The organism is Massilia sp. Root335 (genome assembly GCF_001425685.1).
Taxonomy (GTDB): domain Bacteria; phylum Pseudomonadota; class Gammaproteobacteria; order Burkholderiales; family Burkholderiaceae_D; genus Telluria; species Telluria luteola.
In genome coordinates, this window is record NZ_LMCY01000070.1 from 1 (window position 1) to 57,671 (window position 57,671).

Here is a 57,671-nt window from a genome sequence, read left to right on the forward strand (position 1 = left end):
AACACCTTCAGCGATTTCCCCTCAAATTATTCCGGACAGCAGTGCGCCTGCGCGGGAACGACGGCGCGTAGATGCCCGGGAATAACGGCTGTGAGATCGGACGTCAGACGACATCTGACGTGCCGACCCGTGCCTCAGGGCCATGTCACGGCTTGTACTTCGGCCCGTTGTGCAGGAACACGCCGCCTTGATAAAACGTGGTGATGTCGTCGGCCGGCGGATACTCGACCGTCTGCGGCAGCTTGTGCGCGAACTGCGCCGAGCTGTCCTTGGGTTGGTAGCGCAGGAACGCGGCGTGGCGGTCGTCCCACCAGCGGCCCTCGTTGTCCGAGATGCCGAACGTGATCGTGTGCCCCACGCGCGGCGTGACCAACGAGCGGTGCAGCAGCTGCACGAGGTCGTCGAGCGAGAGCCACGTCACCATCTGGCGGTAGTTGGTCGCTTCCGGCCAGCAGTAGCCGATGCGGATGCACACGGTCTCCACGCCGAAACGGTCCCAGTAATAGCGCGACAGCGTCTCGCCGAACACTTTCGACACGCCGTAGTAACCGTCCGCGCGCGGCGGCATCGTGGCGTCGACGATGTCGGTCGTCTTGTACATGCCCATCGTGTGGTTGGTGCTGGCGAAGACCACGCGCCGGATGCCGAGCTTGTGCACGGCTTCGTACAGGTTGACCATGCCGAGGATGTTGGCGTGCATGATCGGCGCCCATTCCTCTTCGGTGGAGATGCCGCCGAAGTGCAGGATGGCGTCGACGCCCTCGCACATGCGCATGACGGCGTCGCGGTCGCCCAGGTCGCACAGGACGATTTCCTCGTGCGGCGCGGCCGGGCCGAAATCGGCGACGTCGGACAGGCGCACGATGTCGGCGAATTCGTGCAGGCGCTCGCGCAGGCGGCGGCCCAGGTTACCGGCGGCGCCGGTGAACAGGATGCGTTTGAATGGTTTCGTCATCGCTCTTTACTGTTAATTACTTGATACGGGAAGGGAAGGCGGACACGCGGTCGGCCCGCGTGCCGCAATGCTAACAGCGTTCCCGTCCCGTTGACCAGCCCGTCCGCTTCAGGCGCGCCGGCGACGGGCCAGCCCGAGGAGCGCGAGACCGGTCAGGCACAGCGCCGGCGCCGGCGCTTCCGGCAGGCGCACGGCGGCCGTCGCCGTCACGACCGGCGCCGCGCCGGGCACGGTGGCGAACGCCAGCGCGTCGCCGTCCTGGTCCAGGTAGTTCAGGCCAGCGTCCAGCAGCGCCACTTCGAGCGTGCTGCCGGCGCCGGGCAGCGGGTCGATGTCGAAGGCGACGTCGAACGCCAGCTGGCCCGTGAAGCGGGTCCAGAATCCGAATTCGTTCCAGCCGGTGCCGTTGCCGAGCACCACACCGGTCGCCGCCGAGCCGCTCACGTCGCCGGCGGCGATGTCCGCGGCGCCGCCATCCGGAGCGATGCCGGCAAAGCCGCTCAGGGTCGCGTGCACGGGGCTGGCCGCGGCCTGGCCGAGGATCAGGAAGTCGAGGTAGCCGGACTGGCCGGCATGGTCCTGCGTGTCGATGGCGACGTGGTACGTCGGGCCGGCGGCGGCCGCGGCGCAGGCGCACAGCAGGGCGAGGGCGAGTGCGAGCCGCTTCATGGCTGGCCCGCGAACAGGCGCGGCGTGTAGCCGATGGCGACGTGCGCCGGGTTCGAGAAGACCAGCGGGAATGTCACCGTCTGCCCCGGCGCGAGATGGGCCGACGTCACGGTCAGGGTCGGCGCGCCGCCCTGGCTGCCGCTGCGGTTGGCAAGCAGGACGCCGTCGCTCAACGTGTCGAGGCGCGCCATCAGCACGCCGTCGTAGGTCGTGGTCGACCGGTTCGTGAAGCTGAGCGTGCCGCTCATCTGCTGCGTCGTGCGGTTCAGCGTGAGGCCCGACTGCGTGACCGTCATGTTCGCACCGGCGTCCGTGAACAGCGTCACCGGCGCGCTGCCTTCGAACCCGCCCAGGTCCGGCGCGGTGCCGCTGTACGGCAGGCCGACGTTGACGCCCTTGTCGAGCAGGTCGCTGCCGCTCGCCAGGCGCAGGTAAGGGAGCGGGGGCAGGCTGCCGTCCGGCAGGCGCGGCGCGTCCCAGCCGGTAAGCAGGGTGCTCTGGAAGTCGGCGCTCGTGACCGACACGCTGGCGAGGTTCCAGCTGTTGTTGGCGACGTCCGCGCCGCCCATGTTCATCACGAGCGTGCCCTGCCACGCGAGGTTGTTGCGCAGGATGCCGAGGCTGATGGCCGCGCCGCTCGGGTCGATGCCGAGCATGTTGAAGTCGGCGTGGTTGGCGACGCCCGTGTTGTTATAAAAGTAGTTAGCGACCGGATGATGGTTGGCGTAGAAGCCGTAGGCCTTGTTCTTGAAGGCGACGTTGAAGCGCGCGGTGTGCTGCGGCGCGTTCGCGACGTACACGCCGCCGTAGCCGCCCAGCTTGAAGCCGTTGCCGTTGCCGGCCGGGACGGACGTCGTGGTGCCGGGATAGTAGCCCATCATCCACGCCCACGAGTTCTCGATCAGCACGGGCGAATACGCGCTGATGGTGTCGTAGCCGTCGTCCGTGTTCGCCCACGCGCGGCAGCCGCGAATCACGTTGCCGGGCTGGTTGGCGCCGATGTGGACGCCGAAGCCGTCCGCGTTCTGCCCCGGGCCGCTCTTGCTGTACGGGTCGTAGTTGTGGTGCGAGTCGACGTTCAGCACGAGGTTGTTGCTGCCCTTCGCGATGAACATGCCCGGACCCATGTGGTGGTGCGTGTTCAGCGCCTCGAAGGTGTTGTTGCTGCCGCTGTTCCACACGCCCCACGATTCGTTGTTCAGCAGATTGCCCGGCTGCTGCGGGGCGCCCGTCACTTCCAGGCCCTTCAGGTGGATCCAGCTGCCCGTCACGTTGAAGCCTTTCACGCGGCAGTTGTCCTTCATCTGCGAAAAGTCGAACACCGGCGTTTCGCCCGGATACGCCCAGTAGCGGATCGTCTTGCCGGATGCGCCGCTCTTGTTCAGGGTGATGACGTTGACGGTGTCCGTCATGCTGGCGCACTGGTTCAGGCCGCCGTGATAGACGTAGGCGCCGCCGCGGAAGTACACGGTGTCGCCGGCCACTGCCGCCGCCTGCGCCCTGGCGAAGCTCGCCCACGGCGCCGCCTGCGTGCCCGCGTTGGCGTCGTTGCCGGCAGGGGCCACGTAATAGGTCGCCGCCGCCGCGCCGCCCGCGCCGGCCAGGATCGCCAGCGCGAACGCGCCGCGTACGAGGTACTGCTGCCTTGATTCCATGCCGTCTCCTTGATTGCTGTTGTTGTTGGACCGTCATTACCTGCCCAAACCGCAGGGGCGTCAATCCGGGCGCGGCGAACGCTCAGCATGTTGAGTAATTGGCGGGACCCCGCAAAGGTCGAATACTGGACTGCTAATATTTCAGTGCCCACTTTCCCGTTGACTGGACCTCCATGAACCTCCGTTTTGCCCTGGCGATGGCGCTCGCCGCCGCCGCGCCGGCCCACGCGGCACGCGCCCTGTACGACTTCAACCCCGGCTGGAAACTCGTCGTCGGCGACCCGCAGGATGCGGCGCGTCCCGGCTTCGACGACGGCGCGTGGAAGCTCGTGAGCCTGCCGCATGCGTGGAACGAGGACGACGCCTTCCGCAAGGACATCGCCGATCTGGCGACCGGCGTGGCCTGGTATCGCAAGCATTTCCGGGTGCCCGGCCTGAAGCCGGGCCAGAAGGTGTTCCTCGAATTCGAAGGCGCGCGCCAGGCCGCCGAGGTGTTCGTCAACGGCCGCGCCGTCGGGCTGCACGAGAACGGCGTCAACGCGTTCGGCGTCGAGATCTCGGGCGCGCTCCTCAAAGGCGACAACGTCGTGGCCGTCCGCACCGACAACAGCTGGGACTACCGCGAGCGGGCGACGGGCCAGCGCTTCCAGTGGAACGACAAGAATTTCTATGCCAATTACGGCGGGCTGTCCAAGAACGTGCGCCTGCACGTGACGGAACCCGTGTACCAGACGCTGCCCCTGCTGGCGAGCCTCGGCACGACCGGCGTGTACGTGTATGCGCGCGACTTCGACATCGCGCACGGCAAGGCGACCGTCCACGCCGAGTCGCAGGTGCGCAACGAATCGGGCAGGGCGCGCAAGGTGGTGTACGACGTGGAGCTGCGCGACCGCGACGGCAGGCGCGTCGCGCATTTCGCGGCGCCCGCGCAGACCATCGCGCCCGGCGCCACCGTCACGCTGAAAGCCGCCGCGCCCGTCGCGGGCCTGCACTTCTGGAGCTGGGGCTATGGCTACCTGTACGACGTCGTGACCACCCTGAAGGTCGACGGCAGGCCGCTCGACGCGGTCACGACCCGCACCGGCTTTCGCAAGACGGCGTTCCGCAACGGGATGATCGCGCTGAACGACCGCGTCATCCAGGTGCACGGCTATGCGCAGCGCACGACCAACGAATGGCCGGCGGTCGGCATGTCGGTGCCCGCGTGGCTCTCCGATTACAGCAACGGCCTGGCACTGGCCGGCAATGCGAACCTGTTCCGCTGGATGCACGTGACGCCGTGGAAGCAGGACGTCGAATCGCTCGACCGCCTGGGCCTGATGGAGGCGATGCCGGCCGGCGATTCGGAAGGCGACGTCAAGGACCGCCGCTGGGACCAGCGCCTCGAGGCCATGCGCGACGCCATCGTCTACAACCGCAACAACCCGAGCATCGTGTTCTACGAAAGCGGCAACAAGGGCGTGAGCGCGGACCACATGCGGGCGATGAAGGCGCTGCGCGACGAGTACGATCCGTACGGCGGGCGTGCGTCCGGCAGCCGCGAAATGCTGAGCCGGGAGCTGAAGCAGGTCGCGGAATACGGCGGCGAAATGCTGTACATAAACAAGAGCGCGGACATGCCGATGTGGGCGATGGAGTACGCGCGCGACGAGGCGCTGCGCAAATACTGGGACGATCTCAGCCCGCCTTACCACAAGGACGGCGACGGGCCGCTGCACAAGGGCCAGGACGCGAGCGCCTACAACCGCAACCAGGACAGCTTCACCATCGAGGACGTCAAGCGCTGGTACGACTACTGGCGCGAACGGCCCGGCACCGGCACGCGCGTGTCCAGCGGCGGCGTGAACATCGTGTTCTCGGACTCGAACACCCACCACCGCGGCGCCGAGAATTACCGGCGCAGCGGCGAAGTGGACGCCATGCGCATCCCGAAGGACGCGTGGTACGCGCACCAGGTCATGTGGGACGGCTGGGTCGACGTGGAGCACCCGCGCGTCCACATCGCCGGCCACTGGAATTATCCTGCGGGGACGGTCAAGCCGGTCGCCGTCGTCTCCAGCGCGGACACCGTGAAGCTGTTCCTGAACGGGAAAGAGCTCGGCCCCGCGCAGCAGAGCGCGCGCTTCCTGTTCACGTTCGGCGACGTCGCCTGGCAGCCGGGCGAACTCAAGGCCATCGGCTATGACGCGCACGGCAAGCAGGTCTGCGAGACGACGCTGGCGACGGCCGGCGCCCCCGTCGCGCTGCGCCTCACGCCCATCGTCTCGCCGCACGGCCTGCGCGCCGACGGCGCCGACATGGCGCTCGTGCAGGTGGAGGCCGTCGACGCGGCCGGCCGCCGCAATCCGCTCGCGCTCGATACCGTCGACTTCGACGTGCAGGGCCCGGCCGAATGGCGCGGCGGCATCGCGCAGGGCCCGGACAACGACATCCTCGCGCGCTCGCTGCCGGTGGAGGGCGGCGTGAATCGCGTGCTGCTGCGCACGACGCCGACGGCCGGCCGCATCGTCGTCCGCGCCCGCGCGCAGGGCCTGGCGCCGGCCGAGCTGGTGCTGGAGTCAAGGCCGGTGGCCGTGCAGGACGGCCTGGCCGCGCTGCCGCCCGCGCCGCCGGCGCACCTGGACCGCGGCCCCACCCCGGCCACCCCGTCGTTCACCGTGTCGCGCGTGGCCGTGCCCGTCGCGGCGGTCGATGCGCCGGACGGGAACAAATCCATCGACGACGACGAGACGACCGCCTGGACGAGCAAGCCCGGCGCCACGCCCGAGATCACGTACACGCTGGCCAGGGCCGCGCGGCTGGCGGAAGTGGTGCTCAAGCTGACGGGCTGGCGCGAGCGCAGGTATCCGCTCAAGGTGTATGTGGACGGCAAGGAAGCGTGGAGCGGCCTCACGCCCACGAGCCTCGGTTACGTGACGCTGCCGTTGAAGCCCGTGCCGGGCCGCTCGGTGCGCATCGCGCTGGACGGCCGTGCGCAGGAGGGCGGCGGGATGCGCCTGACGGAGGTAGCCAACCAGGCGAATACGGCGACGGGGACGAAGGGCGTGTCGACGTCCACGCTGTCCATCGTGGAGGCGGAGTTCTATGAACGGCCGTAAGCGATGAGCGCCCTCGACGTCCCGTTCCGCCTGGACCGCTCGCGCAACGCGACCGCGCAGGTGTTCGAGCACCTGCGCGCGCAGATCGTCGGCCTCGCCCTGAAACCGGGCACGGTGCTGGCGCGACCCGCGTTGTGCGAGTACTTCCAGCTGTCGCAGAGTCCCATCCGCGAAGCGCTGCTGCGGCTGGAGGAAGAGCGCCTCGTCGACATCTACCCGCAGCATCAGACGCGCGTGCGCGCCATCGACCTGGCCGCGGCGCGCCAGGCGCATTTCTTCCGCCTGTCCGTCGAGCTGGAGATCGCGTGGGTGCTCGCGCGCGAGCCCCGCCCGGAGCTGGGCAGGCAACTGCTGGACCTCGTGGCGCGCCAGCGCGGCTGCCTGGCGGCGGGCGACCTGGAACAGTTTACGCGCATCGACATGGAATTCCACAAGCGCATGTACGACGCGTCCGAATTGCCCGATCTGTGGGTATTGACGCGCCGCCGCAGCGGCAACCTGGATCGCCTGCGCCGCCTGCACCTGCCGCTGAACGGCAAGGCGCAGTCGATCCTGCAGCAGCACGGCCGGATCGCGCGCTGCATCGCGCGCGGCGACGCGGCGGGGGCCCAGCGCGCCGTGCGCGATCATCTGTCGGGCACCCTGCAGGCGCTGGACGTATTGCGCGAGCGCTTTCCCGACATGCTGCTGCCGCCGGACTATCCGCCGGCGTAGGCAGGCCGTCAGTGCGACGCGGCGACCCGCGGATGCAGCACGGCGTCGGCGCGCTTGCGCTCGTCCGCGGTCAGCGTCGGCGTCAACGCCTTCAGCGCGCCGGCGGCGCCGTCGTAGCCCGCCTGGGCGGCCAGGTTGAACAGCACGTAGGCCGCGGCCGGGTCCTTCGCGCCGCCTTCGCCGTTGGCCGTCATCGCGCCCAGGTTGAACAGGGCGTCCGGCTGGCCCTGGCGCGCCGCGGCGGCGAACCACTGCCTTGCCGTGGCCAGGTTCTTGCCGACCACTTCGCCGCTGTAGAAATACGTGCCGAGCGCGAACTGGGCGTCGCGGTCGCCCTTCAGCGCCGCATCCTTGTAGTAGACGATGGCCTTGGCGGGATCGGCCTTCACGCCTTCGCCCAGGTCGATCATGTGCCCGGCCGCGAACATGGCGGCGGGGATGCCGGCGTGCGCGGCGGCTTCGAAGTAGGCGCCGGCCGTCCTGACGTCGCGCGGCACGCCGTCCGCCGCGTAATAGGAGCGTGCGAGATGGTACTGCGCGGCCGGGTAGCCCGCGTCCGCCGCTTCCTTCAACTGCGCCAGCCCCTTGACGGGGTCGCGCGGCTCGTCCCTGCCGGCCAGGGCGCGCGCGCCCAGGATGTCGAGGGCGGGCACGAAGCCGTAGCCGGCCGCCTTCCCGTACCACAGGCGCGCCTTGTCCGCGTCACGCGCCACCCCGATGCCGCGGTCGTACATCCGCGCCAGCATGAAGGCGGCTTCGATGCGCGGGGTCATCGCGTCCGGGTGCGCCGGATCGAAGTGCAGGCGCTCGGCGGGATCGTAGCGCTGGTTGTCCACCTTTTCCAGCCATGCGACGGCTTGCGCGCCATCCTTTGGCGTACCGAGGCCGTACAGGTGCAGGCGCGCCAGCATCAGCGCCGCCTCGTCGTAGCCGACCTTGTTCCACGCGGCGGTGAACTGCTCCAGCGCACGCGGGTAGTCCTTGTTGTCGTAGGCTTCGTAGCCGAAGGCGAGCGACTTGTCGTTGCGCGCGATGCGGTTGCGGCCGGCCGCGAAGCGCCGGTCGGCAAGGCCGCAGCCGGGCGTGTTCGTCGCGGCCACCCGGTCGGACATGCCGAGGTCGCGGGCGATGCCCGACGAATCGACCGCATTCGACACGTCGCCTCCCGGCGCCAGGTCGGAGAAGTGCGGCACGTCGTTGGACAGGCTGTCGTCCAGCCCGAAGTCGCTCATGTACGTCGTCATGACCGGATCGTAGGCCGGGTTGTGCGGGTCCATGAACGCGCACGACGACGCCGACCGGCCGTTCAGGATCCGGTCCTTCGCGGCGTTGATCGCATGGGGATCGCCGGCGCGCGCCTTCGTGCCGTTCACGATCACGGTGCCCGTCTGGGCGTGCGCCGTGGCCAGCAGCAGGAGCGAAAGCAAAGCGGGGATGGTCTGTGATCGGGTCGTCTTCATCGGGTCTCCTCGTGGGTGGGCGCGGCTTGCGCGGGCAAGGATAGCGCAGGGCGATCGCGCCGTGGGTCCCCGCGCGATTCGCTCACCGGATTGATCGTTTCGGCGGCGCGCGGGCCCGGCCCGCGGCGTTGCGATAACCGTTCGCAGGGCGCCGGCGTCATCCCGCGCAAAAAATGGCATCGCAATCGCGGTTTTGATTGGTGTGTGTGGCCATTCGAGCACACGCTTCGCTCATGTGGATGAGTATTTCCCGCTGATATATCACGATGGGCGCCCGCAACCCTACACTGTCCCTGAGTCGAAGAGCCAACGACCGCAGCACCAGACCTGCGGCGTCACCGCGAAAAAAGACAGACCGCTCACCACGGTCCACCAAGGAGACAGAAAAATGCACGACATCCGCAACGTCATCCGTCCCACCCGCCTTGCCTATGCCGTCTCGCTGGCAGTCTCGCTGATGGCGAGCCACGCCGCGCTGGCGCAGGACACCCCGCCGGCGCAGGACGCCACCAACACGCAGGCGCCCGGCACCGGCGCGAGCGCGGCCCCGAAGGGCAACAACGAGATCGCGAGCGGCATCGCGACCGTCGTCGTCTCGACCCGCAGATCGCAGCAATCGTCGATCGCCCGCAAGAAAAACGCCGCCACCGCGCTCGACTCGATCGTCGCCGAGGACGTCGGTTCGCTCCCGGACCGCAACATCGGCGAGGCGATCTCGCGCATGGCCGGCGTCGCGCTCGACCGCGGCGACTTCGGCGAGGGCGTCACCGTCGCCGTGCGCGGCAACGGCCCCGACCTGACCCGCGTCGAGATCGACGGCATGGCCGTGCAGTCGGCCAACAGCGTCGGGGCCGGCAGCAGCGGCCGCGGCAGCGAGTTCCGCCAACTGTCGGCGGACCTGATCAAGAGTGTGGACGTCGTCAAGGGCTCGACCGCCGACATGGTCGAAGGCTCGCTGGGCGGCGGCATCATCATCAAGACCCGCACCGGCCTGGACTTCAAGGAGCCGTTCGCCGCCGTGCGCATTTCCGGCACCACGAACAACCTGAACAAGAAGTGGGAGCCTGACACCAACGTCATCCTGTCGCGCAAGTTCATGGACAACCGCCTCGGCGTGATCCTGAACGCGTCGAAATCGACGACCGCCAACGAACAACACCAGATGCAGGTCGCGACCAGCGCGGCCGCCGGCTATTCGCGTGCGATCGACTTCGACAATTCGCCCGAGAAGACGTTCACGTACAACCCGTCCACCTTGAACATGGACGACCCGGCGTCGACGACGCCGGCCGGCCCCGCCGCCGGATCGACGGGCATCTATCCGTACACGAACGGCACCGGCAACTACACCACCTATTCGCCATACGACATCCTGACCAAGTCGGCCGCCGCCCAGACCAAGGCTGCCTGCTACACGGCCTTCCCGCAACTGGCCACCACCGACGCCACGTTGAAGAACCTGAGCTCGTCGAACCGTACCAATGCGGTGAACGAGCGTCAGAATGAACTGATCAGCTGCCTGAACCAGTGGAACGACTACACGCCTTCGCTGATCCGCAACAAGATCCAGACCGAAGTCGACCGCCGCCAGGACCTCGACCTGCGCGCCGACTTCAAGGTGAATCGTGAGCTGACCGTGTACGCCAAGGGCAGCTATTCGAAGCGCCACACCGACAACAACACCTCGTTCCTGAGCCTGGGCGGGATGAATGTCAACACGGCCAAGACGTTCACGGACACGAACGGCGTGCGTGCGGTCGCCTCCGGGGCGAACGGCGCAGGCTACTACCTGTACCCGGGCAACGTCAGCTTCCTCAGCAACGGACCGGCCGTACAGGGCGCGGTGACCAACGTCGACCCATCGACCGTCACCGTGGATGCGAGCCACCACGTGACCGGTTTCGGTATCAGCGACGGCGCGGCCGGCGTCGACCAGATCTTCCAGAAGTCCGATACCGTGACGAAGTATTTCCAGACCGGCGGCGAGTGGCGGCATGACGGGATGACGGCCGAATGGATGGTCGGCGACGCCAAGTCGAACTATACGACCGAGGTATTCCGCACCACGTTCGCCACCCGTTATGGCGCGGCGCAGCTGTCCGTGACGCCGAACGGCCTGTGGGGGTACAACTTCCCGCAGGGCTCGAACTTCAATCTGTACAATCCGGCCAACTACGTGCAGATGGTCCAGCCGGACAAGGCGGCCGCACAGACGAGCGGCACCACGTACATCAACAACATACCGGCGTACACCCAGGCCCAGCAGCCGCTGCTGACGTATTCGCAGCCGCAGCTGACCTACACGCCGGGCATCACCGGCACCGAGGAGCGCACCGCCAAGGCGGACTTCACCTTCCAGATGCCGGAAGCCGTTCCCTTCTTCACCCGCTTCAAGACCGGCTTCAACCTGCGTGACACGAAGTACGACACCAAGGGCGGCAACGGCTACCAGGTGAGTTCGAATCCGATCATCTACGCAAACCGGGGCCTGGTCCGCAGCACCCTCGTGGGCTGCGAGGATACGGCCGGTTCGCTGGGCACGGGCGGCAACAAGTGCCAGTACGGCTACGTGCCGAGCAACCGCTGGGACAGCCAGGGCTCGGGCACGGTCACCGTGACGCCGCAGCAGTTCCAGGACATCATCGCCAAGACGATCACCGGGAACATCACGAAGACCCAGTTCTTCAACGGCGCCAACGGCCAGTTCGACAGCGCGGTGACCAACTGGCCGAACATCGACGTGCAGAAGGTGTTCAAGCTGGCCGGCATCACGAATGCGAACCTGGACTGCGTCAGCAGCTGCACGGGCACCGATGGCAAGACCTACGACGCCCCGGTGACGCGGATGAGCGAGCGCTCCGAAGCGGCCTACGTCATGACCGACTTCAATATCGACCACATCCCCTTCACCGAGCGATCGTTGCCGTTCGGCTGGGATCTCGAAGGCAATCTGGGATACCGTTATATCCGCACCAAGGTGCACGGCGTCGGCAACATGCAGTTCCAGTCGATCACGCGGACCGCCGCCTTCGATCCGGCCAACCCGAACGCGGCCGGCGGCGTCAACGACGTCACCGTGTCGACCAACACCGCGGTGGACGCCACCACGCACGACTTCCTGCCGATCTACAACCTGGCCATGTGGCTCGTGCCGGACCAGCTCGTGGTGCGCTACAACCGCGCCCGCACGGTCGCCCGTCCGCCGGTCACGGCCCTGCTGCCTTCCGGCCTGTGCCGCTACGACGAGCGCGTCGATGCTCAAGGGACGCAGACCTGCACCAAGACCGTCGGCAATCCGGCCCTGCAGGCGCAGAAGAACCTGAACCAGAACTGGAGCGCGGAATACTACCCGAGCAAGGACACGATGTTCTCGCTGTCCTATTTCAACCAGCGCGGCATCGTCGGTCCATCGATCGTGCAGACCGAAAACGGCACGCTGGGCCTGGCACTGGTCGACCCGACCACCGGCAGGTCGCTGGCCGAGCTGCCGTTCTCCTTCCCGACGTACGAGAACGGCGTCCCGACCACCCGCAAGGGCTGGGAGTTCGGTACCAAGACCGCGTTCACGTTCCTGCCGTGGCGCCTGCGCTATCTCGGCTTCGATGGCAACTACACCAAGCTGGCCTCGGTCACCTCGACCCAGAACATCGTGGACCTGCTGACCGGGACGCCGTTGCCGCCGCTGCGCGAATCGAAGTTCCAGTACAACTGGGCGATCTGGTATGACGATGGCCGCCTGTCGGCACGCATCGCCGTGCAGGGCGTGGCCAGCTACTTCAACAATATTTCGGGTTCGAGCAGCAACTACTTGAACAACTACCCGAACGCCAGCGGCAACACCCGCCCGCCGGCCTACAACCCGGGTTCGCCGAACTTCAAGGACGCTACCCGTTACGTCGACGCGAAGGTCAGCTACAAGGTCACCCCGAACATCGAGGTGTTCGTCGAAGGCCGCAACCTGGGCAACACCGCGACCAGCGACAGCCAGGGTTCGTACGTGCCGTTCTCCAGCGGCGCCCCGAGCATCCTGGACTACAGCTACGCCGGCCGCCGCATCATGGCCGGCGCGAACTTCCGCTTCGGCGGTTGATGCCAGAGAGACCGCCCGCGCCCGCGGGCGGCAGGAGCGCGATCCGCCCGGCGGGTCGCGCTCTTTTCATTCACGAACACGGAAACATCGCATGAAGGTTCGCATGAAGGTTCGCACGACGCTCGTCGCGGCCGGCCTGCTGGCCGCCGCCGCCCAGGCGCGGCCGGCGCCGGACTGGATCGCCGCCTGGGGCACGGCGCTGATGGCCCCGAACGACAAGGTGGCGCTGGCGCCGGCCGCCGCCGCGCACGCGACCTTGCGCCAGGCCATGCGCCTGTCGCTGGGCGGCACCGCGCTGCGGGTGCGCATCAGCAACCGCTTCGGTGACGAGCCCCTCGCGATCGGCGCCGCGACCGTCGGCCGCGCGCGTGCCGGCGCGGGCGACCTTGCCGGACCGCCGCTGCCGCTGCGTTTCGTGGGCAAGCCCGGGGTGACCGTCGCGCCGGGCGCCGAGATCGTGAGCGATCCGCTGGATTTCCCGAGCGTGGCGGGCGATCTCGTCGCGGTGTCGCTGGCCGTCGAGGCGCTGCCGGCGCGCCAGAGCGTCCACATCGCTGCCCACGCGACGCAATTCCTTGCGCCGGGCGACCAGGCCGCGCGGCCCGCTCTCGACGGCGCGCGGGCGCTGACGTCGTGGTATCAGGTCGACGAGATCGACGTGCTGCCGTCCGCGCCCGCGGCCGAGCTGGTGGCGATCGGCGATTCGATCACGGACGGCACCGGGGCGGGCCTCGACCGCGACGAGCGCTGGCCGGACTACCTGCAGCGGCGCCTGGGCGCCACGCATGCGCCGGTGCTGGCCGTCGTGAACGCAGGCATCGGTGGCAACCGCATGCTGGCCGACGGGAACGGTCCGAAGCTGGCGGCGCGTTTCGCGCACGACGTACTCGATCGTCCCGGCGTGACGCATGCGCTCGTGCTGATCGGCGTGAACGACCTCGGCGTCCAGCATCGTGCCGGACGGGATACGCCGGACGCGCGCCGCGCGTTGCTGCACGACCTGGAAGACGGCTGGACGGCACTGGCCGCACAGGCGCACGCGCGCGGCGTGTGCCTCATCGCGGGGACGATCGTCCCATACGGCGGCAGCCGCATCTACCAACCCGGCCCGGACAACGAGGCGGACCGCCTGACGCTGAACGCCTGGCTGCGCGCCAGCCCGCTGTTCGACGGCGTGGCCGACTTCGACGCCGCCCTGCGCGACCCCGACGCGCCCGGCCGGTTGCGTGAAACCTTCGATTCCGGCGACCGCCTGCACCCGTCGCCGGCCGGTTATCGCGCGATGGCGGCCGCCGTGCCGCTCGACCGCCTGGCGGCATGCCGCTGGCGTCCGCAACCTGGCGGCACGGCGCCGGCGGACGCGGGCACGCATGCCACAATGCACGATCACGACACCGAATGAAGAACCGCATGAACTTCTTGTCCCGCTTACGTTTTGCTCTGGCCGCCGCCATGCTGTTCGGGGCCGCTGCCGCCTCCGCCAACGCCGCCGACACCCTCGACCTGGCCGGCACGTGGCGCTTCGCGCTCGACCCCGCCGACACCGGCGTGGCCGAGCACTGGGATACGCGCACGCTGCCCGACCGCATCCGCATCCCCGGCATCCTGAACGCGCAAGGCTATGGCGACGAGATCACCGCGCACACGCCCTGGGTGCTGTCACTGTACGACAAGCACTGGAACCTGCGCGAGGACTACAAGGCGTTCACGGCGCCGGGCCAGATGAAGGTGCCGTTCCTGAGCCAGCCGCCGCGCCACTACCTCGGCGCGGCCTGGTACCAGCGCGACGTCGAGGTGCCGCGCGGGTGGCGGGGCAAGCGCGTCGTGCTGCACCTGGAGCGGCCCCGCTGGGGTTCCAGCGCCTGGATCGACGATCGCGCGCTCGGGTCCGACCTGAGCCTCGTGGCGCCGCACGACTACGACATCGGCATGCTGGCGCCGGGCAAGCACCGCGTCACGGTGCGCGTGGATTCGCGCGTGCTGATGGCCTACCGGCCCGATTCGCACAGCATCTCGGATTCGCTCGGCATGAGCTGGAACGGCATCGTCGGCCGCGCCGAGCTGCGCGCCACGTCACCCGTGTACATCGACGACGCGCAGGTGTTCCCGGACGTGGCAACCCGCAGCGTCCTCGTGAAGCTCAAGGTCGGCAACGGCGGCGGCAAGGCGGGGCAGGGCACGATCGAGGCCAACGGCAGGCGCGTCGCCGTGCGCTGGACCCCGGCCGGCGGCAGCGCCGAATTCCGCGTGCAGTACCCCGGCGATACGCAGACGTGGGACGAGTGGCACCCGGCACTGCAGTCGCTGAAGCTGCGCCTGCGCGGACCGGGCGCCGACGATGCGCGGACCGTGTCGTTCGGCTTCGTGCAGGTGGCGGCGCGCGGCACCGACATCCTCGTCAACGGCCGCCCCGTGTTCCTGCGCGGGACGCACGACGGCGGCGATTTTCCGCTCACCGGGTATCCGCCGACCGACGTCGCGTACTGGAAGAAGATCTTCGCCATCAACAAGGCCTGGGGCATCAACCACATCCGCTTCCACTCGTTCACGCCGCCGGACGCCGCGTTCCAGGCGGCGGACGAAGTGGGCATCTACCTGCAGATCGAACCCGGCATGTGGAACCGCTTCGAACCGGGTTCGCCGATCGAGGCGATGCTGTATGACGAGACCGAACGCCTGATCCGCGCCTACGGCAATCATCCGTCGTTCCTGCTGCTGAGCCCCAGCAACGAGCCGTCGGGCCGCTGGAAGGAAGTGTTCGCGAAGTGGATCGCGCGCTTCCGCGCCGAGGACCCGCGCCGCCTGTACACCAACGGCACGGGCCACACCGAGAAGGTCGTGCCGGACCTCGACAAGGACACCGACTACCTGGCCGTGCAGCGCATCGGCCCCAAGCCGCTGCGCAACAAGACCGGCTGGTTCGGACGCGATTACGCGGCCTCGCTGGACGGCATCAAGGTGCCGGTCATCGCGCACGAGATGGGGCAGTGGGTCGCGTATCCGGATTTCTCGGTCATCGACAAGTTCACGGGATATCTGCGGCCGGGGAATTACGAGATCTTCCGCGAGTCCGCCCGCCGCCACGGGGTGCTGGACCGCGACCATGACTTCGCGCTCGCATCCGGACGGTGGCAGGTCGCGTGCTACAAGGAAGAGATCGAGGCGGCGCTGCGCACGCGCGGCATGAGCGGCTACCAGCTGCTGGACCTGCACGACTACCTGGGCCAGGGCACGGCGCTGGTCGGCATCCTCGACACGTTCTGGGAATCGAAGGGGTATGCGACGCCGGAAGCCTTCCGCCGCTTCAATGGCGAGACGGTCCCGCTGGCCCGCCTCACGCGTTCCGTCCTCACGACGCGCGACGCGTTCGACGTGCCCGTCGAGATCGCGCATTACGGTCAACAGCCGCTGGCCGGCGCGCGGCCGTGGTGGCGCATCGAGGACGATGGCGGGCGCGCCGTCGTGCAGGGCCGCTTCGCGCAGCTCGACATCCCGATCGGGAAGAACATCCCGCTGGGCCGGGTGGCGACGGATCTCGCGCGCTTGCCGGCGCCGGCGCACTACAAGCTCGTCGTCGGGCTCGACGGCACCGCCGTCGCCAACGACTGGAACTTCTGGCTGTATCCGGACAAGGTCGACGCTGCCGTCCCCGCCGGCGTGCTGGTGACGCGGGCGTGGCCGGAGGCCGAGGCCAGGCTGGCGCAGGGCGGCAGCGTGCTGTACCTGCCGCGCAAGGCGGACCTGGACTGGACCTCGCCGCCGCTCGCGGACGTGCCCGTGTTCTGGAACCGCCTGATGAATCCGGGCTGGAGCCGCATGCTGGGCCTGTGGGTCGACCGCGCGCATCCCGCACTGGCCGGCTTCCCGACGGCAGACCACATGGACTGGCAGTGGAGCGACCTGGTGGCGGGCGCCCGCGCCTTCAACCTGGCGCGCCTGCCGGCCGGCCTGCGTCCCATCGTCCAGCCGATCGACGACTGGAACCGCAACTACCGGCTGGGCGCCGTGTTCGAGGCGAAGGTGGGCAGCGGCCGGCTCGTCGTGTCGACGTTCGACCTGGAGAACCGGCTCGACGAGCGCCCGGCCGCGCGCCAGCTGCGCCGCTCGCTGCTCGACTACATGGCCGGCGCACGCTTCGAGCCGGCGACGGCGGTCGATCCGGCCGCGCTGCGCGCCAGCCTGTTCGACACGCGTGTGATGAAAAAGCTCGGCGCGACGGCGAGCGGCTGGCCCGACGCGGCGAACGTCGTCGACGGCGATCCGAACACCTATGGCCTCGTCGCCGTGAAGGGCGACGCGCCGCGGCCGCAGCCGCCGCTGACCATCGAATTCGCGCAGTCCGTGCCGTTCGACGGCCTGGTGCTGATGCCGCGCCAGAACCACCGCGACCACGAGGGCGACGTGCACGAATGGCTGATCCAGGCGAGCGACGACGGCGCCAGCTGGCGCGACGTGGCGCGGCCCGTGCTGGGCTCCACGTTCGATCCGCAGACGGTGCGTTTCGGCCGGACCGTGACGGCGCGCCGGCTGCGCCTGACGCCCTTGTCCGGCTTCGGCGAGGACCGCGCCAGCGCGCTGGCCGACGTGGCCGTCCTGTACACGGGCCCCGCGCTGCCGGAGGAAGCGGGCGAACTCGAATACAAGCGCTCGCGCTCGACGTCGGCCGACGTCGACGAGGCGGGCATGGACGACCGGCCGCGGCACCGGCGCCCGCCTGCCCAGTGACGCGGACGCGTATAAAACGTATCGGTGGCGCGAAAAATTTCATTGGTCGGCCGGGCGGCCTGGCACTATCATCGCGCCATATTGACGGCGGCTGAAGACCGCGCGGGAAAAGGAGACGATTTGTTGTCCACGTTACGGCCGTTCGCGGCCAGGCCGGCGTGCCTGTTGCTGGCACTGTCCGCGCTCGCCGGCTGCGCCATCGAGCGGACCGCGCCGCCGGCCGCCGCGACTGTCGCCGCAGGCGGCATCGCCGCCAAGCCCCTGTTCCGCGACCCCGTGTACGACGGCGCCGCCGATCCGACCCTGATATGGAACCCGGGCCGCGGGCGCTGGTGGATGTTCTACACGAACCGGCGCGCGACCGCGCAAGGCCTGCCGGGCGTGACGTGGGTGCACGGCACGCGCATCGGCATCGCCGAATCGCCCGACGGCGGCGCGCACTGGACCTATGTCGGCACGGCCGACATCGACCTGCCGCCCGGCCTGGGCGGCAAGGACGCTACGCACTGGGCGCCCGACATCGTGCGCGCCGGCGACGGCACGTTCCACATGTTCCTCACGGTCGTGCCGGGCGTGTTCGAGGACTGGAAGCATCCGCGCGTGATCGTGCACCTGACGAGCACTGACCTGCGCACCTGGCGCCATCCGGCGATCGTGCCGCTGGCGAACGACAAGGTGATCGACCCGTCGCTGGCCCGGCTGCCCGACGGGACCTGGCGCATGTGGTACAACAACGAACTCGATCACAAGAACACGTATTACGCCGACAGCCCGGACCTGGAACACTGGACGGACCGGGGTCTCGCCGTCGCCCAGCGCGGCGAAGGACCCAAGGTGTTCCGCTGGCACGGCGCATGGTGGATGATCGTCGACGTGTGGCATGGCCTCGCCGTGTTCCGGTCAAGCGACGCGCTCACGTGGCGCAAGCAGGATGCTACCCTGCTGGAGCAGCCGGGCCACGGGCCGGACGACGGCGTGATGGGCGGCCATGCGGACGTCGTCGTCAGCGGCGGCCGTGCCTACCTGTTCTATTTCGTCCACCCGGGGCGCCAGGGGCCGGATGCGAAACGCGACGGACCCGAACAGCGGCGCAGCCTGATCCAGGTGAGCGAATTGATCGAGGAGGGCGGTGTCGTGCGCACGGACCGCGACGCGAAGGTCGCCATCCGGCTCGACCCGCCTGTCTAACCAATTGGGAGAACCGATGTCCAGCTTTTCCGTCCGCGCCTTGCCGGCGCTGGTGCTGTGCCTTGCCGCCGCGGCGTCGTCCGCCCGCGCCGCCGAACCCGTGTTCCACAATCCGCTGGTGCAGCAGCGCGCCGACCCGCAGGTGTCGCTGCAGCCCGACGGCTGGTACTACTTCACGGCGACGGTGCCGGAGTACGACCGCATCGAGATCCGCCGCGCCCGTGCGCTCGACGACCTGGGCGCCGCGCCGGCGAAGACCGTGTGGCGCAAGCACGCGACCGGCGCGATGGGCGCGCACATCTGGGCGCCCGAGATGCACCGCATCGACGGCAAGTGGTACATCTATTTCACGGCGGGCAGCGCCGAGCATCCGTGGGACATCCGCCTGTACGCGCTGGAAAACGCGTCGGCCGATCCGTTCGCGGGCGAGTGGGTCGAGCGCGGCCAGGTCAAGACGGGCTGGGAATCGTTCTCGCTGGACGCCACCACGTTCGAGAACCGCGGCCAGCGCTACCTCGTGTGGACGCAGACGGCGCCCGACGGTAGCAAGGGCACCAACATCTACATCGCAAAGATGGACACGCCGCTGACGATCAAGGGACCGGCCGTGATGCTGTCGAAGCCGGAGTATGCGTGGGAGAAGGTGAAATTCGCGGTCGACGAGGGCCCGGCCGTGCTGGTGCGCCACGGCCGCGTGTTCGTCACGTTCTCGGCCAGCGCCACGGACGAGAATTACTGTCTCGGCATGACGAGCGCGCCGGACGACGCCGACCTGCTCGACCCCAGGTCGTGGACCAAGCTGGCGCAACCTGTCTTCAGGAGCAGCGCGAAGAACGGCCAGTGGGGGCCGGGCCACAACGCGTTCACGACGACGCCGGACGGCAAGACCGACGTGCTGGTCTACCACGCGCGCAACTACCGCGAGATCCAGGGCGATTCGCTGCACGACCCGAACCGCCATACGCGCGCCCAGGTCATCCATTGGCGGCCGGACGGCATGCCCGATTTCGGCGAACCGGTGGCGGATGCGCCGCGGTAACCCAAGCTAGTAGGGTACGGCGCACCGTTAGCGGAACAGAAACCGATGAGCTTGCGCGCTGCCAAGCTGCCCTAACCCTTGCAGAGCGAGGATCGATTTTTCGTATCCATACAAGGGAGATCCAGCATGGCAATCGACGCATACCTGCAAATCGATGGCATCCAGGGCGAGTCGGCCGACTCGGCGCATCAGGGCTGGATCGAACTGACGAAAGTGCACATGGGCGTGGTGCAGCCCAGGAGCACCACCGTGTCTACCAGCGGCGGCCACACGTCCGCACACAGCGAACACCGCATCCTGACCTTTTCCAAGCTGGTGGACCTTGCCTCACCGGTCCTGATGCAGCACTGCTCGATGGGTAAGACGATCCCGAAGGCCAAGCTGGAATTCATGCGCGCGGATGGCCAGGGAAAGCCGGTGAAGTACTACGCTGTCGAGCTGGACAACGTGATGTTGGCCCATATGGACCAGCTGATGCACGATGGCGGCGTGCTCCATGATGAAGTCGGCCTGTGCTTCTCGAAGGTCAAGTGGACGTACACCCAGCAGAGAATCGGCGGTGGGGCTGGCGGGTCCACCGCCGGCGGCTGGGACCTCGCCGCCAAAAAGTGCCTGTGACAGAGGAGCGCGATCATGGCTGGTGGCGTTCCAATTCAACCGAAAGATTCCCGCGGCTACTTCATGCTGCCGCAGGCGCCCGAAGATGCGGGCTATTACGTGTATGGAAACGTGAAGGGCGTTCCTGGTACCGGCGCACTGGCGCAGTACGCACACCCCAACATGCTGTCCGTGATTTTCTGGGTCGAACGTGAATGGCAGTCCATCGATGACCGGAAATTTGGTATCGGAAACATCAGCGTGGCGAATGGGCTGAAATATGACCACGCCAGCCACATGAAGGGTGTCGAGATGGACATCAGGCCAGTGCGAAAAGACCACATGGTCGGTCAAGCCGCGCGCTGCTCGCGCTTCGACGAGAAGGTCTATGATCGAGAAGCTACAATCAGGCTGCTTTGCCTGTTTTTACGGCACCCGCTGGTCACGAAAATGTACTTCAATGATGACAAGGTCCAGCAGGCTTGCGGCCCTGGTCGCGTGAAATCGTGGCCGGACCATAACGATCATATCCATATCGAAGTCTCGGAGCGACTATGAGCGCGCGCCTGGCATTCCTTATTGGCGCGCTTGCGCTGCAGCCCATTGCGACCGCCGCCGAAAAGGAGGCAGCTGGCCGATACCTGGCCAAGCCGCTCCGGGGCGACTACTACGTGTATGGTGGCAGTATCGGCGACTCGACCCCGCCAACCGAGAAGGATCGAAAGCTGTCGCTTATGTTCACCGGGGCGCTTGCGAAGGACACGTTCGACCGTATCGGCCCAGACTTGAGGGATGCTTGCGGCGCCGGCCCGGACAGCCGCCAGCGACGCAGGGGCGACTTGATCTGCGTCTGGACCAAGGGCGACGGCTATTCCTGCTATTTCGGTATCGACGTGATGACAGGGAAGGGAATGCGCGGTACCACCTGCTGATTGTTGCGGATTCGCGAGCGCTGGTCGGCAGCTTGTTCGGCGTCAGCTCGCCGGCAACTCAGCGCCGTTGCTGTTCCAGGCCCTGCGCGCGCGGCTCGAAGCCGCCCAGCGCGCCGACCATCATTTCCATCGGCAGCTCCTTGGGCCAATCGCCACTGTCCACGCGCGGTAAAACATTCGCGCCATCACCGCCGGGCACAGTAGCAATGTGACCGGAAATTCTGGTATTGTTGTCGCCGTCGCAACAAATATGAAGACGGAGGACACGATGAACGGTGCGGGCGGAACGAGCGGCGGGACGGGCCGGTTTTTTCTCGGGCTCATCCTGATGTGCGGCGGGTTTTACCTGCTGCTCAACAGCGTCGTGGTGAGCTCCAGCTTCGGGCTCGGCACGCGCCTGTTCGGCGTCGGCGGCTACGGCATCACGGGCGGGATCGTGCTGATTCCCCTCGTGATCGGCATCGCCATGATCTTCTACAACGCCCGCAGTGCGCTGGGCTGGCTGCTTGCCGTCGGCGCGTTCGCCGCGCTCGTATTCGGCGTGATCGCATCCGTGAACATGTCGCTGCGCACGATGTCGGCCTTTGAACTCATCTGCATCCTGGCGCTGGCCTTCGGCGGCCTGGGATTGTTTTTGCGTTCCCTGCGCGGCGCAGCGCAGGACGACGGGCCGGCGCCGGCGCGCCGCCTGCGTTCCTGATCAGCGGAGACCCGCCTCGGTTTCCTGGCGCAGGCGTGCGCGCCAGGCGCCCAGGGCGGACAGCGCGGCATGGAACTTACGTTCGATCAGGTCGGCCTCGACCGGGGTGACGGTGCCGTCGAGCAGGGCGCTCGACACCGCCTCGGCCACGGCGCCGACGTCGCTCATCACGCGGCAGACGGTCTGCGACAGGTCGTCCTGGCGCGCCGATTCCGGCTGCGGCACGACGAAGGCCGCCATCCCGTGGCGCACGAGCAGCGCGTGCAGCGGCAGGTGCGCATCCGCCACGCCCGCCTTGTGGCAGCACTCGACGATCTGCGACACCTCCTCGAACGACGGATAGTGCGATGCGATCGTCGGCGCCAGCTTGTTGCGCAGGACATTGGCCGACATGTCCAGCTCGCGTGCCAGCGCGTCGATGCTGCCCGGGTATTTGCGCGCCACCGTGTAGAGGGCGTCGTGCTGGTTCATGTCGAGGTAACGGCGGGTCATGGTAATCCTTTGCTAATTTAACCGGTGCGTGTCAACATTCCGGTCGTTACACTAATTCTAACTTTCGATCGCCCTCCTGACCATGTTGAAGTCTTATCAAGTTGCGTTCGTGCTGGCGCTGCTCGTGCCGCTGGCGCATGTCGGCAGCGCCGATGCCAGGCCGACGACATCGTCGCACTCCTTCAAGAGCGGCTTTTCGTCGCACCGGTCGTCCTCGTCGTCGTCGATGAAGCCGTCGTATTCGTCGGCGAAGTCGGGCGGTTTTGGCTCGTTCAGCCGGCACGCGTCGTCCGCTGCGCCGGCGCCGGCGCCCGTCCAGCCGTCGAACGCGGGCCGGCCGTCCGGCGGCTTCGGCTCGTTCGGCGGCGGGGCGGCGGCGCCGCAGAAATCGGATTCCGCGCTGTCGCAAAAGCTGAACAGGAACGCGTCCGAAGCGAATGCGCTGCGCACGCTGGATGCGCGGCGCCAGGCGCAGGAGCAGGCGCAGACACAGGCGGGGCGCGACACGCGGCCCGTGCCGGGCTACGAACACGGGGGCAACGCCCAGCCGGCGCCGCCGCCGCAGTACGGCCAGGCGCAGCAGCAGGCCCCGATCATCGTCCGCCAGGACAGCGGCCTGGGTCATGTGATCGCGGGCGCCGTGCTGGCGAACATGGCGCGCGGCGCGCATGCGAACAACAACGGCTATCCGGGCGCGTACCCGTCGACGCCGGGCGGCGGGACGATGGCGCCGGCGCCGGCGCGGTCGGGCGGCACCTCGTTCCTGGGCGTGTTCATGACGCTGTGCGTGCTGGCGCTCGTCGGCTGGGCCGTGTACTTCGCGTGGCGCCGCGTGCGCCGCAGCCGCGCGGCGAAGAAACCGAATTATTCGTTCGAAAGGAATTGAACAGATGGCCTGGAAGGATGTTTTCAGCTACGTGCGTGCCGTCGCGGCCAACAAGGGCATCACGCAGGGCGGGCACCATGCCGACGCCGCCGCGCCGATGGGCGCGCGCATCGGCAGCGTCGTGCAGCTGCAATGCTCGCCGATCATCCGGGCGCAGGCGGGCGGCTCGCTGATCGCGACGCCGTCCGCCGCCGACACGCGCATCCTGGCCGTGTCGCAGATCCGCCTCGAGCCGCACACGGAGCTGTACCGCCTGTACCTCGACAAGGGCGACGACGACGCGAAGGAAAAATTCCTGCAGGTGTTCTGCGGCGACGACGGCAAGGTGGCCGAGGTCCTGTACTGCACCCAGCTGGCGCGCGTGATCCCCGAGACGGCCGACGACCAGGATGCGTACACGGGCGCCGCCGGCCATGGGCTGGGCGATCCCGGCTATACGCTGTGGCGCGAACAACTGGCCGACATGCTGGACGCGGCCACGCTGGACACCGTGTTCGGCGCGCTCGATCGCGTCGATTACACCCGCGACGCGGGCGCGCCGGACGCGCAGTTCGTCAAGCCGTTCGAGGGCCGCGAGACGCGCATCGACGATGCGGCGGGCGTGCACGGCCTGCGCCAGCAGATGTACTTCATGCCGTACGTGCGCACGCTGGCGGACGGCGGGCGCGAATATTTATTGATCACGACGGAGATCGTGGAGAGCGTCGACGGCGATACGGACCGGCGCGGGATCCACGTCGATTTCGTCATCGGCGTCCCGGTCGAGCAGGAACGCATCGTCATCCAGTAACCGTATCAACCGTTTCATCACCGCACTTCATCACCGCACGAAAGGAACAACAATGAGCAACGCTAGTGGATGGGGCCTGACCGCACGGCTGGTCACGAAGCATTTCGGCGCACTGGGCAACCGCATCGCCGAAGCCATCGCCAACTTCGACCCCGAGACCGCGACCGAGGCCGACCGCGACCGCCTGGTCGCCACCCTGCGCGAGACGGCGCAACTGCTGGCGACGGCGCGCGCGTCGTTCGACAAGGAACACGGCGACGTCGCCAACCTGCAGAACCTGATCGCCGGAGACGAACGCGCGGCCGAGAAGCTGGCCGAGCGCCTCGCCGCCGGCACGATTTCGGAAGCCACGGTCACGATGTTCTGCGACGAGCTGGAAGGGAACAAGGCCCGCCTGCCGCAGGAAATCCAGGAAGAAGCGGACGCGAAGGCGTACATGGACGAGCTGCAGAAGATCGTCGACGCGCTGTCGAAGCAGCTGGCGGAGTTCGACGCGCAGGCGAAGAAGGCGTTGCAGGCGCTGGCCGCGGCCAAGGCCCAGAAGGACCTGCAGGAAATGCGCCTCGAACGCCAGGAACAGCTGAATGGCCTGACGAGCATGCGCGGCAACTCGACGGCCCTGTCCGCGCTGACGCGCCGCGCCGAGGCCGTGACGAACGAGGCGCAGGGCCTGCGCATCGTCGCCGACATCGGCCAGAAGCCGCTGGACCAGCAGGCCGAACTCGATGCGATCCGCAAGTCCGTCAGCCAGCCGGAGACGGCCGGCGAGAGCGCGCTGGAGCGGCTCAAGCGGCTGTCCGCCAAGACGCCGGCTTGACGGCGCCGCGCCCGGTCAGTCGTTCGGCTGGCCGGGCGTCACCGGCACTTGCTTGATCGCGCCGTCCGCGCCGTATTCCAGCGGCGCGATGGCGATCGAGCGGCGGAAGCTGCCGCCGCCCGGCAGCAGCGCGTCGTGGTAGAAGATCCAGCTCTTGCCGCCGTGTTCGAGGATCGCCTGGTGGTTCGTGGAGATCTTGAGGTAGTCGATCACGACGCCCCGGTACGTGAAGGGGCCCAGCGGCGAGCTCGCCGTCGCGTACAGGATCTGGCCCGGCCAGCCGGACGAGAACGTGAAGTAGTACGTGCCGTCATGCTCGTGCATGAACGGCGCCTCGCCGTACTTCTTCTTCGTGTCCGATGCGGACAGGCCGTTGATCGTGACGATCCGGATCGGACCGTCCAGCGAGATCATGTCGGCCTTGAGCTTCACGACCTTCGGCACGCGCGTGCCGAAATACATATAGGCTTGCCCGTCCTTGTCGATGAAGACGGCCGGGTCGATCGGCTCGTCGCCCGCGTTCACGTCGCGTTCCCGGTCGACGAGGGGAGTTTTGCGCGCATCCACGAAGCCGCCGTCCGGGCGGTCCGACACGGCGACGCCGATCTTGTCGCCGCCGACCGGCGCATAAAAATAGTACTTCCCGTTGCGGTAGGCGGCTTCCGGCGCCCAGGCCTTGGCGTCCGGCCGCGCCCATTTGAACACGGTGACGGCCAGCGGCACGCCGGCGTCGCGCCACGTCTTCATGTCCGGCGACGTGTACAGCCGCCACGTGACGGAATCCCAGTATTTGCCGGAGTTCGACGCGTCGTCCGTCGCGTACAGATAAAAGCCTTTCGCGGCCGGGAACCAGTGGGGCGACGGGTCGGCGTTGAATCGTGTAGCGATCGGCGTGCCCGCCACCGGCGTCGCCGCGTGGGCGGCGCCGGCGACCAGAAAGGCGGACATCAGAGCGGACAGCAAGGTGGCGAGGGGGCGGGCAGGAACGCGCATCGGTTGTCGTGGTCGGGTTGAAAGCCGCCATGCTAGCACACGTTGCGCGAACAATGATATCGATAACTAAAAATCAGCCCGGCGTCCGTTTCGCACGTGGCGCGGCCGGCTTCTTCGGCTTGGGCGGGGGCATGATCGCCGCGGTCTCGAGCAGCAGCTGGCGCAGCGCCTGCGGATCGTCGAGCAATTCGTCGGCGACCGGATAGTCCTTGGCGCCGGGATAGGGCGGCCCTTGCGGCAGGTCGGGCGCGAGCCGCGCGGCGGCTTCCGACGGCTTGACGAACAGGCTGCCGTCGCACGCGAAGGCGACCACCTTGTCGTCGACGTACAGCGCGTACTCGCCGAACATCTTCTTGTGCGTCAGCCGCGCGCCCAGTCCCACCACTTCCGCGACGTAGTCGATGAAGCTGCGTTCCGTTGCCATGTCGTCCTTCCGGTGTCGTGATCGAAGCCGCCAGCCTAGCCTGAACGTGCGTGCCGATCAAGCGCGATCAGAAGGTCAGGTGGCCGTCCACGCAGGTGACGGCATTGCCGCCGACCTTGACCGCATCCGCGCCGATGGTCAGGCGCAGGATGCCGGCCCGGCCCACGGCGGCGCCCTGGCTGGACAGGAAGTCGCGTCCGAACGCCTCGAGCTGGCCCGTGTGGCGCAGGTAGGCGGCGACGGCGCCGTTGCCGCTGCCGCAGACCGGGTCCTCGTCGACCCCGTGCGCGGGGGCGAACGCGCGCACCTCGATCCGCGCGGCGCTGCCGTCCGGATGCGGGCCGAAGACGAGCACGCCCGTGTGTCCTCTGACGCTGTCGCGCGCCTTCATGCGCTGCAGGTCCGGGGCCGCCGCCAGCACGGCGCGCGCATCGGGCAACTGCGCGACGACCCAGCGCGCGCCCGCGTCCACGAGGCACGGCGGGGCGACAGGCGGCGTGCCGAGGATCTGCGCCACCTCGGCGGCGGCGGCGGCATCCAGCGGCGTGATCGTGTGCGGGGGAAGTTCGAACGACAGCCAGCGCGCGCCATCGTCCGCGTGCCGGACGTCGAGCCGGACCAGGCCCGCCGCGCACTCCTGATTGATGCGGCCGTCGCGCGCGGCGATCGCGCCCGCTTCGAGCAGCGCGTGCGCGGTGCCGATCGTGGGGTGGCCCGCGAACGGCAGCTCGGCGCCGGGCGTGAAGATGCGCACCCGGTAGTCGGCGCCGGCCTGTGTCGGCCGCAGGACGAACGTCGTTTCGGACAGGTTCGTCCAGTTGGCGATCCGCTGCATCTGCGCGGTGGAGAGGCGGTCGGCGTCGAAGACGACGGCGAGCGGATTGCCCTGGAACGGGATGGCGGTGAAAACGTCGACGGTCTTGAAGGGGTGGCGTGCCATGGGGGTCTCGCGATGTGAAGATGCGACGAGTCTACGCGGCGGCGCCCCGCGCCGACAGGAACAGTCGGCGGATTGTTACCGGCACTGTATTGCCGGTCCGGCGCAAAGTGTACCGGTCGCCCCGGATCATGGACGAGTGGTATGCGGCGCGCCTTCAGGCGCCGGCGGCAACCGGTTCTTCGAACGACAGCCGGTTGGACGACGGATCGCGGATCGTCATCTCGCGCGTCCCCCACGGCATCGTCTGGATGCCGGGGCGCGCGTACTTGAATTCCTTGGCGAGCAGCGTGGCCTGGTAGCCGTCGAGGTCGCGCACGGCGATGCGGATCGACGCGCCCGGGCTGCCGTCGCCGTAGTGCTCGGACAGGTGCAGCACGCAGTCGCCCAGCGATACCTGCATGTAGACGGGGAAGTCGCCGCCCTCGAAGCGGTGCTCCCAGTCGACCTTGAAGCCGAGGAAGTCGATATAGAATTCGCGCGCCTTCGCTTCGTCGAAGATGCGCAGGATCGGGGTGACGCGGGACAGGGTGTACATGGTGCCTCCTGGGTGGATTCAGGAACCGCCGTCCCGGCCGGCGTCCGCCAGCCGCATGGCTGCGATGGGCAGCCAGCAGGCGGGGACGATGAAGCGTGGGTCGCGTGTAGCGAAAGCCATGTCGCAGGACGGGATCGTGGTCGAATCGGCAAGCATACCAGATCGCCGTCCACTGCGGTACGGCCGTCAGTACTTGTAGTTCAGCCCCAGCACGAACGAGCGGCCCGAATGCACGTACAGCAGCGTGTCGTTGCGCTGGGTGTCGCGGCCGTAGCGCAGCGGCGTGTCGGTCAGGTTCTGGCCCTCCAGCGACAGGCGCAGTTGCGGCGTGAGGTTGTACGACAGGCTCATGTCGATGTTGGTCGAGCCGTCCACCATCGTGTAGTCGGCGCCGTTGACGTCGCCCAGCACGGCATAGATGTAGCTGGAGCGGTGCGCCGCCGACACGCGGGCGCTGAACTTCGCGTCCTCGTAGTACAAGGTGAGGTTGTGGGTGCGCGGCGACAGGCCCGTGAAGTCGGCCACCTGGGTCAGCTGCTCGTTGGCCGGCGTGGCCGGGTTGTCGACGCGGGTGATGTACGTGATCTTCGACTTCACGCGCGTCGCGTTCGCGAGCAGGCCGAAATTGCTCCAGAAGCCGGGCAGGAAGCTGAACGGCGCCTGCAGGTTGAATTCCCAGCCCTTGAGCGGACCGCCGGCCGTGTTGACCTTGCGGCTCACGTTGACTTCCGTCGTGGGCAAGGTCTGGCAGATGGGCGCGCCCGTCAGCGAGCAGCCGTTGAGGATCAGCAGTTCGTTCGGCAGGCCGAGCGTGTTGTAGGGCACGCGTTCGTTGACGCTCTGGATGAAGCTCTTGATGTCCTTGCGGAAGTGACCGAGCGAGATCATCGCGTTCTTCGCGTAATACCATTCGGCCTGCAGGTCGTACGTGTTGGCGCGGATCGGGTCGAGGTTCGGATTGCCGATCGAGACCGACTGCGAGATCGGCGACACGGTGGCGTTCGGGGCCAGGTCCGTGTACTCGGGGCGCGACAGCGTCTTGCCGGCCGAGAAGCGCAGGAACACGTCCTTCGGCAGCTGGGCCGTCAGGTTGAAGGCGGGCAGCCAGTCGCGGTATTTCTTCGTGCCCGTATTCGGCTGCAGCTGGCCCTGCACGTTGATCATCGCCGTGGACGTGGCCTTGGTGTCGGCGCCGCGCACGCCGACGTTGCCGCGCCAGGTGATGTTGGCGAAGTCGTAGTTGAAGTCGACCATGCCGTACAGCGCGTCGATGTCTTCCTCCACGCGGCGGTTCGTCTGCGCCAGGTAGTTGTACTGCGAACCCGGCACGGCGTCGCAGTGGCACTCGGTGTTGACGACGCCGAGGAACTTCGGCAGGTCGACGGCCGCCCACGACGACGGCACGCCGGTGCCGCCGAGGCTCGATCCGAAGCCGCTGATCTGGCGCGAGATGTCGGCCATGGTGACGCCGGCCGGCAGCGACACGGCATTGGCGCTGTTGCCGATCTCGTAGTTGGTCCAGATGTTCTTGCGGCTCGAGAGGCCGAAGTGGCTGGTCAGGTGGTCGTTGAGTTCCCAGTGCAGGTTGACGGCCTGGGTCTGCAGCTTGTTGGTCGTGTCCAGGTAGCGGCCCACGAACATGCCGCGCACGTTGCCGGCGGCGTCCTGCGGGGCGAACTGGAAGTTGGCCGGATCGGCGACGTCGATGCCGAAGTTCAGCGCCGGGACGTTGCGGTTGTTGCGGAAGTCCCACGAGAAGCCGTCCACGTTCGGCGCGTCGAACTGCACGGTGGCGCGCATCGGCTCGTTCAGGTTCGAGTTCGAGTTACCGGCCATGAAGTCGGCCTTGACGGTGTCGCTGAACCGGTGGCTGCCGGACAGCACGTGCTGGCGGAACTTGGTCGTGTAGACGTCCAGCAGGCCTTCCGTGCGCACGTCGACGCCGTTGAACTTGCCGTAGTCCCAGCTGCCGTTCTGATCGAAGTTCGCATCGAGGATCGAGGTCTGCGGCTTGCCGTTCGACCCGAGGTTGCGGCCGAACGAGATCGCCTCGATGTAGTTGTCGTAGCGTTTGTTGGCGAACTTCCCGTACATCAGGTCGAGATTCAGCTCGCTGTCGGCATTGCGCCACTGGTAGGAGTTCGTGATGCCCGTGCGCTGGTAGTCCGTCTGCGAACGGCGGTAGCGCGGGATGCGCGGCGCGAACGCGCCCGAGCCGGCGGCCGGGTTGGCGACCGTGCCGCCGTAATTGTCCTTGCGGCCCATGACGTTGTTGTACGCGGCCGGATCGGTCGCGCGCGCCATGCCGGTGCCGCACGTCGTCGCCGTGATGCCCTTGACGGCGCTGTCGGCCGGGTTTTGCGGCGCCACGCCGACGGGCGAGCAGAAGCCGCCGTCGTTGCTGGCGCTGAGCAGCTCCACGGCCTCGTAGCCTTCCTCCGTCGCGCGGCGTTTCGAATACGCGGCGGACAGCAGCGCGCCGACCTTGCCGTAGCCCGTGTCCCAGCGGTCCGACAGCAGCGCCGTCACGCGCGGCTGCGTCTTGCCCGAGAGGGAGTTGTGGCTCTCCTGGCCGCCGATGCTGAACGTGCGGCCCTTGAAGTCGAACGGGCGGGCCGTGCGCAGGTCGACGGTGGCGCCGAGCGAGCCTTCCTCGATGTCCGCTTCGGACGTCTTGCGCACTTCCAGGCTGTTGAACAGCTCCGATGCGAACACGGAAAAGTCGAAGCCGCGGCCGCGGTTGGTGCTGCCGTTGATGTCGGACGCGCCCGTCGCGGCCACGCCTTCGATGCCGTTGATGCGCACCCGGGTGAAGCCCGCGTTCAGGCCGCGCACGGTGATCTGCTTGCCTTCGCCGCCGTCGCCGCGCGCCAGCGCGACGCCGGGCACGCGCTGCAGCGATTCCGCCAGGTTCGCGTCGGGGAACTTGGCGATGTCCTCGGCCTTGATGACGTCGACGATGCCGTCGCTGTTCTTCTTCGTGTTCAGCGCGCTGTTCAGGCTCGCGCGAAAGCCCGTCACGACGACGACGCTTTCCGGCGCCTTGCCGTCGGCGGCGGTGGCGGCGGCGGCGGTGCCGTTCGTGGCCGTGGCCGCGGCCGCGGCGGGGGCGGCCTCCTGCCCGTGCGCGTGCAGCGACGCGAGCATGGCCAGCACGCCGATGCTGATGCGGCTGCGGCGTGCCAGCGGGTGCAAGGTTCCAGGGTGTCCAGTGAAACTCATCGTTGTAGTCTCCATGTTGTTATCAATGACTCATGACTCGTTCGGTCATATTGACGGGGGCATGGTAGCGCCAAGCTTCGCGGCGCGAATCCATCTTCCGTACCGTTCGCATGAATAATCACGTTGTTGAGTGCTTGCATGGCGAATCGACAACAGCGCACGCACAGGCGGCACAATACGGGCGGCGCGCATGCGTCTGCGCTCATCGCGTGCGCGATGCACAATCAAAGGAGGCAACCGGTGTCCAGTTCCATTTCACGGCGCGCGCTGCTGCGTGCCGGCCTTGCCGTGCCCGTGCTGGCAGGCTGCCAGTCGTTCGGGCAGGTCCCGCGCGCACTCGCGCGCACCGACGTGCGCGTGGCCGCACCGTTCGCGATGCCCGTCATCGCCGTGCCCGATTTCTCGGCTTGTCCGCGCTTTGCCATCGCCGCATTCGGCGCCGCGCAGGACGACCAGGCGAAGACGAGCGCCGCAATCGCGCGCGCCATCGCACAAGCCCACGCGGCCGGCGGGGGCGTCGTCGTCGTGCCGCCGGGGACGTGGCCGACGGGCCCCATCCACCTGAAGAGCCACGTCGCGCTGCACGTGGAGGAGGGCGCGACCCTGCTGTTTTCCGCCGAGCCGCGCGATTACCTGCCGGCCGTGCCCACGAGCTGGGAAGGGCTGGAATGCATGAATTATTCGCCGCTCGTCTATGCGTACGATTGCGAGAACGTGGCCGTGACGGGCCGCGGCACGCTGCGCGCGCGGCTGGACGTGTGGCGCCGGTGGTATGCGCGGCCGAAGGCGCACATGGACGCGCTGGTGGCGCTGTACAACATGGCGTGCCGCGACGGCGTGCCGGTCGAGCGGCGCGACATGACCACGGGCCAGGCCAACCTGCGCCCGCACTTCATCCAGTTCAACCGCTGCCGCCACGTGCTCGTCGAGGACGTCCACATCGTCGACAGCCCGTTCTGGGTGCTGCATCCCTACCTGTGCCGCGACGTCGTCATCCGGCGCGTCGACATCGCCGCCCACGGCCACAACAACGACGGCGTCGATCCCGAGATGAGCCAGAACGTGTTGATCGACGCATGCGTGTTCGACCAGGGCGACGACGCCGTGTCCGTGAAGTCCGGGCGCGACCGCGACGCCTGGCGCATCGGCGTCGCGAGTCGCAACATCGTCATGCGCCGCTGCCGGATCAAGAACGGCCACCAACTGATGGCGATCGGCAGCGAGCTGTCGGGCGGCGTGGAAAACGTGTTCGTCGACGACTGCCACTTCGACCATGCCGATTCCTCCGTCGCCAGCACCATCAACAACCTGCTGTACGTGAAGACCAACGAACGCCGCGGAGGGTTCGTGCGCAACATCCACATGACGAACGTGAGCGCCACGCGCATCAAGGGCGGCGTGCTGGCGGTGGAGACGGACGTGCTGTACCAGTGGAAGACGCTGGTGCCGACACTGGAGCGGCGCCTGACGCCGATCGAAGGCTTGCACGTGGCGGGCATCCGGGTCGACGACGCCGGATTCGTCTGCATGATCAAGGGCGAGGCCGAACTGCCGGTGCGCGACGTCGTGCTGCGCGACGTGGCGGTGCGCACGGTGCGCGGCACGCCCGTGGTGGCGGAGAACGTGGTCGGCTTCGACAACCGCCCGGAGGTGCGCGCATGAACGCGGCCCGTTTCCTCATTGCGCTGCTGGCGGCCGCCATCGGGACCGCGGCGGCGCAGGAGCCCGGTGATCCGCAGGCGTCCGGCGCGGCTGCGCGGGCGAGCGGCGTGCACGATGCGGCCGCCACCGTATGGCTGATGGCCGCTGTCGCGCCGGGCCTGCCGGACCGTTTGAGCGTGTTCCGCTCGGACGACGGCACGCAGTTCGTCACGCAGGCGTCGGAAGCGTATGCGCCGCCGCGCGGCATGCTCCGTGACCCGGCGCTGATCCGCCACGACGGCGCGTACTGGGCCGCATACGCGGGCGGCGCCGGCAATGAGGTCGGGCTGGCCCGTTCGTCCGACCTCAAACACTGGACCTTCGTGCGCGCGGTGCCGCTGCCGGGGCGGGTGCGCGCGCCGCGCTGGCTGCGCACGCGCGACGGCGGCGTGACGCTCGTCGTGGCGCTGGCGCGGGGCGGTGCCGCGGCGCCGTTCCAGCCGTGGCTGGTGGAAGCGGATGCCGCCCTCGCGCACTGGTCAACGCCGCGCCCGCTGGCCGGGCTGCAGGAAGCGTACGAGGACGCAGCCGTGGCCAGCGATGGCGACGGTTACGTGGCGCTCGTGCGGGGCCGCGGCGACGGCGTGCTGGCGCTGGCGCGCGCGCGCGATCCGGCCGGTCCGTGGACCGTGGCGGGCGCCGTCGGCGCGTTCGGGCCGGCCGCCGCGGGCGCGGACCTCGTGCGCCTGCCCGACGGCGGCTGGCGCGCCGTCTGCGCCGACGCGGCGGGCCACGCGTGGCAGGCCGACAGCCATGACGGGCTGCGGACGTGGACGCCGAAGCGGGCCCTGGCCGGTGTCGCGGCGGGCGTCGCCGCGCCGGACCTGCTGGCCGAACGGGCCGCCGACGTGGCGGCCGCCGTGCGCCCGCCGCGCGCGCCGCAACGCGTCGGCTGGGACCCGTACTCCTTGACCATCGGCGGCAAGCGTGTCGTCGTCTGGTCGGGCGAGATCCACCCGTTCCGCCTGCCCGATCCGGCGCAGTGGCGCGACGTGATCCAGAAGATGAAGGCGCTCGGCTTCAACGGCGTGTCGTTCTATTTCGACTGGGCGTATCACTCGCCGGCGCCCGGTGTGTACGATTTTTCCGGCGTGCGCAACGTCGAGCTGGCGCTCGAGATCGCGGAAGAAGAGGGCATGTACGTGATCGCGCGCACGGGACCGTATGTGAATGCGGAGCTGTCCGGCGGCGGCTTCCCCGGCTGGATGTTCCGCAACCGCGCGGAAGCGCGCACGGACGATCCGGCCTATCTCGCGGCCGTGGACGAATGGATGACGCAGATCGACGCCATCGTCGCGCGCCACCAGGTGACGACGGGCGGCGGCACCGTCATCGCCTACCAGATCGAGAATGAGCTGGGCAAGGTGGAGCCCAAGCACGCGCGCCAGATGGCGCACCTGGCCGCGAAGGCGCGCGCCGACGGCATCACGGTCCCGTTGTTCCACAACGCGGCCGGCCGCCTGCCCGACTGGACGCCGGCGCAGTCCAGTGCGCCGTGGGCGAATCCGGGGCCGACCGACCTGTATGCGTTCGACGGCTACCCGGGCGGCAGCTGCGACGTGCATGCGAATCCGGCGGGCCCGAACAAGGCGCCCGACTGGGGCATCTACGCCGCGCCGGGTCCGAAGGCCGGCGCGCTGTCCTCGCCCGGCACGCCGGGCTTCGCGTCCGAAGTGGGCGCCGGCTGGTTCGATTACTGGGGCTCGAACGGCACGTACGGCTGCACGGCCGAACGCCAGGGCAAGGGCTACGAGCGCGTGTTCTACGGCACGAACCTCATCAACCGCATCACGATCCACAACATCTACATGGCGTTCGGCGGCACGTCGTGGGGCTGGCTGCCGGGGCCGATCGTGTACACGTCCTACGATTACGGCGCGCCGATCGCGGAAGACCGCGGGCTGCGTCCCAAGGCGCTGGCGCTGAAGCAGCAGGGGATGTTCGTCCAGGCCGCCGGCGCCGTGCTGGCGCACATGGACAAGGGGCCGGCGATCAGGACCACGTCGGCGCGCGTGCGGCTGTACCACAACGTCGACACGGAGCTGGGCACGCACGTGCTGTTCGCCGTGCACGGCCCGTCCGACCTGGCGACGGACGACGCGTTCTCGTTCGACCTCGAGACGCGCGACGGCCGCTACACGATCGCGTCGCGCCTGAATGGCCAGGATGCCAAGATGCTGCTGGCCGCCTACGACATGGAGCGCCAGCATCTCGTGTATTCCACGTCGGAGCTGCAGGCGCAGATGCGCGACGGGGCGCGCGACATCGTGCTGCTGCAGGGCCGCGGCGGCGAACAGGGTGAAACCGTGCTGCGCTACGCGTCGGCGCCGAAGGTCGAGGTGCTGGAAGGCAGTGTCGGTGCGACGTTCGACGCGGCGCGCGGCGACCTGAAGCTCGCGTATGCGCACACGGGCCTGGCGCGCGTGCGCATCACGGGCGGCGGGCGCGCGCCGCTGCTGCTGCTGATCGCCGACGAGGCGACGTCGCAGCGTTTCTGGACGCAGGACACCCCGGCGGGCCGCGTGCTCGAACTGACGCCCGCGCTCGTGCGCACGGCGCGCATCGACGATGGCGTCCTGCGGCTGACCGGCGACACGGACGCCGCCAGCCCGCTCGAGATCTGGGGGCCGGGCATCGCGGCGGCCACGTTCAACGGCGCGGCGCTCGTGCTCACGCCGCAGCCGGACGGCAGCCTGCGCGCCGGCACGCTGGCGGGGCCGGCGCGCGTGACCGTGCCGGACCTGGGCAAGCTGGCGTGGACGCGGCGCATGGACAGCCCCGAGGCGCAGCCCGGCTTCGACGACCGCGACTGGGTGCAGGCGGACGGCCGTCCGTCGGCGGCGCAGACGTGGACCCAGCCGGAGCGCGGCCAGCCCACGCTGGCGATGAGCGACTACGGCTTCCACCACGGCGACGTGTGGTACCGGGGCCGCTTCGACGCGGCCGATCCGGCCGCGAACCGGCTCGACCTGTTTTATGGCGGCGGCGGCGCGGGCATGCTGCAGGCCTGGGTCGACGGCCGCTTCCTCGGCCAGCACGAACTGGACACCGGCCGCTCGTTCCCGGAGACGACGGACAGTGTGCGCTTCGACCTCGGCAAGCTGGCGCCGGGACCGCACGTCGTCGCCGTCATGGTGCGCAACGATTCGCACAACTGGGACTTGATGGCGGACGATGCGCACCGCGAGGCGCGCGGCCTGATCGCGGCGTCGCTGGCGGCGAAGGGCGGACGCTGGTTCGCGGTGCCGATCCACTGGCGCATCCAGGGCAACCGCGGCGGCGAGGACATCGCCGACCGCATGCGCGGTGCGCTGAACGACGGCGGCTTGTACGGCGAGCGGGCCGGCTGGCACCTGTCCGGCGCGCCGGCGCAGGGATGGACCAAGGCGCACGTCGGCGATGCGCCGCCCGGTCCCGGCACGTACTGGCTGCGCACGCAGGTGAAGCTCGACCTGCCGCGCGGGCACGACGTCCAGCTGGGTCTCGCGTTCGGCGACGCGAGCAGCCCGCGTTCGGACCGCGACAACCGCGCCCTCATCTTCGTCAACGGCTGGAACATGGGGCAGTTCATCGCCAACGTTGGGCCGCAACGGGTGTTCGTGATCCCGCCGGGCATCCTCGACGCGCACGGCGAGAATACGATCGCCCTGGCCGTGACGACGGACGGCAAGCCGGCGAATGCGCTGGAACCGGTGCGGCTCGTCGTCTTGCGCGCGGCACGCGGCGGCGTGGCCGGCGACGCGGGAAGCGGCGAGATATTGAACTATCAGTCACACTCGCGCAACACCTCGAAGTAAAGAAGTGACAGGCCCGGGGCCCGGCCTTTACAATGTTTCCTTACGAGAACATTGGCCGGACCGGATCCTCCTCCGGGTGCGCCGCGAGGAACAGTTTGATGCAAGGCTTCGACGATATCGCACAATGGCGCGCGCGGATCTTCTCGCGGCTGTTGTCGATAGTGCTCGTCCTGGGCACGGTAGCCGCCATCCCCAGCGTGATCGTCGTGTTGCGCCACGGTGTCTGGACCGTGGCCGTGATGGACGCCGTCGCGCTGGCGTGGCTGTTCGTGCTGTGGCGCCTGGAGCGCCTGCCATACACCTTCCGCGTCCTGAACTTCCTCACCATCATCTACATGGTGGCCATCTGCCTGATGCTCAAGGTGGGGCCGGTCAGCCAGAACTACCTGATGGCGCCGCCCGTGCTGGCGGCGATCCTGCTCGGGACCGCGCCGGCGCTGGCGGCGCTGGTCGCCAGCGCGGTGATCCTCGTCCTCGGGATCGGCCACTTCCACTCGGCGCTGGTGGACATGGGCCACGACCCGCTCGTGACGGCGCTGCTCGTGGCGCTCAACTTCACCTGCGTGGGCGCGCTGCTGACGCTCACGTGCGGCACCCTGCTCAAGGGGCTGTCGCGCTCACTGGACGAGGTGCGCGGCTTCGCCAGGTCGCTGGAGACCGGCCAGGACGCGCTGCAGGCGCTGAACGCCGAACTGCGCCTGACGTCGGCCGCGCTGGCGCGCCTGAACGACATGGTGCTGATCGCGCGCGCCGTCGACACGCCCGACCGCGACCAGCCCATCATCTTTTCCAACGAAGCGTTCCAGCGCCGCACGGGTTACACCGACGCCGACATCGTCGGCCGCAGCATGCGCGTGCTGCATGGCGCGGGCACCGATCCGGCGGTCGTGGAACGCATCGTCGAGTCGATGCGCAACGGCCAGGCCGCGACGGCGGAAATGGTCAACTACACCAAGTCCGGCGATCCGTACTGGGTCGAGATGGAATTGATGCCGTTCACCGACGACGCGGGGCGCATCAGCCACTGGGTCGTCGTGGGCCGCGACATCACGGAGCGCCGCCATTCGGCCGACGCCATCCACCGCCTCGCCTACTACGACGTGCTGACGGGCCTGCCGAACCGGCGGCTGATGACGGAGCGGCTCGATGCGCTGGTCGCGGCGGCGAACGCCGGCCGCGGGCTCGGCGCCGTGCTGTACATCGACCTGGACAACTTCAAGCACGTGAACGACGCGCGCGGCCACGCGACGGGCGACGCGCTGCTCAGGCACACCGCGAAGAACCTCGCCAACGTGGTGCGCAAGGGCGACACGGTGGCGCGCCTGGGCGGCGACGAATTCGTCGTGCTGCTCGACGGCCTGGGTACGGATGCTGCCATCGCCACGAACGCCGCGCTGGCCGTGTCGGACAAGATCCGCGCCGCGCTGGCCGACGCCATCACGATCGACGACCAGAGCTACCATTCGACCGCCAGCATCGGCGTGGCGTTGCCCACGCGCCCCGGCCAGTCCGTCGCCGACCTGCTGCGCGACGCGGACCTCGCCATGTACCACGCCAAGGCGGCGGGCCGCAACGGCGTGTCGGTGTTCGAGACGCCCATGCTGGCGGCGGCCGAACGCCAGCTCACGCTGGGCCGCGACCTGTCCGCCGCGCTCGACAACGGCGAGCTGTCCATGCACCTGCAACTGCAGGTCGATTCGGCGGGCCGGCCGGTCGGCGCCGAGATGCTGATGCGCTGGCGCCGCGGCGACGGCACCTTCGTCCCGCCCGACATCTTCATTCCCGTGGCGGAAACGACGGGGCTCATCGTTCCCCTCGGCCTGTGGGTGCTGCGCCAGGCGTGCCAGGCGCGCCTCGCGCTGGAGCGGGCGGGGCATCCGCTGCAGCTGTCCGTCAACGTCAGCCCGCGCCAGTTCCGCCAGCCCGAATTCGTCGCGCAGGTGCAGGCGGCATTCGCCGAATCGGGCGTGGCGCCGCACGCGTTCGTGTTCGAGGTGACGGAGGGCCTGCTCGTCGAGGACTTCGACGTCATCACGGCGAAGATGCGCGAACTGGCGACGTTCGGCATCCGCTTCTCGATCGACGATTTCGGCACCGGCTATTCGAGCCTGGGCTATCTCAAAAAGATGCCGCTGTACGAACTCAAGATCGACAAGAGCTTCATGCGCGACACCCCGCACGACGCCAACGGCACGGCGATCGTGCAGACGATCCTCGCGATGGCCGACCACCTCGGCCTGCGCGTCGTCGCGGAAGGCATCGAGACCGAGGCGCAGGCGCGCTTCCTGGCGGAGAACGGCCGGCCGTGCATGCAGGGTTATCTGTATTGCCGGCCGATGCCGCTGGCGGACCTCATTGCGCGGCTGGAGCGCGACGCGATCGCTGCGCCGTCGTAGATGCTCGCGCGGCGCCCGTGTTCGCGCGGGCACGGGGTGCCCGCCCTACGTGAACGGCAGTAGCCGCCATCGGGACGCGTGCGGTTGGCGGGCACGGTGGATCGATTTCGCAAGGTAATGTCGGATGTCGTAGGGTGGGCACCCCGTGCCCACGACGCGAAATCAGCAAGATAACCTCGGTATGCCGTAGGGTGGGCACCCCGTGCCCACGATGCGCTCAGGTGACGACAGCCGCGTCCTGTGCCACGTCCACCCACTCCGCTTGCGTGAGGACGGCCAGCCGGTCCGGCGTCATGCGCACCGTGGCATCGGGCGCGCCGGCGGCGGGAAACACGACGTCGAACGCGCGCAGCGACACGTCGCAGAACACGCGCAGCGGCCGCGCCAGGCCGAACGGGCAGACGCCGCCGACAGGATGGCCGGTCTCGTGCTCCACCTCGTTCAGGCCCAGCATGCGGGCCTTCTGGCCGAAGCGCTCCTTGTATTTGCGGTTGTCCAGCCGGGCGTCGCCGCGCGCGACGAGCAGCACCACTTCGTCGTCCAGGCGCAGCGACAGCGTCTTGGCGATCTGTCCCGGCGCCACGCCCAGCGCCTCGGCGGCGAGGGCGACGGTCGCGGTGCTGGTGGCGTAGCGCTCGATCGCAATGTCGGGCGCGTGGGTGGCGAAGAAGGCGGTGACGGAGGCGACGCTCATCGTGGATTTTCGTGGCGTGAAATCCGGCCAGTCTACCACCGGCGCTAGGCGAGAGCGGCGCGCCAGCGGGCCCGGTAGGCGGCCAGCCCCGATGGGGCGCGCGCCGCGATCGCCGTGCTGGTGCCGGGCGGCGTGGCGTCGCGGTAGCGCAGCATCCAGCCGCCGCATGTCGTGCCGCTCGCGTCGTCCGAATATGACACAGGCTGTTGCGGCCGCAACGCCGCGAGCAGGGGGCCGAACCACGGGTTCGCCGTGAAACTGCCTTCGACCGCGAGCGGGCCGGTGGCAGCAAGCGCCTCGAGACAGTAATCCGTCATCAGCACGCAGTACAGCGTGGCCAGCGCATAGCGTTCGCGCGCGTCGACCGGCGGCGGACCGTCGATGCTGCCCGCGCGGCCGGCGAACGGGCCGCCCGTCGCCGCGAAGCAGGGCAGCGCCAGCGTGCCCTGCGCGACGAGGCGTTCGATGTCGTCGAAGCCGCACGGCACCGGCGCCGCGCCGGCCAGTTCGCCGAATTCGCGTCCGCCCATGAAGCGCATGCAGGCGACCGGCCGGCCCAGCGCGTTCGTGTTGGCCAGCATGTCGGCCTGTTCGCGCAAGCCGGCAAGCGGTGCGCCGAATGCGGCGGCGATCATCCACGTGCCGGTCGACAGCACGGTGCCCTCGTCGTTGCCGAGGTAGCGCAGCAGCGACGCGTTGCTGTCGTGGATGCCGCACAGGACCTCGCAGTCGGCCGGCAGCCCGGTGGCGGCGGCGATCTCGGGACGGAGCCGGCCCAGCGCCGCATGCGCCGGCGCCAGCGGCGGCATCAACGCGGTCCAGCCCATGCGCTCGACGAGGCTCGAATACGTTTGCCGGCACGGATTCCACAGGTCCGTGTGGCAGCCGAGCGACGTCGCTTCCGACGCGGCCGCGCCGGACAGCCGCCAGGCCCAGTACTGCGGATACATGAGGATGTGGCGCGCGCGCCCGAATTCGGCCGGGAAGCGGGCCTGCAGCCAGGCGAGCTGGCGGCCCAGGTTCAGGCCCGCGGGCAGGCCTGGCGACAATGTCTCGTCATACGGCGGACGGAGCGCCGCGTAGTCCAGGCCCGGCAGCTCCGCCTCGTAGTCGAGCACGGGGAGCACGAGGCCGTCGCCGTCGACCAGCGCGGCCGTCGCGCCGTGCGTGACCGGCACGATGGCCGATACGTGCGCCTGGGTGGCGAAGTCGCGGCACGTGGCCAGCAGCCAGTCCCACAAGCCGTCCGTGTCGTGGCGGGCGTACGGTCCGTCCGTCAGCACGGCGTTCGGCCGGCGCCGTTCGGCGAGGACGGTGCCGTACGCGTCGATCAGCGCCAGCTTGGCGTTCGTCTTGCCGATGTCGAGGACGAGCAGGGCGTCGTTCATGGTGCTCATCGCGCGCGCCGCATGCGCAGCAGCTTCGGCAGCGCGATCGTCACCAGCAGCAGCACGCCGACGACGATGGTCATGTAGATACCGGGGATGTTGGCGAGCGACAGCCCGTACGTGACGGTGCCCATCGTGAGCACCGCGAGCATGACGCCCGCGATCGTGCCGGCGCCGCCGGCGATGGACACGCCGCCGAGGATCACCATCGTGATCACTTCCAGTTCCCAGCCGGTGGCGATGTTCGGGCGCGTGCTGCCGATGCGGCCCGTCAGCAGGAACGCTGCCAGGCCGGCCATCGCGCCCGTCAGCATGAACAGGGCGAGGCGGTAGCGGTCGACGGCGATGCCGGAAAAGCGCGCCGCTTCCGGATTGTTGCCGATGGCGTAGATGCGGCGGCCCCAGCTCGTCGTGTGCAGCAGCACGGCGAACAGCGCGGCGCACACGAGCAGCACGACGAATTCGCGCGGCACGATGCCGAAGAAGTAGCCCTGGCCCCAGTCGGCCATCAGTTGCGGATAGCCGGTGAACGCCTTGTCGCCGAGGACGACGCTGGCCAGGCCGCGGAACAGCGACACGGTGCCGATGGTGACGACGATCGACGGCAGCGCGAAGCGCGTGACGAGCACGCCGTTCAGGAAGCCGCATGCGGTGCCCGTGGCCAGCGCGACGAGTGCCAGGCTTTCCGGCGGAAAGCCGGCGCCTTTCGCGAGACCCATCGCGACCGACGACAGCGCGAGCGTGCCCGCGACGGAGATGTCGATCTCGCGGCAGATGATCAACAGCGCCATCGGCAGCGCGATCAACGCCTTTTCGCTGAAGTTCTGCGTGCCGTCCAGCAGGTTGTACAGGTCGAGGAAGTTCGGCAGCGCGATGCTGTTGGCCACGAAGACGGCAATGAACAGCATCGCCAGCAGGCTTTCCCAGCGCCCGAGGAAGGTTTTCAGGCGCGGCGTTTCGCGGTCGAGGATCGTGTAGCGCGACGTCGGGGCCGGGTTTTTTTCAGTTTGCATCGTGGTGGTGGGGTTCACGCGGCACTCCGGTGGGTTGGGGCGGCGGTGCCGTGCAGCGGCAGGATCTGGCGGCTGCGGCGGCCGGCGCCGCGGGCGTTGATCAGGACGGCGACGAGGATCACGAGGCCGGTGAGGGCGCTCTGCCAGAACGGCGAGACCTGCAGCACCGGCAGCGCGTTGCCGATCACGGTGAGGAACAGGGCGCCCAGCGTGGCGCCGAGCACCGTGCCGACGCCGCCGCCGATCGAGACGCCGCCGATCACGCAGGCGGCGATCACGGTGAATTCGAAGCCGTAGGCGATTTCGGTATAGGCGACGGCGTAGCGCGCGACCCACAGGTAGCCGCACAGGCCCGCCACCGCGCCGGACAGCGCGTACGTCCACAGCAGCCGCTTGTGGGTGGGAATGCCGATGTAGCCGGCGCATTGCGGCGCGTTGCCGATGGCGTACAGGTCGCGCCCGAAGCGGGTGCTGCGGGCCACCCAGGCCAGCGCCGCCAGCGTGGCGGCGGCGATCCACACGAGGTGCGGCAGGCCGAGGAGGCGGTCCAGCGGGAACGCGATGAAGTGCGGCGGCATCTGGTGCGCCGACACCCAGGCGCCGCCCGACAGCACGAACACGGCGCCGCGGTAGACGCTCATCGTGCCGAGCGTGACGACGATCGGCGGCAGTTCCAGCCGGCCGATCAGCCAGCCGTTGACGAGGCCGAGCCCGAGGCCGACGGCGACGGCGGCCAGCATGATCAGCGCGAGCGGCATGCCGGGGTAGTGGGCGCCGAGCATCGCGGCGACCATGCCGGACAGCGCCAGGTTCGATGCGACCGACAGATCGACGCCGCGCGTGACGATGACCAGCATCTGCGTCAGCGCCAGCATCACGAGCAGCGTGCTGTCCGTGACGACGTTGGCCAGCGAGTCGGCGGACAGGAATGCAGGTTCCTTCAGGCCGACGGCCACGACGAGCAGGACGACCATCGCCGCCAGCAGCGGTTCGCGTTGTTTCAGCAGATTCATGCGGCCTCCGTCGCGCGCGTGTTGTCCAGGGCCAGGCCCGATGCGGCGGCGACGACGGATTCCGGCGTTGCCTCGGCGCGCAGGAACTCGCGCTGCACGCGGCCGTGGTGCATGACGACGATGCGGTCCGCCATGCCCAGCACTTCCGGCAGTTCCGACGACACGAGGATCACGGACAGGCCGCGCGCCACGAGCTGGCCGATGAAGCGGTGCACGGCCGCCTTCGAGCCGATGTCGATGCCCTTGGTCGGCTCGTCGAGGATGATCACTTTCGGGTCGGTGGCGAGCCATTTGCCGAGGACGACCTTCTGCTGGTTGCCGCCCGAGAGCTCGGCCACGTGCTGCGTGAGGTGGCTCGCCTTCAGTTCCAGCTGCTCCGCGAAGTGGCGCGCGATCGCGGTCTCCTGCCTGGCGTGGCCGCGCAGGAAAAGCCCGATGCGCGACAGGATCGGCAGCGTGATGTTGTGCTGGATCGGCATGGTCAGGTGCGCGCCATGGTGCTGGCGGTCTTCCGGCACGTAGGCGATGCCCAGGCGGATCGCCTCGGCCGGGGAGCGCGCCGCCACGGGCTTGCCGTCCAGCGTGATGTCGCCGCGCACGCCCGGCGTGAGGCCGAACAGGGCCTGCATCACTTCCGACCGGCCGGCGCCGACCAGGCCGTAGAAACCGAGGATCTCGCCGCGGCGCAGGGTGAAACTGACGCCGTCGAATTCGGTGGGGTGCGACAGGTTCTGCACGACGAGCAGCGGTGCGCCGATCTCGGCTTCGAGCTTCGGATACGCCTGGTGCACGGCGCGGCCCACCATCAGCGCGACCAGTTCCTGTTCCGTGATGTCGGCCAGGCGGCCCTCGGCCACGAACTGGCCGTCGCGCAGCACCGTGTAGCAGTCGGCCACTTCGAAGATCTCGTCGAACTTGTGCGAGATGAAGATGACGGCCGTGCCGGCGGCCTTCAGTTGTTCGATGATGCGATACAGTTCGCGGATCTCGCGCTGCGACAGCGCGGCCGTCGGTTCGTCCATGATGACGACGCGGGCGTCCTGGGCGAGGGCGCGCGCGATCTCGACGAAGTGGCGCTGCGCGACCGACAGGTCTTTCACGCGCGCCTTCACGGGCAGCGCGACTTCCAGGCGCGCGAACAGGGCTTCGGCCTCGCGCTCGATGCGGGCCCAGTCGATGCGGCCGGCGCGCACGGGCTGGCGGCCGACGTAGATATTTTCGGCGACCGACAGTTCGTCGAACATGACGGTTTCCTGGTGCACGGCCGTGATCCCCGCGGCCATCGCTTCCTGCGGGCTCGCGAACGATACGGGACGGCCGTCCAGCGCCATGGTGCCGGCGTCCGGGCGGTAGATGCCCGTGAGGGTCTTCACGAGCGTGGACTTGCCGGCGCCGTTCTCGCCGACCAGGGCCATGCATTCGCCGGCGCGGATCGTGATGTTCACGCCGTTCAGGGCGTGGATGCCGTTGAAGCGCTTGCTGATGCCGGTCAGTTGCAGGACCGGCGGCGCGTGCGATTCCGAGCTTGTGGTGTGGGTGTGTGGCATAAGGTCTTGCTGCAAGTTTGCACATGAGCCGTCGTTCCCGCGCAGGCGGGAATCCAAGTGCACCGGCGCAGCGCTGGCGTACATTGGGTCCCCGCCTCCGCGGGGACGACGGTCCCGGGGTAACACTCAACGACGCGCCGGTGTCGGTCCGGCGACGTCGACAACGTCAGAACAGCTTCGCGAACTTGTCGACGTTCGTCGCGTCGTACGTGTACGGCGGCCCGAGCGCGGCTTCGCGGTTGGCGTCGAGCGTCACGCTGCCCAGGCGGCCCACGGACACGCTGGCGCCCGGTTTCGCTTCGGCCTTGCCCTTCACGAACTGGTCGGCCGCATAGGTGGCCGCATAACCCAGGTCGATCGGGTTCCAGATCGCGAATTCCTTCACGGCGCCGCTCTTCACGTGGCCGGCCATCTCGGACGGCAGGCCGAGGCCCGTCACGTAGACCTTGCCGACGAGGTTCTCGTCGGAGACGGCCTTGCTGGCCGCGACGATGCCCACCGTCGTCGGGGCGATGATCGCCTTGAGGTCAGGATGGCTGCGCAGCAGGCCGATGGCCTCGCGGTAGCTCTTGTCGGACTGGTCGTCCCCGTACACGGTGGCCACCAGCTTGATCTTCGCGTATTCGGGTTTTTGCAGGACCTTCTTCATCACGTCGATCCAGATGTTCTGGTTCGTCGCCTGCGCCGACGCGGACAGGATCGCGATCTCGCCCGCGCCCTTGATCTCGTCGGCCGCCATCTGGATCTGCTTTTCGCCGATCAGTTCAGCATTCGACGGGTTCAGCTGCATCTGCCGGCCCTCGGGCGCGATGCCGCTGTCGAACGAGACGACCTTGATCCCGCGCTGCATCGCCTTCTTCGCGATCGGCACCAGCGCGTTCGGATCGTTGGCGGAGATGACGATGGCGTCGACCTTCTGGCTGATCAGCGAGTTGATGATCTCGATCTGGCCCTCGGCGCTCGGCGTCGTCGGACCGGTATAGATCACTTCCACGTCGCCCAGCTGCTTCGCCGCTTCGTCGGCGCCCGTGTGGGCCGCGTCGAAGAAGCCGTTGCCGAGGTTTTTCACGACCATCGCGATGCGCGTCTTTTCGGGCTTCTTCTGGCCGCAGCCGGCGGTGCCGGCCAGGATGCCGACGGCCGCCAGCGCGACGAACAGGTGTGTTGGCTTCAATGCGCTGCCTCCAGTTGCGAATCCAGCCGCGGGTCGAGCTGCGCGTCCAGATGGAACAGCGCGGCCGACTGCAGGTCGAACTGCGGGTTAAAAAAAGGTGCACCGACGTTCGGCGCCACTTCGTCGGGTTCGACGGTGACGACCTTGACGCCGTATTGTTCGAGCGTCTGGACGGCTTTCTCCGAGACGCCGGTGTCCGTAATGACGGTCGAGACGCGATCGAGGCCGCACAGGATCAGGCCCGCCTTGCGCGCGAACTTGGAACTGTCGGCCAGCACGATCAGTTCCTCGGCCTGGCTGATCAGGCGCTTCTCGGCCTGGATCAGGAGCGGGTCCGCTTCCATCAGTCCGAGCAGCGACAGGCCGTAGACGCTCATGAACATCTTGCCGGCGTAGTGGTGCTGGGTGATGTCGTTGTCGAACGGCGACAGGATCACGTTCTGCTCGCGGTAGACCTTCCCGCCGGGGACGATGATCTCGTTCTCGCTCGACACGAGCAGCCGCTCGGCCATCAGGAACGAATTGGTCAGGATCTTGAGGTGCTTGTCGGCCAGGAATTCGGCCATCATGAACGTCGTCGTGCCGCCGTTGATGATGATCGTTTCGCCCTCGGCGCACATGCCGGCCGCGTGGCGCGCGATGGCCCGCTTGCGCGCCGCATAGCACTGGATGTTGTTCTGGAACGTTTCGCTCGACAGCGGGAACTGCCGTTTCTTCGGCAGCAAATTCTCGGCGCCGCCGCGGGTGCGGGTGAGCAGGTTGCGGGCTGCGAGCCAGCTGATGTCGCGCCGGACCGTTGCCGGTGACGCATTGAGCCATTCGACGAGTTGCTGGACCGTCGCCGTCTGATGCTCGGCGAGCAGTTTCAGCAAACGCTTGCGGCGTTTGTGATTCACCATTTGTCTCCTCCTAATGCCGTCTGTTTTTGTGATGCGGCGGGACAACGTCATGCCGGAAGCCGCGTTGTCTGGGAAAAAGAGTAAAGAGGAGTTGCAGCGGCGTCAATCGTTAAATGATCAACCAATTGATTATTTGGGCGCGGTGTGGCGCTCAAATGCGCGTTTCGATCAACCGGATGATTAAATCGCTCTTGCTCACGATCTTGATCGGTTCTGCGTTGACACTGCTCGGCCCCCTGAATTCTACTGTGCCCGGATGCCGTGACCGTGGATCGCCGCGGCGCAGGTGAAGGAGACGGGATCGCCGCCCTCCGACGACAGATAACGCATATGGAGATTTTTTAATGGGTGCAATGAGCGACACGAAGCAGAAGGAACCGATTACGTCGCGCTGGGACGACCAGCACGCTGCCTCGCTGAGCGAGCCGGAATTGCTGCTGTACCGTTCCAACCTGCTCGGTTCGGACTTGCGCATCACGAATTTTGGCGGCGGCAATACGTCGGCCAAGATCGCGATGACCGATCCGCTCAGCGGCGCGCAGGTCGAGGTGTTGTGGGTGAAAGGGTCGGGCGGTGACCTCGGTTCGATCAAGCTGGACGGCTTTTCGACCCTGTACATGGACAAGCTGCAGGCGCTGAAGGCCCGCTACCGCGGCCTGGATCAGGAGGACGAGATGGTCGGCTACCTGCCGCACTGCACGTTCAACCTGAACCCGCGCGCCGCCTCGATCGACACCCCGCTGCATGCCTACATCGACCGTAAACACGTCGACCACATGCACCCGGACTCGGTGATCGCGATCGCCGCCTGCAAGAACAGCCGCGCGCTGACCGAGAAGATCTTCGAAGGTGAACTGGGCTGGCTGCCGTGGCAGCGTCCCGGCTACGACCTGGGCCTGAAACTGGAAAAACTGTCGCAGGAACAGCCGCAGCTGAAGGGCATCATCCTCGAGGGCCACGGCCTGTTCACCTGGGGCGACACGGCCAAGTCGTGCTACGAGACGACGCTGGCGATGATCAAGCGCGCCGACGAATGGCTGGCCGCGAACGTCAGGCAGCCCGTGTTCGGCGGCCAGGTGGCCGACGCGCTGCCGGCGCAGGAGCGCGCGGCCCTCGTCGCCCGCCTGATGCCCCTGCTGCGCGGGAAGATCAGCCAGCAGGAATACAAGCTCGGTCACTTCGACGATTCCGACGCGGTGCTGGAATTCGTCTGCAGCGCCGACCTCGCGCCGCTGGCCGCGCTGGGCACCTCGTGCCCGGACCACTTCCTGCGCACCAAGATCCGCCCGCTGGTCCTCGATTTCGACCCGGCCGCGCCCGATTTCGATCGCCTGGTGAATGGTCTCGATCAGGCCCTGAGCGATTACCGCGCCGATTACACAGCCTACTACGAGCGCTGCAAGCGCGCGACGTCGCCGAAGGTCCGCGACGCCAATCCGATCATCTACCTGATCCCGGGCGTCGGCATGCTGTCGTTCGCGAAGGACAAGGCGACGGCGCGCATCGCCGGCGAATTCTACGTCAACGCGATCAACGTGATGCGCGGCGCGAACGGCGTCGACGAATACGTCGGCCTGCCGGAACAGGAAGCGTTCGACATCGAATACTGGCTGCTCGAGGAAGCCAAGCTGCAGCGCATGCCCAAGCCGAAGAGCCTCGCGGGCCGCATCGCGCTCGTGACGGGCGGCGCCGGCGGCATCGGCCAGGCCGTGGCGCGCCAGCTGCTGCAGGAAGGCGCGTGCGTGATGCTGACCGATATCGACGCCGAAGCGCTGGAAGGCGCAAGCCAGGATCTCGTGAAGGTCGCCGGCAAGGACAGCGTGGCGACCGTGCAGGCGAATATCACGAGCGAGGACGAGGTGGCCGCGATCCTGGCGGCGAGCTGCTTGCGCTTCGGCGGCGTCGACCTGCTCGTGTCGAACGCCGGCATCGCCTCGGCCGCGCCGCTGGACGAGACGTCGCTGGAAGTCTGGAAGCGCAACCAGGACATCCTCGTCACCGGCTACTTCCTCGTCAGCCGCAACACGTTCCAGATCATGAAGCAGCAAAAGCTGGGCGGCAGCATCGTCTTCGTCGGCAGCAAGAACGGCCTCGTGGCGTCGGCCGGCGCGGCCGCGTACTGCACCGCGAAGGCGGCCGAGATCCACCTGGCCCGCTGCATCGCGCTGGAAGGCGCCGAGCACGGCATCCGCGTCAACGTCGTCAATCCGGACGCCGTCATCCGCGGTTCGCGCATCTGGGACGGCAAGTGGAAGGAAGAGCGCGCGGCCTCGAACAAGATCGGCGCCGACGACGTCGAAGAATTCTACCGCAAGCGCAGCATGCTGAAAAAGAGCGTGTTCCCGGAAGACATCGCGGAAGCCGTGTACTTCTTCGCCAGCGAAAAGTCCGGCAAGAGCACGGGCAACGTGCTGAACGTCGATGCGGGCAACGCGGCAGCGTTCACGCGCTGACCGCTCGCCAGTCCATGCGGGCTGGGTTACTATTTAAAAGATGAGCGGCACCGCCGGACGCGGTGCCGCCGACGACAGGAGACAGGAATGACGACCCTCATCGACGCCGGACTAGTGGCCGAGCACAATGCCAAGGCCGCAGCCCGGCTGCAGGCCGACTATGACGCACTGGGCGGCATGCTGGCGCGCCGCGGCCGCGATATCGAAGAACTGACGGCGCTCGCGCAGCGCTTCGCCGTGGCCGTGCCCAGCTGGGGCGTGGGCACGGGCGGCACCCGCTTCGCGCGCTTCCCGGGCCGCGGCGAACCGCGCAACGTGTTCGAAAAGCTGGACGACTGCGGCGTGATCAACCAGCTCACGCGCGCCACCCCAAGCGTGTCGCCGCACTTCCCGTGGGACAAACCGACCGACGCGAAAGAGCTGCGCCAGCACGCGGATGCGCTGGGACTGGCGTTCGATGCCGTCAACTCGAACACCTTCCAGGACCAGCAGGGCCAGGAACACACGTATAAATACGGCAGCCTCACGGCGCTGAACGCCGCGACGCGCGCGCAGGCCGTCGCGCACAACATCGACTGCATCGAACTGGGACGCGAGCTCGGGTCGAAGGCGCTGACCGTGTGGGTCGGCGACGGCGCCAACTTCCCCGGCCAGAGCAATCTGCGCGGCGCGCTGGAGCGCTACCTGGAAAGCATGCGCGGCATCTACGCCGCGCTGCCGGACGACTGGAACGTCTTCATCGAGCACAAGCTGTTCGAGCCGGCGTTCTACGCGACCACGATCGCCGACTGGGGCACCAGCTTCGCCTGCGCCACCGCGCTCGGCCCGAAGGCGAAATGCCTCGTCGACCTCGGCCACCACGCGCCGAACACGAACATCGAGATGATCGTCGCGCGCCTCGCGCAGTTCGGCAAGCTGGGCGGCTTCCACTTCAACGACAGCAAATACGGCGACGACGACCTGGATTCCGGCTCCATCAACCCGTTCCAGCTGTTCCTGGTCTTCAACGAGCTGGCCGACGCCGCCCTGCGCGAAGGCCCGACGTTCGCGCCGGCGTACATGCTGGACCAGTCGCACAACGTGACGGACCCCGTCGAGAGCCTGATGAACAGCGCGGTGGAAGTGCAGCGCGCCTACGTGCAGGCCGCGCTCGTGGACCGCGCCGAGCTGGCCGCGCTGCAGGAGTCCAACGACGTGCTGCTGTCGGCGCAGGCGCTGAAGACGGCGTACCGCACCGACGTATCGGCCATCCTCGCGATGGCGCGCGTGCGCGCGGGCGGCGCGGCCGACCCGGTGGCGTGCTACCGCGCGAGCGGCTACCGCGACCGCGTGGCCGGCGCGCGTCCGGCGAAGGCGGGGGCGAGCGGCAGCGGGATCGTGTAAAGCCGAGGTAGAAGAGCGTCGTTCCCGCGCAGGCGGGAACCTGAGTTTTGCGTGAACGCACACAGACTTGGGCCCCCGCCTGCGCGGGGGCGACGGTTTTATGCAAGCGCCAGCAGCGCTGGCGCGTTTCGCCCACTCGCCCCAGGAGTCCCCGCATGAGCCAGCGCTCCCCGCGCATCGCTTTACTGGCGGCCGCGCTGTCGTGCGCCTTCGCCGCGCACGCCGCCGGTCCGTCGGCCGCCTTCGCCGACGTCGCCGCACACCTCCAGGCGCCGCCGCCCGACGCCCGTCCCATGATGCGCTGGTGGTGGTTCGGCCCCGCCGTCGCCAAACCCGAGCTGGAACGCGAGATCCTCGCGATGAAGGCCGGCGGCATCGGCGGCTTCGAGATCCAGCCCGTGTATCCGATGGAACTGGACGATGCCGCGCGCGGCATCCATAACGTCCCGTACCTGTCTCCCGAATTCCTCGACGCCGTCGGCTTCGCCAACCGCACGGGCCGCGCCAACGGCCTGCGCGTCGATATGACGCTGGCCAGCGGCTGGCCGTACGGCGGGCCGCACGTCACGGTCGACGAGGCCGCGGCGCGGCTGCGCCAGGCCGTCGTCGACGTGCCGGCCGGCGCCTCCAGCTTCGCGCTGCCGGCCGTCATGAGCGGCGAAAAGCTCGTCGCGACCTTCATCGGCGCCGACGTCGACCCGGCGGCGTTGCGGCCGCTTTCTGCCACGGCCGGGGCCGACGGCCGCGCGCCGGTCGCGCCGGCGAACGGTCCGCGGAAGGTCGTCGCCTACATCGCCAGCCGCACGGGCCAGCAGGTCAAGCGCGCGGCGCTGGGCGCGGAAGGCTTCGTGCTCGACCACCTGAGCCGCAAGGCCATCGACCATCATCTCGCCACCGTCGCCGAGCCGCTGATGAAAGCGTTCGGCGACGCGCCGCCGTATGCCGTGTTCTCGGACAGCCTGGAAGTCTACAGCACCGACTGGACGGACGATTTCGTGGCCGAATTCAGGAAGCGGCGCGGCTACGACATCGTGCCGCACCTGCCGGCCGTGTTCACGGGCCAGGGGCCGGATGCGGCGGCCGTGCGCCACGACTGGGCGCTGACGCAGACGGAGCTCGTGGAGGAGCGTTATCTGATGCCGATCGACGCCTGGGCGAAACGGCACGGCACGCGGTTCCGCTCGCAGACGTACGGCGAGCCGGCCGTCTCGCTGTCCAGCAACCGCCTCGTCGCGCTGCCGGAAGGCGAGGGGCCGCAGTTCCGCGAATTCTCGTTCACGCGCCTCGCGACGTCGGCCGGCCACCTGTACGGCCGTCCCGTGATCTCGGCCGAGACGTGGACGTGGCTGCACTCGCCCGCATTCGCCGCGACGCCGCTGGACATGAAGGCGGAAGCGGACCGCATGCTGCTCGAAGGCGTGAACCAGTTCGTGGGCCACGGCTGGCCGTACACGCCGCCGGGCACGCTCGAACCGGGCTACGCGTTCTATGCGGCCGCCGTGTTCAACGACCACAACCCGTGGTGGAACGTGATGCCGGACGTGACGGGCTATCTGACGCGCATGAGCTGGCTGATGCGCCAGGGCGAGCCCGCGAACCAGGTCGCCGTGCTGCTGCCGAACGATGACGTGTACGCGGCCCTCGTGCCGGGCAAGGTGTCGCTGTCGGCGGAGATGCACAAATACGTGACGCCGGCGCTCACCGCGCAGATCCTCGACGCGGGCCAGAACCTCGACTACATCGACGCGCAGGCGATCCTCGCGCTCGGTGTCAGACATCCCGTGCTCGTGATGCCGCACGTGACGCGGCTCGCGCCCGACGTGATCGACAGGCTGGCGGATTACGTGCGCGGCGGCGGGAAGATCGTCGCCGTGGGCGGCGCGCCGGCGCTGGCGCCAGGATATCGGGATGCGGCGCGCATCTCGGCAAGCGTGGCGGCGAAGGCCAAGGCGCTGTTCGCGAGCCCGAACGTGCGCGTGGTGGCGGACGACAACGCCGTCGGCGCCGCGCTGCAGGCCGTGCTGGTGCCGGACATGAAGCTCTCCGCGCAAGCTTCCGACGTCGGCTTCGTGCGGCGCCGGCTGCGCGACGCGGACGTGTATTTCATCGCCAACACGAGCAACCGCCCCGTGCATGCGGAGGCGAGTTTCGCGGCCGTGCGCAAGGCGGCCGCGTGGATCGATCCGGACAGCGGCCGCATGACGGCCGCCACGCTGCCGGCGCGGCTCGACCTGGCGCCGTACGAATCGCGCGTGCTCGTGCTGGCCGATGCGCTGCCGGCCGCGCCGGCGCCCGCGCCCGTCGCGGCCACGACCGAGATGGCCGACCTCGGGCACGGCTGGAACCTGAAGTTTCCGGGCAGGGCGCAGGCCGTGCGGCTGGACGCGCTGCGTTCGTGGACGGACATTGATGCGACCCGCTATTTCTCGGGCGTCGCCACGTACGACAAGGAGGTCGAGCTCACGGCCGCGCAACTGAAGTCGCGCCGCATCGTGCTCGACTTCGGCCCCGGCACGCCGCTCGCGTCGACGCCGAAAGTCCCGGCCGGGATGCGCGCGATGTACGAGAGCCCCGTGCGCGAAGCGGCCCAGGTGGTCGTGAACGGGCGCCGCGCGGGCGCCGTCTGGCATCCGCCCTATGCCCTCGACGTCACGGCATTCCTGCGGCCGGGCCGCAACCGCATCGAGGTCCAGGTGGGCAATCTCGCGCTGAACGCGCTGGCGGGCCACGCGCTGCCGGACTACCGGCTGCTGTGGGCGCGCTACGGCCAGCGCTTCGTCCCGCAGGACACGGCGCTGATCGCGCCGCAGCCGGCGGGCCTGCTGGGCCCCGTCAGGCTGCTGGGCGAGGGCGGGCAATGATCACTATGCAGAACAGGACGATAACGACATGAAGACGATCCGACGACTTTCCCTGCTGGCCGCGGGCGTCGCGCTGGCGCTGCCGGCGTGGGCGCAGACCACGGCCGCCTATCCGCTGCCGACGCCGGCCATGCAGGCCATCATCGACAAGGACATCGCCCGCCATTTCGGCGACGCGCCCCTCGACGCCGGCCCGCTGGCGACCGACCTGTCGCCCGAGCTGACGCCGGGGGCGATCGACAAGGTCCTGCGCCGCGTGGCCGACTGGCAGCTGGCGCGCGCCCAGCCGTGGTTCTCGCGCATCTGGACCGAGAGCGTGATGTACACGGGCTTCATGGCGGCGTCCGAGGCGACGGGCGATGCGAAATACCGCGACGCGATGCTCGCGATGGCACGCCACTTCGACTTCCAGGAACGCTCGCGGCTGCCGAATGCGGACGATCTCTCCATCGCCCAGACCTATCTCGACCTGTATTTCCAGGAGAAGAGCCCCGGCATGCTGACCTTGACGAAGGCCGAGATGGAAGACCTGCTGCCGCTGGCGACGCTCAAGCCCAACGACGCGCGCATTCCGTGGTGGTGGTGCGACGCGCTGTTCATGGCGCCGCCCGTGTGGGCCAAGATGTACAAGGCGACGGGCGAGCGCAAATACCTCGACTACATGCACGTGAACTGGAAGCGTACGTACGACCTGCTGTACGACAAGGACGAACACCTGTATGCGCGCGACGCCAGCTACAAGGACAAGCGCGAGCCGAACGGCAAGAAGATATTCTGGTCGCGCGGCGAAGGCTGGGTGATGGGCGGCCTCGCGCGCGTGCTGGACTACGTGCCGGCGGACGATCCGCAGCGCGGCTTCTACGTGCAGCAACTGCGCGAGATGGCCGATAAAATCGCTTCGCTGCAGGACGCGAACGGCCTGTGGCACGCGGGCCTGCTCGACCCGAAGACCTACCCGCTGCCGGAGCTTTCGGGCTCGGCGCTGTTCGTGTACGGCATGGCGTACGGCGTGAACCACGGCCTGCTCGACGGCGCGAAGTACCGGCCCGTGATCGCGAAGGCGTGGGCCGGCATCCTCAGGAACGTGTATGCGGACGGCCGCGTCGGCAATATCCAGCAGACGGGCGCCGAGCCGGCGTTCTACCGGCCCACGTCCAGCTACGACTACGGCGTCGGCGGCGTCATGCTGGCGGCCGCGGAACTCAAGCGCATGGCCCAGGGAGGCGCGCGATGAGCGGCCAGGCCGAAACCCGTGCATTCGTCATGCGGCTCAAGCCCGGCAACGTCGACGAGTACAAGCGCCGCCACGACGCCATCTGGCCCGAGCTGGCCGACCTGCTGCGCGCCGCCGGCATCCACGACTATTCGATCTTCCTCGATGAGGACACGCTGCAGCTGTTCGCCGTGCTCAAGCTGCGCCCCGGCCACACGGTCGCCGCGTTGCCGGAGCATCCGGTGATGCGGCGCTGGTGGGACCACATGGCGCCGCTGATGGAGGTGGAGCCGGGAAACCGGCCGAGGGAATGGGCGTTGAAGCAGGTGTTTTACCTGGCGTGAGCCGGCCGCGGCATCGGCCCGCTGCTTCGATACGTCGCCCCGCGGAGGCGGGGGCCCAATGCCGAAGCTCGCTGCATTACAACGTCGCCCCCGCGCAGGCGGGGGCCCAATGTCGAAGCTCGCTGCATTACAACGTCGCCCCCGCGGAGGCGGGGGCCCAATTTCACACGGTGCGTCAGTGCCAAACTTGGGTTCCCGCCTTCGCGGGAACGACGGTTGTTATCACGGGAACGACGGTTGTTATCACGGGAACGACGGTTATTATCACGGGAACGACGGTTGTTATCGCTGGAGCGACGGTTGTTATCGCGGGACCGACGGGGTTTTATTTCGCCGGATCGAGCAGCCCCCGCGCCTTCAGCCATTCCTCCGCCCGATTCGGCCAGTCGGACGCGGTCCCGAGTCCGGCCTTCATCCCCATGCCGTGACCGCCATGCTCGAACAGATACATCTCGGCCGGCACCTTCGCCCGCGTGAGCGCCTGGTAGAACAGGATGCTGTTCTCGACGGGGACCGTCCGGTCTTCCTGCGTGTGGATCAGCAGCGTGGGCGGCGTTGCGGCCGTCACCTGCTTCTCGACCGACATCAGGCGCACGTCCGCCGCCGACGGGTTCGCGCCCAGCAGCGCCTTGCGCGAGCCCGCGTGCACGGCCGGGCCGTCCATCGTGATGACGGGGTACAGCAGCATGAGGAAGTCGGGGCGGGCGCTGACCTTGTCGAGCTCCGCGCCCGTGCGGCCCAGCGGATGGTCGAACAGCGTGCCGGCGCTGGCCGCCAGGTGGCCGCCGGCGGAGCTGCCCATCACGCCGATGCGGTCGGGGCGGATGTGGTACCGTGCCGCTTCGGCGCGCACGATGCGTACCGCGCGCAGCACGTCGCGCAGCGGGGCCGGATGGCCGAACTCCTGCATCCGGTAGGTGAGCACGAAGCTCGTGACGCCGAGCGTGCCGAGCCACGCCGCGTACTGCTCGCCCTCGCGCTGCGTGGACAGCCGCACGTAGCCGCCGCCGGGGCAGATGATGACGGCCGTGCCGTTCGGACGGTCGACGGCGGGGCCGTAGACGGTCAGTGTCGGTTCGCTGACGTTGGACGTGTGGCCGTTCTCGACGTGTTCGGGGCCGAGTCCCGGCTTCGCGTCCGGCACGCCCTCGGGCCACAGCGGGATCACGGCGGTGGCCGGGATTTGCGGCGCGGCGCGGGCCGCGTCGACGGAGCCGGCGAGGAGGGCGCCGGCGACGAGTTTCATGCAAAGTCTCCTGTTTTCATTCGAACGATTCATCATGAGGTCCTGACATGGTAAAGCTTGGGTGGTTCGGCGGCGCGCTGTTGTGCGCGGGCCTGCTGGGGTGTGCGACGACGACGGCGCCGGTGGCCGGCGCGCTCGGCGCACTGGATATCGTGACGACGCCGGCGGCGCGGCTGGACGGTGTCTGGCAGGAACGCGCGGACGGCGTCATCGCGGTGGCGGGCAAGCCGTCCGGTTTCATCGCCACGCGCGACGCGTACACGGATTATCGCTTGCACGTGGAATGGCGCTGGCCCGGCAAGCCGGGCAACGGCGGCGTGCTGCTGCACGTGGCGTCCGGACCGAAGGATGGCGTCTGGCCCTACAGTATCCAGGTACAGACGAAGCACGGCGCCGCGGGCGACCTGCTGCCGATGGCGGGCGCCACGTTCAGCGAGCCGCTGACGAGCGCCCCGGGCGCCTACCCGGCGATCAAGGCCCACACGGCGCCCGACAGCGAGCGCGCGCCGGGCGAGTGGAACAGCATGGACGTGCTGGTGCGCGGCGGCTGCATCGACGTGACGATCAATGGCGTCCGCCAGAACAGCGTCACCATCGCGCAGCCGGCGACGGGCCGCATCGGCTTCCAGCTCGAGGGCACGCCGTACGAGCTGCGCAACCTGCGCGTCGAGCGCCTGTAACGCGCCGGCGCGGGCGCGGGCTGGTGGTGGGCGCATGGGTGGCTTCCCGGTTGTTCGGATCCGCCCATTGTTGCAGCCGCGGTGATCGTCAACCGATCATTTTCCTGATTCTTTGGCTGGACCGGTTTTGACGGGCGACGCCGCTCGCATAGAATGGGTCGCAGAACAACGAGACCGGACCCCCGCCATGCCGCTGCTTTCCCCGCTGTTTTCCCCGCTGTTTTCACGGTTGATGCGCGCCGCCGCGCTCATCTCCCTGTCCATCGCCTGTGCCCAGGCCCAGACCCTGCCGCCGGCCGTCAATACGGACCCGGCGCGCGCCCAGGTCACGCTGCCGGAGCCCGCGAATCCTCAGCTGCCGTCGCTGATCCTGATCGGCGATTCCACGGTCCGCAACGGCCGCGACGACGGCCAGGGCAAGGGCGCGGCGGGCCAGTGGGGCTGGGGCAATCCGATCGCCGCCTGGTTCGATCCGGCCAAGGTCAACGTCGTCAACCGCGCCGTCGGCGGGCTGTCGAGCCGCACCTACATCACGAGCGGCCACTGGGAGCGCACGCTGGCCTTCGTCAAGCGGGGCGACATCGTCGTCATGCAGTTCGGTCACAACGACGCCAGCCCCGTCAACGACACGAGCCGCGCGCGCGGCACGATCCGCGGCACCGGCGACGAGACGCAGGAGATCGACAACCTCCTCACCCACAAGCACGAGGTGGTGCACAGCTATGGCTGGTATCTGCGCAAATTCGTGGCCGACATCCGCGCGAAGGGCGCCACGCCCGTCATCTGCTCGCCGATCCCGCACAAGCAGTGGGACGCGGCAGGCCACGCGAAGCGCGACAAGGACACGTACGGCGGCTGGGCCGCTGCCGTTGCCAAGGCCGAAGGCGTCGGCTTCATCGACCTGAACGAAGGCATCGCGCGCCGCTACGACGCGCTGGGCATGGAGGC

General features: G+C 68.5%; 43 protein-coding genes (1 of these 43 running past the window's edge). 25 read left to right on the top strand and 18 right to left on the bottom strand.

The genetic code is table 11. The annotated features are described in order from the left end of the window. Positions 1-145: 145 nt before the first annotated feature. The 3 genes from ASC93_RS28885 to ASC93_RS28895 form a co-directional block, all read right to left on the bottom strand. Positions 146-955 carry an NAD(P)-dependent oxidoreductase gene (locus ASC93_RS28885; protein ID WP_056451006.1) on the bottom strand — a complete coding sequence of 270 codons (810 nt, stop codon included), beginning with the start codon at positions 953-955 and terminating at the stop codon, positions 146-148. A 108-nt stretch (positions 956-1,063) separates the two neighbouring features. Then, a complete protein-coding gene (locus tag ASC93_RS28890; RefSeq protein WP_056451009.1) occupies positions 1,064-1,624 on the bottom strand; it encodes an NF038129 family PEP-CTERM protein in 561 nt (186 codons plus the stop codon). Beyond that, a complete protein-coding gene (locus ASC93_RS28895) occupies positions 1,621-3,279 on the bottom strand; it encodes a right-handed parallel beta-helix repeat-containing protein (RefSeq protein WP_082548426.1) in 1,659 nt (552 codons plus the stop codon). The genes ASC93_RS28890 and ASC93_RS28895 overlap by 4 nt, the downstream gene beginning before the upstream one ends. A gap of 173 nt (positions 3,280-3,452) precedes the next feature. Here ASC93_RS28895 and ASC93_RS28900 point away from each other — a divergent pair, with 173 nt between their 5' ends. Both ASC93_RS28900 and ASC93_RS28905 read left to right on the top strand, forming a co-directional pair. Continuing rightward, positions 3,453-6,377 (top strand): DUF4982 domain-containing protein, encoded by a 2,925-nt coding sequence (locus tag ASC93_RS28900; RefSeq protein WP_056451013.1) that lies wholly within the window; start codon positions 3,453-3,455, stop codon positions 6,375-6,377. Positions 6,378-6,380: 3 nt separating this feature from the next. Beyond that, a complete protein-coding gene (locus tag ASC93_RS28905) occupies positions 6,381-7,091 on the top strand; it encodes a GntR family transcriptional regulator (RefSeq protein WP_056451016.1) in 711 nt (236 codons plus the stop codon). Positions 7,092-7,099: 8 nt separating this feature from the next. Here the strand turns inward: ASC93_RS28905 and ASC93_RS28910 are convergent, their stop codons facing one another. Continuing rightward, positions 7,100-8,551 carry a tetratricopeptide repeat protein gene (locus ASC93_RS28910; RefSeq protein WP_162251962.1) on the bottom strand — a complete coding sequence of 484 codons (1,452 nt, stop codon included), beginning with the start codon at positions 8,549-8,551 and terminating at the stop codon, positions 7,100-7,102. Positions 8,552-8,939: 388 nt separating this feature from the next. On the opposite strand from ASC93_RS28910, the gene ASC93_RS28915 reads away from it, so the two are divergent. The 9 genes from ASC93_RS28915 (at position 8,940) to ASC93_RS28955 (ending at position 21,822) form a co-directional block, all read left to right on the top strand. Further along, entirely contained in the window at positions 8,940-12,641 is a 3,702-nt protein-coding gene (locus ASC93_RS28915; RefSeq protein WP_056451021.1) for a TonB-dependent receptor, read from the top strand. A gap of 91 nt (positions 12,642-12,732) precedes the next feature. Beyond that, on the top strand, positions 12,733-14,043 hold the full coding sequence (locus tag ASC93_RS28920) for an SGNH/GDSL hydrolase family protein (protein ID WP_200958424.1): 1,311 nt from the start codon (positions 12,733-12,735) through the stop codon (positions 14,041-14,043). 8 nt (positions 14,044-14,051) lie between these two features. Then, on the top strand, positions 14,052-17,366 hold the full coding sequence (locus ASC93_RS28925; RefSeq protein WP_162251963.1) for a sugar-binding domain-containing protein: 3,315 nt from the start codon (positions 14,052-14,054) through the stop codon (positions 17,364-17,366). A 123-nt stretch (positions 17,367-17,489) separates the two neighbouring features. Then, positions 17,490-18,554, top strand: coding sequence for a family 43 glycosylhydrolase (locus ASC93_RS28930; RefSeq protein WP_200958425.1), 1,065 nt, complete (start codon positions 17,490-17,492; stop codon positions 18,552-18,554). A gap of 16 nt (positions 18,555-18,570) precedes the next feature. Then, positions 18,571-19,593, top strand: coding sequence for a family 43 glycosylhydrolase (locus tag ASC93_RS28935; RefSeq protein ID WP_056451026.1), 1,023 nt, complete (start codon positions 18,571-18,573; stop codon positions 19,591-19,593). Positions 19,594-19,719: 126 nt separating this feature from the next. Continuing rightward, the gene (locus ASC93_RS28940; protein ID WP_056451029.1) at positions 19,720-20,211 is read left to right on the top strand and encodes a type VI secretion system tube protein Hcp; all 492 of its coding nucleotides are present in this window, start codon (positions 19,720-19,722) and stop codon (positions 20,209-20,211) included. Between the two features lie 15 nt (positions 20,212-20,226). Beyond that, positions 20,227-20,748 carry a hypothetical protein gene (locus ASC93_RS28945; RefSeq protein ID WP_157202172.1) on the top strand — a complete coding sequence of 174 codons (522 nt, stop codon included), beginning with the start codon at positions 20,227-20,229 and terminating at the stop codon, positions 20,746-20,748. Continuing rightward, positions 20,745-21,122, top strand: a complete 378-nt coding sequence (locus ASC93_RS28950; RefSeq protein ID WP_056451033.1) for a hypothetical protein — start codon at positions 20,745-20,747, stop codon at positions 21,120-21,122. The genes ASC93_RS28945 and ASC93_RS28950 overlap by 4 nt, the downstream gene beginning before the upstream one ends. Before the next feature lie 250 nt (positions 21,123-21,372). Then, complete coding sequence (locus ASC93_RS28955; protein WP_229412916.1) at positions 21,373-21,822, top strand: hypothetical protein; 450 nt, start codon at positions 21,373-21,375, stop codon at positions 21,820-21,822. Here the strand turns inward: ASC93_RS28955 and ASC93_RS28960 are convergent, their stop codons facing one another. After that, positions 21,823-22,314 (bottom strand): phage regulatory CII family protein, encoded by a 492-nt coding sequence (locus tag ASC93_RS28960; RefSeq protein ID WP_056451036.1) that lies wholly within the window; start codon positions 22,312-22,314, stop codon positions 21,823-21,825. It lies immediately after the preceding gene. Between the two features lie 82 nt (positions 22,315-22,396). On the opposite strand from ASC93_RS28960, the gene ASC93_RS28965 reads away from it, so the two are divergent. From ASC93_RS28965 to ASC93_RS28975, 3 genes are read left to right on the top strand one after another with little or no spacing between them, the layout of a single operon-like run. After that, the gene (locus tag ASC93_RS28965; RefSeq protein ID WP_157202173.1) at positions 22,397-23,200 is read left to right on the top strand and encodes a hypothetical protein; all 804 of its coding nucleotides are present in this window, start codon (positions 22,397-22,399) and stop codon (positions 23,198-23,200) included. A gap of 4 nt (positions 23,201-23,204) precedes the next feature. After that, a complete protein-coding gene (locus tag ASC93_RS28970) occupies positions 23,205-23,990 on the top strand; it encodes a DUF2491 family protein (protein ID WP_056451042.1) in 786 nt (261 codons plus the stop codon). A gap of 52 nt (positions 23,991-24,042) precedes the next feature. Further along, entirely contained in the window at positions 24,043-24,807 is a 765-nt protein-coding gene (locus ASC93_RS28975; RefSeq protein ID WP_056451045.1) for a hypothetical protein, read from the top strand. A 15-nt stretch (positions 24,808-24,822) separates the two neighbouring features. Here the strand turns inward: ASC93_RS28975 and ASC93_RS28980 are convergent, their stop codons facing one another. The 5 genes from ASC93_RS28980 to ASC93_RS29000 form a co-directional block, all read right to left on the bottom strand. Beyond that, the gene (locus ASC93_RS28980) at positions 24,823-25,800 is read right to left on the bottom strand and encodes a family 43 glycosylhydrolase (RefSeq protein ID WP_200958426.1); all 978 of its coding nucleotides are present in this window, start codon (positions 25,798-25,800) and stop codon (positions 24,823-24,825) included. A gap of 73 nt (positions 25,801-25,873) precedes the next feature. Continuing rightward, positions 25,874-26,224, bottom strand: a complete 351-nt coding sequence (locus ASC93_RS28985) for a TfoX/Sxy family protein (RefSeq protein WP_056451051.1) — start codon at positions 26,222-26,224, stop codon at positions 25,874-25,876. Positions 26,225-26,291: 67 nt separating this feature from the next. Continuing rightward, complete coding sequence (locus tag ASC93_RS28990) at positions 26,292-27,164, bottom strand: PhzF family phenazine biosynthesis protein (protein ID WP_056451054.1); 873 nt, start codon at positions 27,162-27,164, stop codon at positions 26,292-26,294. Between the two features lie 154 nt (positions 27,165-27,318). Beyond that, positions 27,319-27,699 carry a glyoxalase superfamily protein gene (locus ASC93_RS28995; protein WP_056451057.1) on the bottom strand — a complete coding sequence of 127 codons (381 nt, stop codon included), beginning with the start codon at positions 27,697-27,699 and terminating at the stop codon, positions 27,319-27,321. A 186-nt stretch (positions 27,700-27,885) separates the two neighbouring features. Continuing rightward, entirely contained in the window at positions 27,886-30,921 is a 3,036-nt protein-coding gene (locus ASC93_RS29000) for a TonB-dependent receptor (RefSeq protein WP_162251964.1), read from the bottom strand. A gap of 240 nt (positions 30,922-31,161) precedes the next feature. On the opposite strand from ASC93_RS29000, the gene ASC93_RS29005 reads away from it, so the two are divergent. The 3 genes from ASC93_RS29005 (at position 31,162) to ASC93_RS29015 (ending at position 38,815) form a co-directional block, all read left to right on the top strand. Beyond that, positions 31,162-32,583 carry a glycoside hydrolase family 28 protein gene (locus tag ASC93_RS29005; RefSeq protein ID WP_229412917.1) on the top strand — a complete coding sequence of 474 codons (1,422 nt, stop codon included), beginning with the start codon at positions 31,162-31,164 and terminating at the stop codon, positions 32,581-32,583. Continuing rightward, positions 32,580-36,419, top strand: coding sequence for a beta-galactosidase (locus ASC93_RS29010; protein WP_082548431.1), 3,840 nt, complete (start codon positions 32,580-32,582; stop codon positions 36,417-36,419). Before ASC93_RS29005 ends, ASC93_RS29010 begins: the two co-directional genes overlap by 4 nt. Before the next feature lie 98 nt (positions 36,420-36,517). Then, a complete protein-coding gene (locus ASC93_RS29015) occupies positions 36,518-38,815 on the top strand; it encodes a bifunctional diguanylate cyclase/phosphodiesterase (RefSeq protein WP_056451064.1) in 2,298 nt (765 codons plus the stop codon). Positions 38,816-39,032: 217 nt separating this feature from the next. On the opposite strand, the gene ASC93_RS29020 is transcribed toward ASC93_RS29015, so the two are convergent. The 7 genes from ASC93_RS29020 to ASC93_RS29050 all read right to left on the bottom strand — a co-directional run bounded on the left by ASC93_RS29020 (position 39,033) and on the right by ASC93_RS29050 (position 46,543). Continuing rightward, on the bottom strand, positions 39,033-39,509 hold the full coding sequence (locus ASC93_RS29020; RefSeq protein ID WP_056451070.1) for a YbaK/EbsC family protein: 477 nt from the start codon (positions 39,507-39,509) through the stop codon (positions 39,033-39,035). A gap of 44 nt (positions 39,510-39,553) precedes the next feature. Further along, positions 39,554-40,906, bottom strand: a complete 1,353-nt coding sequence (locus tag ASC93_RS29025) for an FGGY-family carbohydrate kinase (RefSeq protein ID WP_082548432.1) — start codon at positions 40,904-40,906, stop codon at positions 39,554-39,556. After that, positions 40,903-41,910 carry an ABC transporter permease gene (locus ASC93_RS29030; RefSeq protein ID WP_056451218.1) on the bottom strand — a complete coding sequence of 336 codons (1,008 nt, stop codon included), beginning with the start codon at positions 41,908-41,910 and terminating at the stop codon, positions 40,903-40,905. The genes ASC93_RS29025 and ASC93_RS29030 overlap by 4 nt, the downstream gene beginning before the upstream one ends. Before the next feature lie 14 nt (positions 41,911-41,924). After that, entirely contained in the window at positions 41,925-42,923 is a 999-nt protein-coding gene (locus ASC93_RS29035; protein WP_056451073.1) for an ABC transporter permease, read from the bottom strand. After that, positions 42,920-44,470, bottom strand: a complete 1,551-nt coding sequence (locus ASC93_RS29040; RefSeq protein WP_056451076.1) for a sugar ABC transporter ATP-binding protein — start codon at positions 44,468-44,470, stop codon at positions 42,920-42,922. Before ASC93_RS29040 ends, ASC93_RS29035 begins: the two co-directional genes overlap by 4 nt. Positions 44,471-44,636: 166 nt before the next feature. Beyond that, the gene (rhaS, locus tag ASC93_RS29045; RefSeq protein ID WP_056451080.1) at positions 44,637-45,644 is read right to left on the bottom strand and encodes a rhamnose ABC transporter substrate-binding protein; all 1,008 of its coding nucleotides are present in this window, start codon (positions 45,642-45,644) and stop codon (positions 44,637-44,639) included. Then, positions 45,641-46,543 (bottom strand): DeoR/GlpR family DNA-binding transcription regulator, encoded by a 903-nt coding sequence (locus ASC93_RS29050; RefSeq protein ID WP_056451083.1) that lies wholly within the window; start codon positions 46,541-46,543, stop codon positions 45,641-45,643. The genes rhaS and ASC93_RS29050 overlap by 4 nt, the downstream gene beginning before the upstream one ends. Positions 46,544-46,592: 49 nt before the next feature. Here ASC93_RS29050 and ASC93_RS32570 point away from each other — a divergent pair, with 49 nt between their 5' ends. From ASC93_RS32570 to rhaM, 6 genes are all read left to right on the top strand, one after another. After that, complete coding sequence (locus ASC93_RS32570) at positions 46,593-46,727, top strand: hypothetical protein (RefSeq protein WP_267874997.1); 135 nt, start codon at positions 46,593-46,595, stop codon at positions 46,725-46,727. A 160-nt stretch (positions 46,728-46,887) separates the two neighbouring features. Next, complete coding sequence (locus tag ASC93_RS29055; protein WP_157202174.1) at positions 46,888-48,996, top strand: bifunctional rhamnulose-1-phosphate aldolase/short-chain dehydrogenase; 2,109 nt, start codon at positions 46,888-46,890, stop codon at positions 48,994-48,996. A gap of 87 nt (positions 48,997-49,083) precedes the next feature. Then, complete coding sequence (gene rhaI, locus ASC93_RS29060; RefSeq protein WP_056451089.1) at positions 49,084-50,379, top strand: L-rhamnose catabolism isomerase; 1,296 nt, start codon at positions 49,084-49,086, stop codon at positions 50,377-50,379. 155 nt (positions 50,380-50,534) lie between these two features. Next, positions 50,535-53,240, top strand: coding sequence for a glycosyl hydrolase (locus ASC93_RS29065; RefSeq protein WP_082548433.1), 2,706 nt, complete (start codon positions 50,535-50,537; stop codon positions 53,238-53,240). 28 nt (positions 53,241-53,268) lie between these two features. Next, positions 53,269-54,474 carry a glycoside hydrolase family 105 protein gene (locus tag ASC93_RS29070; RefSeq protein ID WP_056451092.1) on the top strand — a complete coding sequence of 402 codons (1,206 nt, stop codon included), beginning with the start codon at positions 53,269-53,271 and terminating at the stop codon, positions 54,472-54,474. Continuing rightward, on the top strand, positions 54,471-54,797 hold the full coding sequence (rhaM, locus tag ASC93_RS29075; RefSeq protein ID WP_056451094.1) for an L-rhamnose mutarotase: 327 nt from the start codon (positions 54,471-54,473) through the stop codon (positions 54,795-54,797). Before ASC93_RS29070 ends, rhaM begins: the two co-directional genes overlap by 4 nt. 325 nt (positions 54,798-55,122) lie before the next feature. On the opposite strand, the gene ASC93_RS29080 is transcribed toward rhaM, so the two are convergent. Next, on the bottom strand, positions 55,123-56,043 hold the full coding sequence (locus ASC93_RS29080; protein WP_056451096.1) for an alpha/beta hydrolase: 921 nt from the start codon (positions 56,041-56,043) through the stop codon (positions 55,123-55,125). A 47-nt stretch (positions 56,044-56,090) separates the two neighbouring features. Here ASC93_RS29080 and ASC93_RS29085 point away from each other — a divergent pair, with 47 nt between their 5' ends. Both ASC93_RS29085 and ASC93_RS29090 read left to right on the top strand, forming a co-directional pair. Continuing rightward, positions 56,091-56,723 carry a DUF1080 domain-containing protein gene (locus tag ASC93_RS29085; RefSeq protein ID WP_056451098.1) on the top strand — a complete coding sequence of 211 codons (633 nt, stop codon included), beginning with the start codon at positions 56,091-56,093 and terminating at the stop codon, positions 56,721-56,723. 187 nt (positions 56,724-56,910) lie between these two features. Then, positions 56,911-57,671, top strand: partial view of a rhamnogalacturonan acetylesterase gene (locus ASC93_RS29090; protein WP_229412918.1) — the 5' end (the start) only. It continues 946 nt past the right edge of the window; the window shows 761 of its 1,707 coding nt (coding positions 1-761); its start codon is at positions 56,911-56,913; its stop codon lies beyond the right edge, outside the window.

What these genes read in the sequence shown, in the direction of transcription:
- ASC93_RS28975 (WP_056451045.1), top strand. Translation starts at nt 24,043, where the DNA reads ATGAGCAACGCTAGTGGATGGGGCCTGACCGCACGGCTGGTCACGAAG.
- ASC93_RS29070 (WP_056451092.1), top strand. Translation starts at nt 53,269, where the DNA reads ATGAAGACGATCCGACGACTTTCCCTGCTGGCCGCGGGCGTCGCGCTG.
- ASC93_RS28965 (WP_157202173.1), top strand. Translation starts at nt 22,397, where the DNA reads ATGTTGAAGTCTTATCAAGTTGCGTTCGTGCTGGCGCTGCTCGTGCCG.
- ASC93_RS28960 (WP_056451036.1), bottom strand. Translation starts at nt 22,314, where the DNA reads ATGACCCGCCGTTACCTCGACATGAACCAGCACGACGCCCTCTACACG.
- ASC93_RS28950 (WP_056451033.1), top strand. Translation starts at nt 20,745, where the DNA reads ATGAGCGCGCGCCTGGCATTCCTTATTGGCGCGCTTGCGCTGCAGCCC.
- ASC93_RS28940 (WP_056451029.1), top strand. Translation starts at nt 19,720, where the DNA reads ATGGCAATCGACGCATACCTGCAAATCGATGGCATCCAGGGCGAGTCG.
- ASC93_RS29035 (WP_056451073.1), bottom strand. Translation starts at nt 42,923, where the DNA reads ATGAATCTGCTGAAACAACGCGAACCGCTGCTGGCGGCGATGGTCGTC.
- ASC93_RS28895 (WP_082548426.1), bottom strand. Translation starts at nt 3,279, where the DNA reads ATGGAATCAAGGCAGCAGTACCTCGTACGCGGCGCGTTCGCGCTGGCG.
- ASC93_RS29030 (WP_056451218.1), bottom strand. Translation starts at nt 41,910, where the DNA reads ATGCAAACTGAAAAAAACCCGGCCCCGACGTCGCGCTACACGATCCTC.
- ASC93_RS29015 (WP_056451064.1), top strand. Translation starts at nt 36,518, where the DNA reads ATGCAAGGCTTCGACGATATCGCACAATGGCGCGCGCGGATCTTCTCG.
- ASC93_RS28885 (WP_056451006.1), bottom strand. Translation starts at nt 955, where the DNA reads ATGACGAAACCATTCAAACGCATCCTGTTCACCGGCGCCGCCGGTAAC.
- ASC93_RS28915 (WP_056451021.1), top strand. Translation starts at nt 8,940, where the DNA reads ATGCACGACATCCGCAACGTCATCCGTCCCACCCGCCTTGCCTATGCC.
- ASC93_RS29040 (WP_056451076.1), bottom strand. Translation starts at nt 44,470, where the DNA reads ATGCCACACACCCACACCACAAGCTCGGAATCGCACGCGCCGCCGGTC.
- ASC93_RS28990 (WP_056451054.1), bottom strand. Translation starts at nt 27,164, where the DNA reads ATGGCACGCCACCCCTTCAAGACCGTCGACGTTTTCACCGCCATCCCG.
- ASC93_RS28890 (WP_056451009.1), bottom strand. Translation starts at nt 1,624, where the DNA reads ATGAAGCGGCTCGCACTCGCCCTCGCCCTGCTGTGCGCCTGCGCCGCG.
- rhaI (WP_056451089.1), top strand. Translation starts at nt 49,084, where the DNA reads ATGACGACCCTCATCGACGCCGGACTAGTGGCCGAGCACAATGCCAAG.
- ASC93_RS29055 (WP_157202174.1), top strand. Translation starts at nt 46,888, where the DNA reads ATGGGTGCAATGAGCGACACGAAGCAGAAGGAACCGATTACGTCGCGC.
- ASC93_RS29085 (WP_056451098.1), top strand. Translation starts at nt 56,091, where the DNA reads ATGGTAAAGCTTGGGTGGTTCGGCGGCGCGCTGTTGTGCGCGGGCCTG.
- ASC93_RS28925 (WP_162251963.1), top strand. Translation starts at nt 14,052, where the DNA reads ATGAACTTCTTGTCCCGCTTACGTTTTGCTCTGGCCGCCGCCATGCTG.
- ASC93_RS28980 (WP_200958426.1), bottom strand. Translation starts at nt 25,800, where the DNA reads ATGCGCGTTCCTGCCCGCCCCCTCGCCACCTTGCTGTCCGCTCTGATG.
- ASC93_RS32570 (WP_267874997.1), top strand. Translation starts at nt 46,593, where the DNA reads ATGCCGGAAGCCGCGTTGTCTGGGAAAAAGAGTAAAGAGGAGTTGCAG.
- ASC93_RS28945 (WP_157202172.1), top strand. Translation starts at nt 20,227, where the DNA reads ATGGCTGGTGGCGTTCCAATTCAACCGAAAGATTCCCGCGGCTACTTC.
- ASC93_RS28955 (WP_229412916.1), top strand. Translation starts at nt 21,373, where the DNA reads ATGAAGACGGAGGACACGATGAACGGTGCGGGCGGAACGAGCGGCGGG.
- ASC93_RS28985 (WP_056451051.1), bottom strand. Translation starts at nt 26,224, where the DNA reads ATGGCAACGGAACGCAGCTTCATCGACTACGTCGCGGAAGTGGTGGGA.
- ASC93_RS28920 (WP_200958424.1), top strand. Translation starts at nt 12,733, where the DNA reads ATGAAGGTTCGCATGAAGGTTCGCACGACGCTCGTCGCGGCCGGCCTG.
- ASC93_RS29010 (WP_082548431.1), top strand. Translation starts at nt 32,580, where the DNA reads ATGAACGCGGCCCGTTTCCTCATTGCGCTGCTGGCGGCCGCCATCGGG.
- ASC93_RS28905 (WP_056451016.1), top strand. Translation starts at nt 6,381, where the DNA reads ATGAGCGCCCTCGACGTCCCGTTCCGCCTGGACCGCTCGCGCAACGCG.
- ASC93_RS28900 (WP_056451013.1), top strand. Translation starts at nt 3,453, where the DNA reads ATGAACCTCCGTTTTGCCCTGGCGATGGCGCTCGCCGCCGCCGCGCCG.
- ASC93_RS29050 (WP_056451083.1), bottom strand. Translation starts at nt 46,543, where the DNA reads ATGGTGAATCACAAACGCCGCAAGCGTTTGCTGAAACTGCTCGCCGAG.
- ASC93_RS29020 (WP_056451070.1), bottom strand. Translation starts at nt 39,509, where the DNA reads ATGAGCGTCGCCTCCGTCACCGCCTTCTTCGCCACCCACGCGCCCGAC.
- ASC93_RS29080 (WP_056451096.1), bottom strand. Translation starts at nt 56,043, where the DNA reads ATGAAACTCGTCGCCGGCGCCCTCCTCGCCGGCTCCGTCGACGCGGCC.
- ASC93_RS29065 (WP_082548433.1), top strand. Translation starts at nt 50,535, where the DNA reads ATGAGCCAGCGCTCCCCGCGCATCGCTTTACTGGCGGCCGCGCTGTCG.
- ASC93_RS28910 (WP_162251962.1), bottom strand. Translation starts at nt 8,551, where the DNA reads ATGAAGACGACCCGATCACAGACCATCCCCGCTTTGCTTTCGCTCCTG.
- ASC93_RS28970 (WP_056451042.1), top strand. Translation starts at nt 23,205, where the DNA reads ATGGCCTGGAAGGATGTTTTCAGCTACGTGCGTGCCGTCGCGGCCAAC.
- ASC93_RS28935 (WP_056451026.1), top strand. Translation starts at nt 18,571, where the DNA reads ATGTCCAGCTTTTCCGTCCGCGCCTTGCCGGCGCTGGTGCTGTGCCTT.
- rhaM (WP_056451094.1), top strand. Translation starts at nt 54,471, where the DNA reads ATGAGCGGCCAGGCCGAAACCCGTGCATTCGTCATGCGGCTCAAGCCC.
- ASC93_RS29000 (WP_162251964.1), bottom strand. Translation starts at nt 30,921, where the DNA reads ATGAGTTTCACTGGACACCCTGGAACCTTGCACCCGCTGGCACGCCGC.
- ASC93_RS29025 (WP_082548432.1), bottom strand. Translation starts at nt 40,906, where the DNA reads ATGAGCACCATGAACGACGCCCTGCTCGTCCTCGACATCGGCAAGACG.
- ASC93_RS28995 (WP_056451057.1), bottom strand. Translation starts at nt 27,699, where the DNA reads ATGTACACCCTGTCCCGCGTCACCCCGATCCTGCGCATCTTCGACGAA.